A 55,062-nucleotide genomic window follows, 5' to 3' on the forward strand; every position below is an offset into this window, starting at 1 on the left:
TAATTTCCAGCAACTGGGACTACATTACGCCTGTCCAGGCGTGGCTGCTGATCGTGCTTCTCGCCGTGACGCTGGTCTGCGTTGCCGGATGGCCGATCGCGGCATGGCTGGAACGCCGGGCCAATCCCGGCGGCAATCGTCTGCGTCTGGACCGTTGAACCGCGGTCAGCCATTGCCCACATGAGGTGAAGTACCGCGCCCGGTCATCGACCGGCTTGCGCGGTATTCCAAATAGACGATCGGTTTGGCGCATGGCAAAATGCATGGGCGCTGATCCTCGATAGGGAAACCACCGGTTCCAATGCCTGAAAACACCACAAGGCCACGTACCCAGGTCAAGCTGCAGACGGAGCGGCCCAAACTCTACAAGGTCATCCTCGTCAATGACGATTTCACGCCGCGTGAATTCGTGGTGACGGTGCTGAAGGGCGAGTTCAAGCTCAGTGAAGATCAAGCGCACAAGGTCATGATTACAGCGCATCGGCACGGCGTTTGCGTGGTCGCGGTCTTCACCCGGGATGTCGCCGAAACCAAGGCAACGCGGGCCACCGACGCCGCCAAGGACAAGGGCTACCCGCTGCTGTTCACGACAGAGCCGGAGGAGTAGGGCAGGCGCGTTCCTTTCCTTCTCCCCCTGTGGGAGAAGGTGGCCTCGCGAAGCGAGGTCGGATGAGGGGTTTTCCAGCGGAATGAGGCGTGGGTGTTCCCTGGAACACCCCTCAACCGTCTCGGCGCTGCGCGCTGATCCACCTTCTCCCACAAGGGGAGAAGGGAAGGCGGTGCTAAGCTACCGTCCCTCGCGATACCACATCGAGCCCATCGCCAGAAGCAGCAGGCCGAGGCCGAGGAAGCCGCCGAACAGCGGCACGCGCGAGACGGCCTTGAGCACGCTGTCGTCGGTGGTGCGCAGGCCGATCCAGTCGCTGCCGGAGGCTTCGCCGGAAGAACGAACCGGCACGATGGAAGGCAAGGTCACGTCGCTGCCCAGGGCCGTGGACGAGGCCAGCCGGCGCACGCTGCCGCCGGTGGCTTCAGCTGGTGCCCTCAGCCGGTTTTCAGTGGAGATGACGTCGGCGAATTCCGGCGCATTGACCGGTCCGACATGGGCGAGCGCGGTGAGATCGCCATTGGCGACCTGGAACAGGCCGATCTCGTTGGTCTGGACGCTGCCGAGGAAGACGCCGGGTTCTGATTTATCGAGCTTGACGGTCACGGTCTTGCCGGACGGGGTGATGATCTGCGCAGGGCCTGGTTCGTCGGCCATGGTCTGGCGGCGGATCTCCAGCACCATGCCGCGTCCCTCCGCGGTCAGCCGCTCTTCCTCCAGCTCGGGCTCCTTCATCAGCCAGTGGGCGATGCGCCGGTAGAGCTGGACATGCGGGCCGCCGCCCTCGAAGCCGCGCGCCCACAACCAGCCCTGATCGGACAGAAGCATGCCGACGCGACCTTCGCCCTTGCGATCGAGCAGCAGCAGCGGCCGGTTGTCGGCGCCCTTCATCACCACTTCACCTTGCGGATTCTGCACGCCGATGGTGCGGAACCAGCGGCTCCAGCGCGGCGGCTCGGTGGCCGAACCGTCGAGGCCGCGCGTCACCGGATGACGTTGGCCGAGTTCGGTGAGGCGCGGATAGAAGGCCTTTTCGACCACCTCGCCGGTCGGCATCGCCGGCAGCGCCGACATCAGCGGCGTGCGCGCGATCGAAGCCTCGCCGGCATATTCGGGGCCGGCGGCAATCAGCAGCGCGCCGCCCTTTTCGACATATTCGGAGATGTAGTCGTAATAGAGGATCGGCAGCACGTCGCGGTGCTGGTAGCGATCGAAGATGATGAGGTCGAAATCCTTGATCTTCTCGACGAACAGCTCGCGGGTCGGGAAGGCGATCAGCGACAATTCGTTGATCGGCGTGCCATCCTGCTTTTCCGGCGGCCGCAGAATGGTGAAATGGACGAGGTCGACCGAGGCGTCGGACTTCAACAGATTGCGCCAGGTGCGCTCGCCGGCGTGCGGCTCGCCCGAAACCAGCAGCACGCGCAGATTCTCGCGGATGCCGTCGACCAGTGCGATGGCGCGGTTGTTGGTGTCGGTCAGTTCGCCGGGTTCGCGGTCGATGGCGAGTTCGATGATGTTGCGGCCGGCGCCTGGAATGGTCACCTGCAGCGGCATGGTCTGGCCGACCGTGGCATGCTCGACCGCGACCTGCTCGCCATTGACCGAGACGCGCACATCGACCGGGCCGGTCTCGTTTTCCGTCGAGATGACGCGGTAGCTCATATCGAGCGGCTTGCCGACAAGGCCGAAGCGCGGGGCGTTGTCGAAGCGGATGCGGCGATCCTTTTCGTGGTCGTTGCCGGTGATCAGCGCATGCAGCGGGGCGTTGAAGTCGGGCGCACCCGGCGGCGCGTCATGCACCTCGCCGTCGGTGATCATGATGGCGCCGCCGATGCGGGACGGCGGCACATCGCGGAAGGCGCCTTCGAGCGCGCCGAACAGCCGCGTTTCGGTACGCTCCTCGGCGGCTTCGGACTTGCCGGCCTCGACGACGCGGACATCGAACTGCTTGAAGCGGCCAAGACGCTGCTGCAACCCGGCCAATGCTTCATCGGTCTGCCTGGTGCGGTCGCCAATATCCTGGCTCTGACTGCGGTCGACGATCAGCGCGACAACGCTCTTCAGCGGCTCGCGCTCCTCGTTGAGGAACACCGGGTTGAACAGGGCGGCGGCAAGCGCCAGCAGGGCGATAAAGCGCAGGGCACCGCCGCGCTGGCGAAACCATAGGCCGACAAGCGCCAGCAGCGCCAACGGCGCCAGCACCAATGCCAGCAATGGCCATGAGATCAGCGGTTCGAAGGAAATCGACCAATTCATGTCCTACTGCCCCAGCCGTTCGAGCAGAATGGGCACATGCACCTGGTCGGATTTGTAATTGCCGGTCAGCATGTACATCATGATGTTGACGCCGGCGCGCAGCGCGTAGATGCGCTGCATCGGGTCGGCCGGCACTGTCGGCAGCAGCGGGTCGCCATTCTCGTCGACCGCCCAGGCGCCGGCGAAATCATTGGCGGTGATCATGATCGGCGAGACGCCGTCGCCGGTGCGTACCGGACGATTGTCGGCATTGCTGGCGTCGAGCGATGCCTCCACCCAGAGCGGACTGCCAGCGAAGCGCCCGGGAAATTCGGGCAGGATGAAGAAGGATTTGGTCAGCACATGGTCCGACGGCACCGGCTCCAGCGGCGGCACGTTGAGGTTGCCGAGGATGTCGCGCAACCGCTCGGTCGCCGGGCTGGTGGAATCGGCGCCGATGCCGTTGGCGAACTGGTCGCGGGTGTCGAACAGCACCGTGCCGCCCTGCTGCATATAGGCGTCGATGCGGGCGATCGCCGCCTGGCTCGGCATCGGTGCCGCCGGATCGATCGGCCAGTAGATCAGCGGGTAGAAAGACAGTTCGTCCTTCGAAATGTCGACGCCGGCCGGTGCGCCGGGTTCCAACGCCGTCTTCTCGATCAGGAAGCGGGTCAGGCCTTCGAGCCCGGCGCGGCTGATCGAATCGTCGCCCGGCACGCCGGTCAGCACATAGGCGATGCGGGTCTTCGAGATCGCCTTGATGGCCGCATCGTCGCCCGGTTTGGCATCGTCGGCGCGTGCGAAATCGGCATGGCCGAACACTGCGCCAAGCGCAATAAGGATCGCGGCGGTGGTTGCCACCGCACCGGCACGGCGCGGCCGGCGCGAAAACAGGCCGCCCATCCAGAACACCGCCAGTGTGTCGAGCAGCATCAGCACCAGGGCCGCCGCGACCAGCGAGCCCTTCAGATTGCGCGATTCATCGAAAGCATACTGGATCGTGGTGACCGGAACGGCGATCTGCGGGCGCGCCAGCGGCTCAAACGTGCTTGCGGCATTGAGCAGATTGTGGGCGAAGACGCCGCTCTCGGAGCCGTAGAGGCCGGGCGGGTTCTCTAAGGTCACCGGCAAGGCACCAGCACCCGGCACCAGTGGCCGCGCATCCGGTGTCGGAGGCACCAGCGACCCATCGGCAGCGATCATGCGATAGGGCGCCAGCGACGTGGCGGCGGCTTCGGCATTGGCGATCGCGGCACCCTGGTTGCGCGACAGCTGGACGATGCGGCGCAGCATCTCGACGAAGCTGCCGGAGATCGGGAGGTTCGACCAGGTCGCCTCGGGCGTGACGTGGAACAGCACCAGCGTGCCCTTGCCTTTCTTCAGCCCGGTGACCAGCGGCGTGCCATCGGCGAGCGCTGCCCAGGTGCGTTCAACGATGTCGGGCGTCGGCTCGGCCAGCACCTGCCTGTTCACGGTCACCTCGGTGGGCGGGGCCAGATCGGCGAAGGGGCCGGCCTTGGGAAATTCGGTAACCGGCTGCGGCGAGGTCCATGACAGGGCGCCGCCCAGCGAACGCTCGCCGGTGCGCAGACGGACCGGCAGCAAATCGTCGTCATTGCCGGCGGCGGCCAGCCGCGAGCCGGCGAAACGCACCAGCGTGCCGCCATTGTCGACCCAGTCGACCAGCCTTTGCCGAACCTGTGCTGGAATGGTGCCGATGTCGGCCATGATGATCATCGCCGGCTTCTGGTCGAGGATTTGCGGGATGGCGTCGGCTAGGTCGGCGCTGGACGGCTCGACCAGGTCGGCGAAGGGCTGCAGCGCCCGCCTGATGTAGTAGAGCGGCGACAGAAGCGGCTGTGCCTGGTCTGCCTCGGCCTGCGACAGCAATCCGACACGCCGGCGCTTGGAGCTTTCGTCGAGCACGCGCACCGCACCGGCCTGCCGCTCGCCGTCGAGGCCGATCGAGGCGAAGTCGTTGCGCAGCTCGAACGGCACCGTCATGGTGCCGGTGGCGGTGGCTTCGCCCGGGGCGAAGGTCAGCGTCGCATCGGCGATGCGGCGGCCCTTGTCATCGAAGGCGCCGGCGGTGACCTGCGCCGGCGCCGGATCGCCCGGCGCGCGGATTGCGGTCAGCGCAAAGCCGTCGACCTGGTTGTCGGCGCCGGTCAGGCCGGTCAGCGACAGCCGCTCAGTGGTTGCCCAGACGACGCGAGCGGCATTTTTCGACAGCAGCGTGTTGAAGGCGGCTTCGTCGCCCTTGGCCGCGAGGCCGTCGGCCAGCACGGCGACGCTGGCGCCGGGCAAGCTCGCCAGCACACCAGCGACACGGGCATAGACAGCGGGCCGGTCGGTCGGGATCGGCCGCGGCTTGGCGGCGCGCAACCGGTCGAGTGCGGCTGCGGCATCGAAGGGGCCGATCTCCGCATTGGCCTTTTCAGCGGTGAAGGCGATGATAACAGGCACACCGTTCGAACCGGCATCCTTGATCAACCGCTCAGCCGTGGCGACGCGCTTGTTCCAGTCGGCGGCGCTGGCCCAGTCATTGTCGATGACCAGCGCGAGCGCCGCACCCTCGGCCGGCAGTTTTTCGCGTGGGTTGAAGACCGGTTCGGCCAATGCCGCGACGATGAGCGCCGCCATCAGCAGCCTGAGCAGCGTCAGCCACCACGGGCTCTGCTGTGGGGTCTCCTCGCGTTTCAGCACGCGAGCCAGGATCTTCAGCGGCGGGAAGATCTCGGCCTGCGGCTTGGGCGGCGTCAGCCTGAGCAGCCACCAGATCACCGGCAGTGCCAGCAGGCCCCACAGCACCATGGGAGCGCCAAAGGAGAGCGGCAGCCAACTCATGCGACGGCCTTTCCGGTCAGCCCGGCACGACCGCCAGCGGTCGGCCCGGCATAACCGCCATCGGCGGTCATCGCCATGTGCAGGCGTACCAGCGCGTCAGAGGCGAGCCGGTCTGTGTGGTTGACGGTAAAACTCCAGCCGAGCCGCTTGCACCAGCCGGCCAGTTCCTGGCGACGGGCGGTGTAAAGCAGGCGGTATTCATCGCCGAGCATTTCGGCGCGTCCGGCCGTCAGCTTGTCGCCGGTCTCGGGATCGGTGAACTCGGTGCGGCCGGCATAGGGGAAGGTCTCTTCCGCCGGATCGGCGACCTCGATCAGGTGGGCGCGCACGCCGTGGCGGGCAAGCACGTCGAGCCATTCCATTGTCTCCTCGACCGGATCGAGGAAGTCGCTGACGATGACGATGTCGCAGAAGCGCCTGATGTCGGAGAGGTCGGGCTTTGCCGGCAGATCGCCGGCATGCATCAGCTGGGCGGCGATGCGCTCGGCGCCATTGCGGGCGGTGAACGGATCGGTCAGCCCGGGCCAAGCGATGCGCTCGCCGCTGCGCGACAACAATTCGGCCATGGCCAGCGCCAGCACCAGCGCGCGCGATTGCTTGGAAACGCTGGCGCCGGTCGATTTGTAGAGCATGGAGGGCGACGGGTCGGCCCACAGCCAGACCGTGTGGGCGGCCTCCCATTCGCGGTCGCGCACATAGGTGTGGTCGTCGCGCGCCGAGCGGCGCCAGTCGATGCGCGAGGAATCGCCTTCGACATAGGGCCTGAACTGCCAGAAATTCTCGCCGATGCCGCGCTTGCGGCGGCCATGCCAGCCGGCGATCACCGTGTTGACGATGCGGCGTGCCTCGACCAGCAGGTCGGGCACAAGCGAAGCCCGCAACCGGCCACGGGCGAGCGCGTCGCGCGTCGCTGCCGGAGCCTGGACCTCGCCGATGCGCGCCATTAAATCCCTTTCACCAGTTTCGCCACCACATCGCGCACGCTGGTGCCCTCGGCGCGGGCGGCGAAGGTCAGCGCCATGCGGTGCTGCAGCACCGGCTCGGCCAGCGCACGCACATCGTCGACCGAGGGCGCCAACCGGCCATCGTAGAGCGCCCGGGCCCTCGTGCACAGCATCAGCGCCTGGCTGGCGCGCGGGCCGGGGCCCCAGGCGACATGCTTGTCGGTCTCGGCATTGCCCTGTCCCGGACGCGCCGAGCGCACAAGGGTGAGGATCGCCTCGACGACGCTTTCGGGCACCGGCATGCGGCGGATCAGCGTCTGGATTTCCTTCAGCCGTGCCGGCTGCAGCACATTTTGCGCTTTTGCGTCTTCGATGCCGGTGGTTTCCAGCAGGATGCGGCGCTCGGCCTCGATTTCGGGATAGAGGATGTCGACCTGCATCAGGAAGCGGTCGAGCTGGGCTTCGGGCAGCGGATAGGTGCCTTCCTGTTCCAGCGGGTTCTGCGTTGCCAGCACATGGAAGGGCGCGGGCAGATCGTAGCGGGCGCCGGCGATGGTGACATGGTATTCCTGCATGGCCTGCAGCAGCGCCGACTGGGTGCGCGGCGAGGCGCGGTTGATCTCGTCGGCCATCAGCAGCTGGGCGAAGATCGGCCCGGAGATGAAGCGGAAGGAGCGCTTGCCGGTCTCGTCCTGCTCCATGACTTCGGAGCCGAGGATGTCGGAGGGCATCAGGTCGGGCGTGAACTGGATGCGGCGTGAATCGAGGCCGAGCACGATGCCCAACGTCTCGACCAGCTTGGTCTTGGCGAGACCCGGAACGCCGACGAGAAGCGCATGGCCGCCGGCCAGCACCGCCACCAAAGTACGCTCGACGACGTTCTCCTGGCCGAAGATCACCCGGCCAACGCCGTCGCGGATCCTGGAAATATCGGCCAGCGCCTTCTCGGCCTCGGCGACCATGTCCGTTTCGCTGATCGGGCTTTCCTTGACCATCACGCTCATGCAGCTCGATCCCTTTTTGCCTGGAGATACCTATGGTTGGAAATACGGCGACACCATAGCATAAGTTGCCGCGATTCGGCCTCGCGTAGTGGCTATGGTCGAACTTAAATCACAGACTTAGGCTGACAAGCGGAACAACAGTGACTATTTCGTGACGATGACGGAACACTACGAACATCGCCAACAAAGCCTTACGCAGGCAACCGAGGCACGCGGCCTGGAGGCGCTGATCTCGCGCGCGGCGCGTGCCGGCAAGGGCGCGGCACCGGTCGAGCGCTGGAATCCCGACTTTTGCGGCGATCTCGACATGGAGATCAAGGCCGACGGCACCTGGTTCTATCTGGGAACGCCGATCGGCCGCATGCCACTGGTGCAGCTATTCTCCTCCGTGCTGCGCAAGGACGAAGACGGCAGGACCTATCTGGTTACGCCTGTGGAAAAGGTCGGCATCCGCGTCGCGGATGCGCCGTTCATCGCCGTCGAGATGGATGTTTCGGGCAGTGGTGACGAACAGATCATCACCTTCCGCACCAATGTCGGCGACGTGGTCGAGGCCGGACCGGAGCGGCCGCTGCGTTTCGTCGACGAGAACGAGACCGGCGGCCTGAAGCCCTATGTGCTGGTGCGCGGCCGGCTGGAGGCGCTGGTGGCGCGGCCTGTCATGTACGAACTGGTCGGGCATGGCGAAGAGCTCGAGATCGGCGGCAAGACGATGTTTGCCGTGCGCTCGAAGGGCGCCGTTTTTCCGATCATGCCGGCCGACCAGTTGAAACGGCTGAGCGCATGATGGATCAGGTGTCACCGGTGCCGTTTTCATCGGCGGATTTTCGCGCGCGCTTTGCCGCGCAGCCGCAAGCGCATGCCGACGACGATTACGGCGATCATCGCTTCAATCCCGGCCATCCGCGCCTTAACCAGGGCAAGCCACTGCGCAATGCCGCAGTGCTGATCCCGGTGGTCGATCACCAGGGCGAAGCGACGGTTCTTCTGACCAAGCGGGCGGAGAAGCTGCGCAGCCATTCCGGGCAGGTGGCATTCCCCGGCGGTACCATCGATGCGACCGATGCGAGCCCGGAAGCCGCGGCGCTGCGCGAGACCTTCGAGGAGGTCGGGCTTGGCCAAGACCGCATCGAGATCATCGGCCGCATGCCGGATTATGTCGCCGGCAGCGGCTACCGCATCGCGCCGGTGCTGGGCATCGTTCGGCCCGGCTTCCAGCTGACCTTGAACGCCGACGAGGTCGATGCGGCCTTCGAAGTGCCGCTGCGCTTCCTGATGGACCCGGCCAATCACAAGCGCGACAGCCGCATGTGGAACGATCTCGAATGGTTCTTCTACGACATGCCCTATGGCGACCGGCGCATCTGGGGCGTCACCGCCGGCATCATCCGCACGCTCTATGAAAGGCTCTATGCGTGATTGTTTCGATTTCGGACAGGGCCGACTGGCTCACCGACAAGCATCTGCAGCGCTTGCTTGCCGCCCTGGCTGAAGGCGGTGAGGAGGCGCGTATCGCCGGCGGCGCGGTACGCAACGTGCTGATGGGCCAGCCGGTCGCCGACATCGACATCGCCACCACCTGTTTGCCTGATGAAACCATCCGCCGCGCCGAGGCGGAAGGCTTCAAACCGGTGCCTACCGGCATCGAGCACGGCACGATCACCGTCGTTGCCGGCGGCAAGCCCTATGAAATCACCACCTTGCGCGCCGATGTCGAGACCGATGGCCGTCGCGCCAAGGTTTCGTTCGGGCGCGACTGGAGACTGGATGCCGAGCGGCGCGACTTCACCATCAACGCGCTCTACGCCGAAGCGGATGGCACTGTCGTCGACCTGGTTGGCGGCATCGCCGATATCGAGGCGCGGCGGCTGCGCTTCATTGGCGATGCGGAAGCGCGCATCCGTGAGGATTATCTGCGCATCCTGCGCTTTTTCCGCTTCTTTGCCTGGTATGGCGAAGGCCGGCCTGACGCCGAGGGACTGAAGGCCTGCGCCCGGCTCAAAGAGGGGCTGGGGCAACTGTCGGCCGAACGCATCTGGTCCGAACTGAAGAAGCTTTTGTCGGCGCCTGACCCGTCGCGGGCACTGCTCTGGATGCGGCAGGCAAGTGTGCTGACAACCGCGCTGCCGGAAAGCGAGAGATGGGGGATCGATGCCATCCACGGGCTGACCAAGGCTGAAAAGAATCTCGGCTGGACCGCGGATCCGATGCTGCGGCTCGAAGCAATCGTGCCGCCGGATGCCGCGCGCATGAAGACCCTTACCGAGCGGCTCCGGTTTTCGACCGGTGAATCAGACCGCTTGCGCCACTGGGCGCTGGCCACTGTCGTCGAACCGAAGACCACCGAGGGCGAGCTGGCGAAGCGGCTTTATCGCGGCGACCGGCAAGGATTTGTCGATCGCCTGCGGCTGTCGCTTGCGGGTGCACGGGTGCGCGCTGTTCAGGACAACGAGGCACTGCTTGAGGCCGGCGGCTTTTCGCGCCTGCTGGCCTTCGCGCTCAAATGGGAAAAGCCAGTATTTCCGCTGAAAGGCGCCGATCTGACGGCACTCGGGGCAAAGCCAGGGCCGAAACTGGGCGAAATCCTCAAGAACCTCGAGACCGAATGGATCGAAGCGGGATTTGCGCCCGACCGCGGCGCGCTGCTCGAACGCGCCGCCCAGGCCCTGAACGCCGGTTAGATCAGGCGGCGTCGCGGACTTTTTCGACGCGTGAGCGTATCGCCTCGATCATCGTTTCGCGGATAACAGTCTCGCCATGCGTCTCGCGCATATGCTCGACGGCACGGCGCATAACTTCGGCTTCCTCGTCGGCACGGGTGTGCCACTCACAGCCGGGAACGAGCGACCCGCAGTGAAATTCCTTCATTGGATTTCTCCTTTTCCTCCGGGGAGCCGGTCAGGGCTCCGCCACTTTTCTTGGCTCACGGTCCGGCTTTGGACCGCCAGCATGGTCAATTACCATAACACGCGACGGGCCGTCTGGTTGCATCAAAGCTGCGTGCGCTTTCCGCAGAGCCCACATTTACGGCCAGCGGACCTCCGGCGGCAGGCTGGACAGGATCGCGGCGACATTGCCGCCTGTTTTCAGGCCAAAGATGGTGCCGCGGTCGTGAAGCAGGTTGAATTCGACGTAGCGGCCACGACGGATGAGCTGTTCATCGCGGTCGCCGTCGGTCCAGTTCTCGTTGAAATTGGCGCGCACGAGGTGGCCGTAGACAACGAGAAAAGAGCGCCCGACGTCCTGGACGAAGTTGAAATCGGCGTTCCAGCCGCCTTTCTCCTCGGCGGAATGCAGCCAGTCGAAGAAGATGCCGCCGGTGCCGCGCGGCTCGTTGCGGTGCGACAGATAGAAGTACTCGTCGCACCAGGCCTTGAATTTCGGGTAGTCGGCGACGGCGGCATTCTTCTCGCAAGCGAACTGCATGGCACGGTGGAAGGCTGTCGTGTCGGGGTCGTCCTGGGTGCGGCGGCGGTCGAGCACCGGGGTGAGGTCGGCGCCGCCGCCGAACCATTGCCTGGAGGTGACCACCATGCGCGTGTTCATGTGCACGGCCGGAACGTTGGGGTTCCAGGGGTGCGCGATCAGCGAAATGCCGGAGGCCCAGAAGCGCGGGTCTTCCTCGGCGCCGGGCATCTGCTTCCTGAATTCGGGTGAGAACTCGCCATGGACGGTCGAGGTGTGGACGCCGACTTTCTCGAAGACGCGGCCGTGCATCATCGACATGGTGCCGCCGCCACCCTTGCCGGCATCGCGTTCCCAGGGTGTCTTTTCGAAACGGCCGGGCGACCAGGAGGCCAAGGGACCGCCAAGATCCTGCTCGATCTGCTCGAAGGTGCCGCAGATGCGTTCGCGCAAGGCTTCGAACCACAGGCGGGCCTTCATCTTCTTCTGTTCGATGTCGGCGGGCAGGCCAGCTTGTATTTCAGGTCGTTCCAAAGTGCCGTCTCCGGTTGCGGGCGGTCGAGTCGACAAAAGACTCGTCTTTTCCGGGCGCGATCCCTAATCTCTTGAGGAACAGGGTCAAGTCCCGTTGCAGCGCCTCGCGGCCTTTGGACGCGCAAGGGATGTAGCAAGACTTTGGTTTTATGCATGATCCGGGATTCGATGCCGGTTTCAGGGTCATGCGCTACGGTGCAAGGAGTTTCTTTCGTGCGCACCCCGGCAAGACCGCCGCTGGATGGCCTGAAGAAAAGGCTCGACCAAAGCCGGGCTGAGCGTGCGCGCATGCCGCGCGACGGCTTTCTGCGTGAGACCTTCGTCCTGCCGCGCTCCGACGCGCGCCTCAAGGCCAAGGAATGGTTCGAGCGCTTTCCCAAGCAGGCCTACTGGACCGAGATCGAAAGCTGGTTCGAGCGGCCGGGCGATTTGATCGAGTTCACCATCAGGCGCTTGCCGGCGGCGGATTAGGGTTTCCTCGCCCCGTTTACGGGGAGAGGATGCCGGTAGGCAAGGGGCGGCGCAGACCTCCGTCTGCTGGCGCTGCCCCTCATCCGCCTTTCAGGCACCTTCTCCCCGTGAACGGGGAGAAGGAAGAATCAACCGTCTCGCCCCCATGCCTTCCCTTGCCAGCCTGTCGCCCTTGTTCCGGAGCGGACATTTGTCGATCGACATGCAGCCGCAGCCGATGCAGTCGGTCAGCCCGTCGCGCAATTTCTTCAACTGGGCGATCTTGTGGTCGAGCCCGTCGCGCCAGGCGGTCGACAGCAGGTTCCAGTCGTCGCGCGTCGGTGTGCGGCCCTCCGGTAGTGAAGCCAAGGCCTCGCCGATCTCGGCCAGCGAGATGCCAACCTCCTGCGCGACCTTGATGATCGCCACCCGCCGCAGCACGTCGCGGCCATAGCGGCGCTGGTTGCCTGAGGTGCGGTGGCTGCGGATCAGCCCGCGCGCTTCATAGAAATGCAGCGCCGACACCGCGACGCCGCTGCGCATCGCCACCTGGCCGACCGTCAATTCCGTTACTGGAGCCATTTCCCATTTTCCGCTTGACCTCAACTTAAGTTGAGCTTGTAGCGAGGAAATGTTGATTGGGCAAATGACAGGAGAAGGCGATGTGCGCCTGGGCGAGAATTACTGGAGAAAGCGCTGTCCTCGGCGACGGCAGGGGCGGTATCGTCGACGGGTTGCGGATCCTATTCGAGCTGCCGGATCGCCTCGCCCGCCACCATGGCGACGGAGAGCGCGACGTTGATGCTGCGCGCGGTGCCTTGCATGGGGATGGTCAGCCGCGCATCCGCCGCCTGATGGACCGGATCCGGCACGCCTGCGGATTCGCGGCCGAACAGGAGGATGTCGCCGTCCGCGAAACTGAAGCTGGTGTAGGGGGTCGTAGCCCTGGTCGACAGCAGCACCAGCCGGCGCCCGTCCTCCTTGCGCCAGTCCTCGAAGGTGTTCCAGTCGAGGTGCCGGGTCAAGGCAGCCATTTCGAGGTAGTCCATGCCGGCGCGCTTGAGCGCTTTGTCGGAAAGCGGAAAGCCGGCCGGCTCGATGATGTCGACGCCAAGGCCAAGGCACGCGGCCAGGCGCAGGATTGTCCCGGTATTGCCGGCGATGTCAGGCTGGTAGAGCGCGATGCGGAGACGACCGTTCATTTCCGCGTCCTTCTAATAAGTGGCAGATCGGCAACAGCGGGCTCGCGGTTTTGGAAATTCCTCGACCTGCGGGTGGCGATTTTTTTCGAAGTCGGGTATACGGCCAGCATTGTCAACCCGAACCGATGGAGGGGAAACTCATGATGACCATGCGCATCCAGCGCCCCTCTCGTGGGCTAGCACGCTCCACGGCGGTTTCGGTACGACAATTCTCCTGACTCTCTAAGACTTGATCGCACCGATTCCCGCCGAAACGTTTTTTCGGTCGAAGGAATGCTGCGATGTTTTTCAAAAAGTCAAAAGGGCTGAACGCCCCACCTGAACATGTCCAGACCGATGCTTGGCGTCGTGTCCAGACCGACGCAATCCATGCCTCCGGCCGAATGCCGGCGGAAGACATGGATTCGCCTTTTCATCTCTATTTTCACACGGAGGACGGACCGATGTTCGATCCCTACAGAATACCTGGCTCAAGGAGCCTGCATATCCACCGACTGCCGACCTGGGCGCTGTTGATCGGCGAGACCTATTCGTCGGCGGTTCACGCCGAAGTTCGCCGTCGGCCGCATCGCGGCATGTTGCCGGATGTCGATTTCTCGCGCGCGGTTCCCGATCCGAGCCGGCCGTCGCTGGTGCGCCGGATCATCCGGCTGATCCGGCCGGGTGCGAAAATCCGGCTTGTCGACACCGCACCGTCAGGATCGGCAAACGAGCCTGTCGGCGAAAAGCCCGCGGGCCCCTATATTGCGCGAAGCAGGGCCGACGGTCCGGATGATTCCGGACCGTCGGCCCTCGGCGCCGCCGGGGACTTCGGACGTCGCCAAGCCGCGTAAGCGGAAAACAGATTTTACAGGCATGACCTATGTTGTTGTTTAGCTGGTTTGAAAGAAGGCTCGATCCGTTCCCGGCAGCGGAACCGGTCGAGCCGCCCAAGACGCTGGTGGCCTTCTGCCTGCATTATACGCGTGGCGCATGGCCCTATATCCTTGTCGACGCGGTGCTGGTGGCGGCCATCGCGATCGCCGAAGTGTGGATGTTCGGCTTCCTCGGCCGCATCGTCGACTGGCTGTCGGCGGCGAACCGCGAAACCTTCCTGCAGACGGAGAGCTGGAAGCTCGCCGGTATGGCCTTCATCGTGCTGTTCGCGCTGCCGGGCACGGTGTGGCTGCATTCGCTGCTCAACCAGCAGACGCTGATGGGCAACTATCCCATGCGCATCCGCTGGCAGGTGCATCGCTACCTGCTCAAGCAGTCGATGAGTTTCTACCAGGATGAGTTCGCCGGACGCATCGCCACCAAGCTGATGCAGACGGCACTCGCCGTGCGCGAATGCGTCATCAAGGTGCTCGACGTCCTCAACTACGTCATCGTCTATTTCCTGGGCATGCTGGTCATCGTCGGCTCGGCCGACTGGCGGCTGGCCGCGCCACTGGTCGTCTGGCTGGTCGGCTACATCCTGTTGCTGCGCTTTTTCATTCCGCGCCTGGGCAAGGTCGGCGAGGAACAGGCCAATGCGCGCTCGGTCATGACCGGCCGCGTCGTCGACAGCTATTCCAACATCCAGACGGTCAAGCTGTTTTCCCATGCGCGCCGCGAGGCTTCTTTCGCAAGGGAAGGGATGGATGGCTTCCTGAGCACGGTCTACCGTTCGATGCGGCTGGTGACGGTGCTTTTCGGCTCGCTTTACATTCTGAACTCACTGTTGCTGTTCTCGATCACCGCTATCTCGCTGTGGCTGTGGATGGGACAAGTGGTGACGATCGGCGCGGTCGCCGTGGTCATCGGCCTGGTGCTCAGAATGTGGGGCATGTCGCAGTGGATCATGTGGGAAATGTCGGCCCTGTTCGAGAACATCGGCACCGTGCATGACGGCATCGCCTCGATCTCGCTGCCGCGGCTTGTCGAGGACAGGCCGGATGCGCAGGAGATCAGCGTTGCCAAGGGCGATATCCGCTTCGAGGATATCCGCTTCCACTATGGCAAGGAGAAAGGTGTCATCGAAAACCTGTCACTGGCGGTGAAGCCGGGCGAGAAGGTCGGCATTGTCGGTCGCTCGGGCGCCGGCAAGTCGACGCTGGTCAATCTGCTGCTGCGCTTCTACGATTTGGAAAGCGGACGGATCCTGATCGACGGCCAGGAGATCGCCGGTGTGAAGCAGGATTCGCTGCGCGCGCAGATCGGCATGGTCACACAGGACACTTCGCTGCTGCATCGTTCGGTGCGCGAGAACATCCTCTACGGCCGGCCCGATGCTTCCGACGAGATGCTTGTCGAGGCGGCGCGCCGTGCCGAGGCGCTGGATTTCATCGGCGGGCTTTCGGATGCCAGTGGCCGCAGGGGGGTCGACGCTTATGTCGGCGACCGTGGCGTCAAATTGTCCGGCGGCCAGCGGCAACGCATCGCCATTGCTCGCGTTATGTTGAAGGATGCGCCGATACTTATCCTTGACGAGGCGACGTCGGCGCTGGATTCCGAGGCGGAAGCGGCCATCCAGGAGAACCTCTACAAGCTCATGCAAGGCAAGACCGTCATCGCCATCGCCCACCGGCTGTCGACCATCGCGGCGATGGACAGGCTCGTGGTGATGGACCAGGGTCGGGTCATCGAGGAAGGTTCGCACGACGAACTGGTCGCCAAGGGCGGGCTCTACGCCCAGCTCTGGCAGCGCCAGTCGGGCGGGTTCCTGCTCGAGGACATCCCGACCGATGCCGCCAATGATGCAATTGCAAAGGGGCAAGCCGCAGAATGATGGCCGCCGCATGATGACAGCCGTCTATCGCTGGTTCGAGAACTGGGTCTATCCGTTCAGGGAGCCGGCGAACCTTCGGCCACCGTCCAGCGTCGGCGGCTTCATCTGGCATTATGTCGGCCAGGCGAAGTTCGCCTTCTTCGCCATGCTGGTCATCGGCGGCATCGCGCCGCTGATCGAGGCCGGCCTGTTCTACTTCGTCGGGCGGCTGGTCGATATTCTCGATCAGTTGCCCGGCGAGCGCAGCTGGCACGCGCTGTGGAATGCCGCTGGCCCGGAACTGGTGTTCATGATCGCGGTGGTGCTGGTCATCCGCACCATTGTCGTTGGGCTCTCGACGCTGGTCGACGAGCAGACGATCACGCCCGGCTTCTACAATCTGGTGCGCTGGCAGGCGCATCGGCACGTATCGCGGCAGTCCTATACCTTCTTCCAGAACGATTTCGCCGGCCGCATCGCCACCAAGGTCTGGCAGGCGGGACAGGCGACCGGCGATTTGATGGAAAGCTTCATCGAGGTCATCTGGTTCATGCTCGTCTATACAGCGACGACCTTGGCACTGGTCGCCGGGCTGGATCTGCGCCTGGCCGTGCTGGTGGTGATCTGGATCCTCGCTTTCGGCTGGCTGGCAAAGCTATATCTGCCTTCGATCCGCAAGCATGCCGAGGAGGCCGCCGAGGCCGGCTCGATGATCAATGGGCGCATCATCGATTCCTATTCCAATGTGCAGACGCTGAAGCTTTTCTCGGCCGATGGCGACGATCGCTACATCAGGAACGGCTTCGACATCTATCTCGACGCGCTACGGCCTTTCACCCGCCGGCTGACCGGCGTGCGCATGGCGCTGACGACGCTGTCGGGCATCATGATCACAGCGATCGGCTGCTTTGCCGTCTATCTCTGGGTGGAGGGCACGATCACCGTCGGCGCCGTCGCTTTCACGCTGTCGCTGGTGCTGCGGCTCAACATGCTGCTCGGGCGGGTGATGATGCAGCTCAACGGCATATTGCGGAACCTCGGCGTGCTGGAAAACTCCAAGGCGCTGATCTCGCAGCCACTCGGCCTCATCGACGCGCCCGATGCCAGGGAACTCGTCGTGGCCGGCGGCCGCATCGAGGTGAAGAATGTCGAGTTCCACTATGGCAAAGGCTTCGGCGTGCTGAACGGCATCGACCTTGTCGTCAAGCCGGGCGAGAAGGTCGGGCTGGTCGGGCCGTCGGGTGCGGGCAAGACGACGCTCGCCAACCTGATCCTGCGGCTTTACGACCTCGAAAGCGGCAAGATCCTGATCGATGGCCAGAATGTTGCCGAGGTGACGCAGAATTCGCTGCGCGCCAAGATCGGCGTCGTCAGCCAGGATACGGCCCTGTTTCACCGTTCGCTGCGCGACAACATCAAGCTCGGCATGCCTGACGCGACCGATGCGGAGGTGATCGCCGCGGCCAGAAAGGCCGAGGCGCACGAATTCATCCTGACCTTGCGCGACAACAAGGACCGTGCCGGCTACGAGGCGTTTGTCGGCGAGCGCGGCGTGAAACTGTCGGGCGGCCAGCGCCAGCGCGTGGCGATCGCCCGTGTCTTCCTCAAGGATGCGCCGATCCTGATTCTCGACGAGGCAACCTCGGCGCTCGATTCCGACATCGAGGCGGCGATCCAGGAAAACCTCTCCCGGCTGATGGAAAACAAGACGGTCATCGCCATCGCGCACCGGCTGTCGACGATCGCAGCCCTTGACCGCCTCGTGGTGTTGGACGGCGGCCGCATCGTCGAACAAGGCACGCATGACGAACTGGTGGCGCTCGACGGGCTCTATGCGCGGCTGTGGAAGAGACAGTCGGGCGGCTTCCTCTATCACGAGGACAGTGTGCTGGAAGAAACGCGGCCGGCCGAATAGATTTGGTGGTGCTGTCTTTGATCGGAGATTGAGGCCAATGTCCGTGCGCATGCCGTCGAATTTCGGGAGATCCAGCGCCCAGGAAACGGCGTTTGATGTGCTTGGCCATGAAATCCTCGCCGAAAAGGCGGCGGCACTCGGCCGCGCCGGGCAAAAGGTCGAGGAAACGCTCGCCCGGCTGGGCGCCAATGCCGACGAGGAACTGCGCCCGAGGCTTCTCAAGGAGGCTGCGGCAGCCGTTCATGCCTATTTCATCCAGCGTGAACTTTGCGGCTTGCGCAAGCATGATGCCGTCATCCGCGAGTACAGCATCCCGAAAGCCGTGCTGGCCCGGTTGGGAGCGACGTAGCTCTCTTTTGTTTGACCATGATCTCTGGACAAACGGGTTCCGTTTGTCCGGGAAAACCGGTTCCCACTTTTCGGGATCATGGTCTATTCCAGCCATTCGGTGATGAACGTGCCGTTCTCGTGAATGTCGATGGTTTCCAGTGGACCCGGACCGAGATTGGTGAATTTGTGCGGCGTGTTGGGCGGAACGATCAGGATCTGGCCGGCGGAGGCCTCGATTTCCTGGTCGCCGACCGTGAACAGGCCTGTGCCCAGACGGATGATGAAGATCTCTGCGTAAGGATGGGAATGCAGCCGCGGGCCGCCGCCGACATCAGGCAGGTGGTTGAAGATCAGGCAGGAGTTGGAGCCGTAGGCGCCACATTGCAGCTCGCCCTTCCAACGGTCGGGGCGAACTGCCCATTCCTCACGGTCTATGACATGCGCCATTGCCCCTAACCCTTCGATGGTATCCAGGGATTGAACAGTTTCACTCCGGTGCCTTCAAAATCCCTGGTGTTGCGGGTCACAACCGTCAAGTTTTTGACGAGCGCGGTAGCGGCGATATAGGCGTCGCGATCAGGCTTGGGATCCGGGACGTGGAGGGGTGCGCAGCGCAGCACGACAGCGAGATCCACGGGCAATATGCGCTCTGCGATTTCTGCAACCAATCCGTCGACCCAGGCGCGCAGCACAGCCCCCTTTTTCTCGTCCTTTCGCTCCGCTCTCAGGGCGCCGATCTGGGTTTCGAGAATACTGACGGCCGAAATATGAAGCTCGGCTGGATTTCGACCCTCGGCCCAGGCCCAAACGTTCGGGTCGCATCGGTCTTTCCGCCTGAGTTCGGAGATGACGTTGGTATCGAGCAGATACATCAGTCGAACTTGGGCGGGCGCAGGGAAAAGCCCTTGAGTTCCGGGATGTCGAAATCAAAATCCGCTTCCGGACGATCATCAGCAATGGCGTCCGCGAGGCTTCGATGTTTCTCTGGCCTGCCCGCGGCTTTCAGGTTTTCGTATTCCTCTATCGACATCAGCACATGGGAGGGCTTGCCGCGGTCGGTTATGATGACCGGCGCAGTCCTGGCTGCTCGTTTGGCGAGCGCAGTATCCTGGTTGAATTCACGGCTCGACATGGTGGTGGTCGTCTTCGTCGAGATGTTCATTTCGGCACCTCCGTCGAGAAGATGTAGACATATTGCTACATTCAACCAAGCCCGTCAAATTTATCGCTGTGCGGAACGCCCGCGACAATCTGCCCATATGCCTTGACCCGTCTGGACAAAAACGGGCTTCACGCATAAACCGAAGTCCAAATGCCGGAGGAATTCGCTAGCCTGTTCGCCATGCGCTGTCGGGTTGGCGTAATTGAGCGGGGAACAAGGCTCAGCCACCGGCGCGGAAGAGGCGAAAGGATCAGGCACCCGTGAGCGCAACCGACATCCAGGATCCCAACCGTCGAGACTTTCTCTATGTCGCCACCGGCATGGCTGCCGTGGTCGGCGCCGGCGCGTTCGCATGGCCCTTCATCGACCAGATGCGCCCTGATGCCTCGACGCTGGCGCTCGCCTCGGTCGAGGTCGACGTCGCCTCGCTGACGCCTGGCATGTCGCTGATCGTCAAGTGGCGCGGCAAGCCGGTCGTGGTGCGCAACCGCACTGAAAAAGAAATGAAGGACGGCGAGGCCGTCAAACTAGGCGATCTTAAGGATCCCATCGCTCGCAACGCCAATTTGCCGGCCGACGCGCCGGCGACCGACGCCAACCGCACCACGCCCGGCAAGGAAGCCTGGATGGTGATGGTTCAGGTCTGCACGCATCTGGGCTGTATTCCGCTCGGCCAGGAAGGCGATTTCGGCGGCTGGTTCTGCCCGTGCCATGGTTCGCAATACGACACCGCCGGCCGCATCCGCAAAGGCCCGGCGCCCGAGAACATGGCTGTGCCGGTATTCAAGTTCATTTCCGATACCAAGATCATTATCGGTTGAGGCAGGGGGACATTTCGATGAGCGAGGGACACTCGACCTACACGCCCAAAACCGGTATCGAACGCTGGTTCGACGCCCGCATGCCGCTGCCGCGGCTGGTCTATGACAGCTTCGTCTCCTACCCGGTGCCGCGCAACCTCAACTACATGTGGACATTTGGCGGTATCCTGTCGATCATGCTGGTGGCGCAGATCCTGACCGGCATCGTGCTGGCCATGCACTACGCCGCCGACACCAATCTCGCCTTCGGCTCGGTCGAGAAGATCATGCGCGACGTCAATTCCGGCTGGCTTTTGCGCTACATGCATGCCAACGGCGCCTCGTTCTTCTTCATCGCCGTCTACATGCACATCTTCCGTGGCCTCTATTACGGGTCCTACAAGGCGCCGCGCGAGCTCCTCTGGATTCTCGGCTGCATCATCTACCTCCTGATGATGGCGACCGGCTTCATGGGCTACGTGCTGCCATGGGGACAGATGAGCTTCTGGGGCGCCACCGTCATCACCGGCTTCTTCAGCGCCATACCGCTTGTCGGCAACTGGATCCAGCAGCTGCTGCTCGGCGGCTTCGCCGTCGACAATCCGACGCTGAACCGCTTCTTTGCGCTGCATTATCTCCTGCCGTTCATGATTGCCGGCGTCGTCGTGCTGCATGTCTGGGCGCTGCATGTCGTTGGCCAGTCGAACCCTACCGGTATCGAGGTCAAGTCGAAGACCGACACCGTCGCCTTCACGCCCTATGCGACCATCAAGGACGCGTTCGGCATGATCGTGTTCCTGTTCATCTTCGCCTATTTCATCTTCTTCTTGCCGAACTATCTCGGCCATCCCGACAATTACATCGTCGCCAACCCGCTGAAGACGCCGGCCCATATCGTGCCGGAATGGTATTTCCTGCCGTTCTACGCGATCCTGCGCGCCATCACCTTCAACATCGGGCCGATCAACTCCAAGCTCGGCGGCGTGCTGTGCATGTTCGGCGCCATCGTCATGCTGTTCCTGGTGCCGTGGCTCGACACCTCCAAGGTTCGCTCGGCGGTCTACCGGCCCTGGTACAAGCTGTTCTTCTGGCTGTTCGTGGCCGACGCCATCCTGCTTGGCTGGCTGGGCTCGCAGCCGGCGGAAGGCAGCTATGTGTTCATGGCGCAGATGGCGACACTGTTCTATTTCGCCTTCTTCCTGATCGCGCTGCCGGTGCTTGGTCTGATCGAGACGCCGCGCAGGGTGCCGAACTCGATCACCGAGGCGGTGCTGGAGAAGAACAAGGGCGGCAGCGGGCATCCTGTGGGCGCCACGGCCGCGCCAGAGACCAAGGGCTGAGCGGTAGAGAATCTAAGGGGATTTGGCATGAAAAAGATTCTCACCTCGCTGGCGCTGATCGGCCTTGTGGCCGCCGGCGGTGCGGCGTTCGCGGCCGAAGAGGCGCACAATGCGGCAGCGCCGACGCATTTCCCGATGGAAGAGCCGAAGGAGATGGGCTGGAGCTTCACCGGTCCGTTCGGAACTTACGATAAGGCTCAGCTGCAGCGCGGCCTGAAGGTCTACAAGGAAGTCTGCTCGGCCTGTCATTCGATGAATCTGGTGGCGTTCCGCACGCTGACGGACCTCGGGTATTCCGAAGCGCAGGTAAAGTCTTTTGCCGCCTCGTACACCATCCACGACGGCCCCAACGATGCCGGCGAGATGTTCGACCGTCCCGGCAAGCCATCGGACTATTTCCCGGCGCCGTTCGCCAATGTAGAGGCCGCGGCGGCTGCCAATGGCGGCGCGGCACCCCCCGACATGTCGTTGCTGGCCAAGGCACGCGGCGTCGAGCGCGGCTTTCCGCAGTTCGTCTTCGACATTTTCACCCAGTATGACGCGGGTGGTCCCGACTATATCCACTCGCTGCTGACCGGTTTCGACCAGACCCCGCCGACCGGCATGGTCATCCCTGAGGGCACGCATTACAATCCGCATTTCATGTCGGGCGTGTCGCTAAAGATGGCCAAGCCGCTTTCCGATGGTGCAGTGACCTATGATGACGGTTCGCCGCAGACCGTCGATCAGTACGCTCGTGATGTCTCGGCCTTCCTGATGTGGGCGGCCGAGCCGCACATGGAAGCCCGCAAGAAGACTGGCGTCAACGTGCTGTTTTTCCTCCTGATATTCGGCGGGCTGGTCTACCTCGTCAAGCGCAAGGTGTGGGAAGGCGTTGCCCACTGAGTGGGGGCGCACATAGAGAAATTCAGGGGCGCCGAGAGGCGCCCTTTTTTGCATCCGGGAGACGGTCGCGTCATATGGCCGTCACCGCATCCGGCGATCCTTCGGCATTCTCAACAAAGGATTGCCCCCATGAAGAAATATGCATCGCTGGCGGCTGGTCTGCTGCTGCTGGTCATCGGATCCGCCGCCCAGGCCGAGGGCGCCAAGCCGTTCGTCACCAACAAGGACGTGGATCTGACGATGATCCTGCCGCCGCCGCCGGCAAACGATTCGGCTGAGACCAAGGCCGAACTCGGTGAGGTGCTGACGCTGCAGGTGACGCGTACGCCTGAAATGGAAGCGCGTGCCGTCGCCGATGCCGAGGAGAATGTCTGGCGCTTCGCCGATGTGATGGGGCCGAATTTCACCAAGGACAAGTTGCCGAAGTTCTCGGCCTTCTTCGATCGCGTGGTCGAGACCGAAGGCGCCGTCGTCGATCCGGCCAAGGATGTCTGGAAGCGTCCGCGTCCACACCAGCTCAGCGACCTCGTCAAGCCTGCGGTCAAGCTGTCGAGCTCCGGTTCCTGGCCTTCCGGCCACGCCACCGTCGGCACCATGATGGGCATCATCCTGGCCGACATGGTTCCCGAGAAGCGCGCCGAGATCATGGCGCGCGCGGCCGAATACGCGCACAACCGCGTGGTCGGCGGCATCCATTACCCATCGGACGTCGAGATGGGCAAGATTTCCGGCAGCGTCATTGCCGCGGTCCTGCTCAACCGGGACGACTTCAAGGCCGAATATGATGTGGCCAAGGCCGAGCTTCGTTCCGATCTCGGCATGTGAGTTTCGTCAGCCGCCGGCTTCGACCAAGGGGCGCTTCTGGCGCCCCTTTTTCGTTCATAGCCCTCGCCAAGGGGTGAGTTCGGCAATTAGGCCGTTGGCACGGCGGCATCCGGTTGGTATTCGACGCTCCGGCGGCGAAGGCTGGCCGCCATGGCATTTGGAAATCGATGATGCGGCTACGCGACTGTCACAACTTTTCCGACTTCCGGCGCATGGCGCAGCGGCGGCTACCAGGACCGATCTTCAATTACATCGATGGTGCTGCCGACGATGAAGTCACCTACCGCCGCAACACCGCGAGCTTCGAGACTTGCGACCTTGTTCCCAACGTCCTGCGCGGGGTGAGCGAGATCGACATGTCGGTGACGGTGATGGGCCAGAAGCTGGCGCTGCCCTTCTATTGCTCGCCAACCGCCTTGCAGCGCCTATTCCACCACCAGGGCGAGCGCGCGGTCGCCAAGGCCGCGGCAAAGTACGGCACGATGTTTGGCGTTTCCTCGCTCGGCACCGTCAGCCTCGAGGAGGCGCGCAGCATCAGCAGCGGCCCGCAGGTCTACCAGTTCTATTTCCACAGGGACCGCGGCCTCAACCGGGCGATGATGCAGCGGGCGAAGCAGGTTGGCGTCGAGGTGATGATGCTGACCGTCGACAGCATCACCGGGGGCAACCGCGAGCGCGACAAGCGCACCGGCTTTGCCATCCCCTTCAAGCTCAATCTTGCCGGCATGCTGCAGTTCGCGCTGAAGCCTGGCTGGGCGATCAACTACTTCACCCATGAGGGGTTCAAGCTGCCGCAGCTCGACGAGCATGTCGACATGGGCGGCGGCACGATGTCGATCAGCCGCTACTTCACCGAGATGCTCGATCCGTCGATGACCTGGGACGACGTCGCCGAGATGGTCAAGCTGTGGTCGGGGCCGTTCTGCCTCAAGGGCATCATGTCGGTGGAGGATGCCAGGCGCGCTGTCGAGATCGGCTGCAGCGGCATTGTCTTGTCCAATCATGGTGGCCGGCAGCTGGACGGCTCGCGGGCGGCGTTCGATCAGCTTGCCGAAATTGTTGATGCGGTTGGCGACAAGATCGATGTCATCATGGATGGCGGCGTGCAGCGCGGCACGCATGTGCTGAAGGCACTGTCACTCGGCGCCAAGGCTGTCGGGGTGGGACGCTATTATCTGTTTCCGCTGGCCGCCGCCGGCCAGCCTGGCGTCGAGCGGGCGCTCGAGCAGATGCGGATCGAGATCGAACGCGGCATGAAGCTGATGGGCTGCAGTTCGATCGAACAATTGTCGCGCAAGAACCTCCGATTCAGGTAATCTCGATCCATGAAATCCTCACTTGAAGACACGCTGCTGGCCGCCATCCGCACCATTCCGGACTATCCGAAGCCCGGGATCCTGTTTCGCGACATCACCACACTGCTCGGCAATGCGCGCGCCTTTCGCCGCGCCATCGACGAGCTGGTGCATCCCTATGCCGGGCAGAAGATCGACAAGATCGCCGGCATCGAGGCGCGCGGCTTCATCCTGGGCGGCGCCGTCGCTCATCAGCTCTCGGCCGGCTTCGTGCCGATCCGCAAGAAGGGCAAGCTGCCCTATGAGACGGTGCGCGTCGCCTACAGCCTGGAATACGGGCTGGACGAGATGGAAATGCACAAGGACGGCGTTGCGCCGGGTGAGAAGGTGATCCTGGTCGACGACCTGATCGCCACCGGCGGCACGGCGGAAGCGGCGGTCAAGCTGCTGCGCCAGATCGGCGCCGATATCCTGGCGGCATGCTTCGTCATCGACCTGCCGGATCTGGGCGGGCGCAAGAAGCTGGAAGCGCTAGGTGTGCCGGTGCGAACGCTGATCGGGTTTGAGGGGCATTGAGAACACCGACGCTGGCGCTGCCCCTCATCCGCCCTTCGGGCACCTTCTCCCCGTAAACGGGGAGAAGGAAGAAACCTACTCACCCACCTTCACCAGCACGGCGCTTTCAAATTCCAACACCTTGTCGCCGGTCGAATCGAAAGCTTCCGCGCGCAACGCCAGCATCCGCCAGCCAGGGCGCGAGGCGATGGGGCGGTGGGAAAGGGCTGTCCGCGAGAAGGTTACGGTCTCGCCAGCGTAGACGGGCTTCAGCCACTTCAGGTTCTTGAAACCGGGCGAGGGGCCGAATTCCGGAACTGGACCGGGGCCGTTCCAATTGGCGCCTTCGGCGTCCATGCGGGCTTCCAGGTTGAGTTTCATCCAGGTGGCGGCGGTGTGCCAGCCGGAGGCGCAGAGCCCGTCGAGCACGCTCTTCCTGGCGGCCTCTTCGTCGATATGGAAAACCTGCGGATCGTATTTGCGGGCAAACGCCTTGATCGCCTCGGGTTCGAATGTGTGCAAGCCCAGCGTCACCGTGGTGCCGATGCGGAAGAATTCGTCCAGGGTCATGCCTGATACCCCGCGGCATCGCGCGTCAGGAACATGACGGAATTCTCAAGCTCGAAAACGCTTTCGCCACGCTGGTTGACGAGCTCGCTGCGCATGGTGACGAAGCCGAGTTGCGGCTTCGACCGTGACAGGCGCTTGGCCAGGACAACCAGGCTGCCTTTCAGCGTATCGCCGGCCAGCACCGGCTTCTTCCACTTGACCTGATCGACGCCGGGCGCGCCCTGGCAAGTGGAGTCCAGAAGGAAGGCGTCGCACAGCATGCGCATGAACATGGCGCAGGTGTGCCAGCCCGAAGCCGAGAGGCCGCCCAGGATGCTGGCCTTGCCGGCCGCCTCGTCGAGATGCATCGGCTGGGCGTCGAATTCACTGGCGAACTCGACGATCTCGGCCGCGCTCACCTCTTTGGTGCCGAGGTCGAACGAGGCACCCTCGACGAAATCCTCATAGGCCCATGTCTTTGCGGTCATGGTCAGGCATCCCTGCGGAACGTGCGATCCTCATGGATCGGCGAACCCGGATGCAGGCCGCGGGCGATTTGGTCAAGTCCTTTCTGGTGAGCCAGCGCGGGGCAACTGGCGCTGGCGGCAGCGCTCAAAGCCAGCCGCGGCGGCGGAAATACCAGAAGGGCAGGATCGCCGACAGGATCATAAGGCCGATGGCGAAGGGATAGCCAAGCTGCCATTTCAGCTCGGGGATGATGTCGAAATTCATGCCGTAGATCGAGGCGACCAGCGTCGGCGGCAGGAAGATGACGGCGGCGACCGAGAAGATCTTGATGATGGCGTTCTGCTCGATCGAGATCATGCCGAGCGTGGCGTCGAGCAGGAAGGAGATCTTCTGCGACAGGAAGGTGGCGTGGTCGGCAAGCGACAGCACGTCGCGCGACAGTGTCTTGATGCGGGCGCGGACATCCTTGCTCATCTTCGTCTGGGTGGCGACATGGGCGAGGAAGCCGGCCAGACGCTGCAGCGAGATCAGGCTGTCGCGGACGGAAGAGGCGATGTCCTCCTTGCGGCCGATGGCTTTCAGCAGCTCCTGGAAGTCGCGGTTGCGCTTCGACACCTTGGTCGAGCGTGCCTCGAAAATGTCGCGTGAAATCGCCTCGATGTCGCGGCCGGCGCGTTCAAGGATGTCGGCAAGACGGTCGACGATCGCCTCCAGGAGGCCGATCAGGATGGTGTCGCCGCTGGTGCAGCCGGTCGCCACCTTCTCGGCGCGCAGCGGGAAGGTCTTGAAGGCCTTGGGTTCATGATAGCGGATGGTGATCAGCCTTTTGCCGGCGAGCGCGAAAGTGACCGGCGACATCAGGGGATCGTCGACCTCGGTCTGCGCCGGCAAAGTGGCGGTCATGAAATAGGCGCCATCCTCGATGTAGAGACGGCTGGAAATCTCGATCTCCTCCATCTCCTCGCGGGTCGGGATGGCGACGCCGAGCCAGCTTTCGATGGTGGCTTCTTCTTCCTTGGTCGGATTGATCAGGTCGGCCCAGACGACCCTGTCGCCATCGGTCAGCAGATCGTCGGTGAGGCGCAGGCGATCATTGTCGACGACAAAGGCTTTGATCATCGCCAGATTTCCCCTGCCATTGACGTCCGGTATCGGATTGCACGGCTTCTCGTCGTATGCGCCGAGCGTGTGGCTGCCGCTTAGACCCGTGGCATGACAAAATCAAGACAAGCTCCGGCCGCGGCCAGTCTGGCCCCGGCCGCTCAGAAAAACTCGTCGAGCAGCCGGTACCAGGAAAGCTTCGCCAAGCGGAACGCCAGGCTGCTCGCCCGTTTCTGGATCAGCAATCCGGGCGATGGAAGGCTCGATGTCATTTCCGACATCAACGAATTGCTGCTCGATGAATTCAGGAAGAACAACATACGCTTCGCCTGACGGTGCTTTGACACCGCAGGGCGGGCCGGCTCGTGGTGCGTTTAGAAAAACTCGTCGAGCAGTCGATAATAGGACAGCCGGGAGGGATCGACCCCCATGAAGCCGTACCGGTCCAGGAAGGGTTGCACCCATCGCTCGCCGATGTTGTGCCGAATGCTCCAGCAGGCGAGTGCGAGGTCTTGATGGCGATCCGCCAAACCCAGCCGTCCGCAGTCGACAAAGCCGCTGAAGCTCTTACTGGCCGCGACAAAGTTCGGCATGCAGGCATCGCCATGCGTGACGACGATATCCTCGCTTGCGGGCTTCAACGCGGCCAGTTGTGCCAGGGCTTCCGCCGCGGTCATTCCCTGCCGCTCGTCATCGAAGTCGCTTTCATCGACCGTGCCAGCCTCGACGCGAGCCCACGCCTCGGCGATCCGTTGCTGCAAGCGGTGATCAAACGGACACGATCCGGCATCGATTGCGTGAAGCTCACGCAGCGCGTCGGCCATGATTGCGACCGACGAAGCGGCATCGGTGGCGCCGGTCGAGGCCAGATCTTGACCAGGAAGCGCGGTCATCAGCAACCAGTGGCGACCGGCATGGTGCTCGAACGCGATAATCGCGGCGCAAGCAATGCCTTGCCCGGCAAGCCAACGCAGCCGGGCTTCCTCGGCGGCGACTTCGGCAAATAGCCCAGCTTCTTCGATCTTCAGGAACAGGCTGGGCTTGTTATCGCCCGTGAGGCGAAACACCCCAGCGTTCGACCGGCCGATGGTCTGCCGGCTCCAGCGATAGCCACCGATGCGCAAACCTTCCGGCAGGTCGGATTCGAACGGGCTGCCGGGCATGCCTGGATCGCTGCGTCAGGTGTTGAACTTGAACAGCAGGACGTCGCCATCCTGGACGACATATTCCTTGCCTTCGTCGCGTGCCTTGCCCGCTTCCTTGGCCGCCACTTCGCCGCCCAGCGTGATGTAGTCGATATAGGCGATGGTCTGGGCGCGGATGAAGCCGCGCTCGAAATCGGTGTGGATGACGCCGGCGGCCTGCGGGGCCTTGTCGCCCTTGTGGATGGTCCAGGCGCGCGTTTCCTTCGGCCCGGCGGTGAAATAGGTGATGAGATGCAACAGGTCGTAGCCGGCGCGGATGACCTTGTTGAGGCCAGGCTCGTCAAGCCCAAGCGAGGACAGGAACTCCATCTCTTCCTCGTCCGAGAGCTGGGCGACTTCGGCCTCGATCGCGGCCGAGATCACCACGGTGCCGGCACCCTGCGCGGTGGCCATCTTTTCCACGGCCCTGGTGTGCTCGTTGCCGGTGGCGGCGTCGGCCTCGGCGACGTTGCAGACATAGAGCACGGGGTGCGAAGTCAAGAGGTTCAGTCCCTGCAGGATGCGCAGATCTTCCGCCGAGATGCCCTTGAGCAGGATGCGGGTCGGTTTGCCGGCCTGGAGAAGCTCGAGTGCGGCCTCCATCATCGGCAGCACGGTCGTTGCTTCCTTGTCCTTGCTGCCGGCGCGCTTGCGGATCTGGACGATGCGGCGCTCGATGCTGTCGAGGTCGGCGAGCATCAGCTCGGTCTCGACTGTATCGGCGTCGGCGACAGGGTCGATCTTGCCCTCGACATGGGTGATGTCGTCATCCTCGAAGCAGCGCAGCACATGCACGATGGCGTCGACCTCGCGGATGTTGGCGAGGAACTGGTTGCCCAGGCCTTCGCCCTTGGAGGCACCGCGCACCAGGCCGGCAATGTCGACGAAGGAGATGCGGGTCGGGATGATCTCCTTCGACTTGGCGATCGAAGCGATCTTCTGCAGGCGCGGGTCCGGCACCGCCACCTCGCCGGTGTTCGGTTCGATGGTGCAGAACGGATAGTTGGCGGCCTGCGCCGCCGCCGTCCTGGTCAACGCGTTGAAGAGCGTCGACTTGCCGACGTTGGGCAAGCCAACGATGCCGCATTTGAAACCCATTGTGTCGGTCCTATCGGGAAAAGCGAAATTTGATGAGGGCTATGGGCGATAGGGGTGATCAACGTCAAGCCCCCAGCCGGGATGAGCGGCCCGCCCGAGGCGCATCCGTGGCCGGCGTTCAGCCCGCCAGGTCTCGCAATCTGGCGAGGCGATGGGGCTGCTGGCCGACAAAGGCTGGGTCGTTCTCAAGGACGGCGAGCGCGCGCCGCGCGCTCGATCGTGCGCGTTCCACGTCGCCGAGCGCGGCATGGCATTCGGCCAGCTCCTCGTGAACGTACGGCGCCTGATCGCCATCGGCCTCCGCCACGCTGGCTACCTCTTCGGCAAGCCGCCGGGCGTCTTCGATGCGGCGGAGCGCGCGCAGTGTCCTGACGACCGCGTATCGGGCGATGCGCAACTCCCGAGCCTGGCCGCGCCGCGCCTCCACCGCCTGCTCAAAGACGGGCAATGCATCCTCGAACCGGCCGGCGTCGACATAGGACCAGCCGAGATTGTTGAGCAAGGGTCCGCGCCATGGCTCGGCCTGTGGGTGTTCGCCGACATAGGCAAGGCCGATTGCGGTCCATTCGACGGCGTCGTCGAGTGTTCCGACAATGGCGAGCATGTGCGCCGCATCGGCCGCCAGCACATGCGCACCCGCCTCTCGCGCCAGCCGCCACGCCTCATCAAACAGCGGCCGCGCCAGATCCCGCTGCCCCGCGGAATTGTACAGCCGGCCGCGCTCGATGGCGCATGCCGCACGTCCGGTAGAATCCCCGCCGGCAAGTCGCATGGCCCGGTCGATCAGCTGATGAGCCGTCCCGAAATCGCCGGCCAGGCCCAGCTGCCTGGCCTGCCCGGTCAGATCCAAAACATCGTCCGCCATGCCGATCTCGCTTGCCACCGATCTTGCCAGCATGTGCCAGAGCTAACGTGGCGCGTCGCCTGCGGGCAAGGCGCGCTGGCGCCAGCCGCCGATCACGCGTTCGTCAATACGGCGTGATGCGCGCGTGAGCTAATTTAGCGATGTCGCATGACGACAGTTTCACCAGAAAGGGAGTTCTGAAATGTCTGAATTCAAGCTTTCCCGTCGTGACAGTCTGCGCAATATGGCCGTGCTCGGCATGGCTGGAGCTGCCATTGCCACCAGTGCAACGGTTCTTGCGACCAGCGCGGCTGAAGCCGCGCAACCGCATATGAGCAAGGCTCTGAATGATCTCCAGGCGGCGCTCAACCAGCTTCAGGCGGCTTTGCCCGACAAGGGCGGCCACCGCGTGAAGGCCATGGCGCTGGTGAAGGACGCGATCGACGAGACGACAAAGGGAATGGCCGTCGGCGCAATGTAATTCTGCACGGTCGGCGCTGCCTGCATGGTCGGGCGGCGCCGGTCGCCTCAGTCTTTACCGAACAGTTTTTTCAGCATGGCGGCCATCGGGCCGGTCTCGGGCAGCTTGGCGGGTGCTTGCTGTGACCGCGCCTGGCGGATGTGGCTCTGTTGTTTGGGGGCCTGCTTCGTCGCCGGCTTTTCCAACTCGGCTATCGCCTTGCCCTGGAGGGCAAGCGCTGCCTTGTTCATGAAGCCGGATTCATCGCCCTTGACGATCATGGCGGCGTTGTCGGCGACCGCATCGAGCAAAGGATCGAGCCATTCGCGGTCAGCCTTGTCGAAATCGCCCAGCACATGATGCTGGACCATCTCCTTGACGCCGGGATGGCCGACACCGATGCGCACGCGGCGATAGGCGTTGCCGACATGGCCGTCGATCGAGCGGATGCCGTTATGGCCGCCGGCGCCGCCGCCGGTCTTGATGCGCAGCTTGCCTTCGGCGAGATCGATCTCGTCATAGAAGACGGTGAGCGCCGAGAGGTCGAGCTTGTAGAAGCGCAGCGCTTCGCCGATCGACTGGCCGGACAGGTTCATGAAGGTCTGCGGCTTGATCAGGATGATCTTTTCGCCGCCGAGCGTGCCCTCGGCGATCAGGCCCTGGAATTTCTTCGACCAGGGCGAAAAGGAATGGCGGCGGGCGATAGCGTCCGCCGCCATGAAGCCGACATTGTGCCGGTTGTCAGCGTATTTCGCGCCCGGGTTGCCGAGGCCTGCAAAGACAAGCATCGTCTGCTCCGGGCGGGAAAGAGTTACTTCTCTTCGGCGGCAGGAGCCGCTTCAGGTGCAGCCACTTCAGCCGTCTCTTCCGTCTCCGGCTTCATTGCCGACGAGCCGGCAATGGTCGCGATGGTGAAGTCGCGATCGGAGATGACCGGCTTGACGCCGGCCGGCAGCTTGACCGCCGAGATGTGGATCGAATCGCCGATGTTGGCGCCGGTGAGATCGACGGTGATGAATTCCGGGATCGCATTGGCCGGGCAGTGGAACTCGACTTCGTGACGCACGATGTTGAGCACGCCGCCGCGCTTGATGCCGGGCGACTTGTCTTCATTGATGAAGTGGACAGGCACGTCGACATTGACTTCGGTGTCCTTGCCGATGCGCAGGAAGTCGACATGGACAGGGAAATCCTTGACCGGGTCGAGCTGGAAATCCTTCGGCAGGACCTGAATCTTCTTGCCGTCGACATCGATCGTGGCGATCGTGGTCAGAAACCCGCCGCCATGGATCTTGTAGAAAATGTCCTTGTAGGTGAGCGAGATAGCCAGGGGAGGCTGCTTGTCACCATAGATTACTGCAGGCACTTTACCGTTGCGGCGAACTGCACGGGCGGACCCCTTACCGACCTGTTCGCGCGCTTCGGCCTTGAGCTCGTAAGTATCGTGGCTCATGGCTTTTCCTTTCGCGTGTTATGGAGCGTTTGCGGAGGGCAGATTGCCTGGACCGTAAACGTCGAAAGCCGCCGGGTGAGGCGGCTTTCCGCCGCGTTGCCTCCAAGGGTGTCTACGCGGGTGGCGGCTCTATAGCGGAAGGCGGGCAGGCGTGCAAGCCATGGCGGGCAAGGGCCGTGGCTACCGGTCGCCGCTCAACGCGTCGCGCAGCGCCTGGATCTGCCGGTTCAGCGTATCGAGCGCGGCCAGCGTCATGCCAGAGCGCTCGATCAAGGTCTCGTTCAGGCAGTTGCACTGGACAAGCAGCGCACGCCCGGCTGATGTCAGGTCGACCTGTACCTGGCGCTCGTCGGTCAGGCTGCGCTGGCGGGTGACAAGGCCAGCCTGCTCCATGCGCTTGACCAGCGGCGTGATGGTGCTCGATTCCAGGGCGAGCCGGTGCGCGATGGTACCCACCGGCATGCCATCGGCCTCGGCAAGTGCATTGAGCACGAGATATTGCGGATAGGTGATGCCCATCTCGTCCAGCATCGGCTTGTAGGTGCGGTTGATTGCCATTGAAGTGGCGTAGAGCGTGAAACAGAGCTGGTTGTCCAACGGGAGAGGCACAACGCTTTCCTTTGCCGACTGAGCGTTTTTGATATGTACCACGAAAAATAATATCGCGATATATATTTTTGTAGACAGGGGTTTTGATCTGCGTTAGCCATATTGGTATCGCGATATTGATTGTCGCGAAAACAATCAATGGAGATTGAGATGACCAAGCCTGGCAGCAGCACGATCACCACCAAGGACGGAACCGAGATTTTCTACAAGGATTGGGGAACCGGTCAGCCCATCGTCTTCCATCATGGCTGGCCATTGAGCAGCGATGACTGGGACGCCCAGATGCTGTTCTTCCTGGGACAAGGCTACCGTGTCATTGCCCATGACCGGCGCGGCCATGGCCGTTCGACGCAGACGGATGTCGGCAACGAGATGGACACCTACGCCGCCGATGTGGCGGAACTTGCCGCGCATCTCGACCTCAAGAACGCCATCCATGTCGGCCATTCGACCGGCGGCGGCGAGGTGGCGCGCTACGTCGCCAAGTATGGTTCAGGCGGTCGTGTCGCCAAGGCCGTGCTGATCGGCGCGGTGCCGCCGATCATGCTGAAGACCGCGGCCAATCCGGGCGGCCTGCCGATCGAGGTGTTCGACGGTTTCCGCTCCGCCCAGGCCGCCAACCGCGCCCAGTTCTTCCACGATGTTGCTGCCGGTCCGTTCTACGGCTTCAACCGTCCCGGCGCCGAAGTCTCGCAGGCTGTCGTCGAGAATTGGTGGCGCCAGGGCATGATGGGCGGCACCAAGGCGCACTACGATTGCATCAAGGCCTTCTCGGAAACCGACTTCACCGAGGATCTGAAGGCAATCGACGTGCCGGTGCTGGTCCTGCATGGCGACGACGACCAGATCGTTCCCATCGCCGACTCGGCGCTGCTGTCGGTCAAGCTGCTCAAGAAGGGCGAACTCAAGGTCTACAAGGGTTTCCCGCACGGCATGGCGACAACTCATGCCGATGTCATCAACGCCGATCTGCTGGCCTTCTTCAAGGCATAAGGCTTTCCGTTGAACAGACAAACACCCGCCATCCGGCGGGTGTTTTCGTGTCCGGGGTTCAGGCGATGCTCAGGCCGCCGTCGATCAGCATTTCCGCGCCGACCATGAACGGGCATTCGTCCGAGGCCAGAAACACCACCGCGTTGGCGATTTCCTCGGCGGTTCCGAAACGGCCGGCGGGCACCAGGCCGACCACCGCTTTGGCGCGCGCCTTCGCCGCCTCCGGGTCCAGTCCGAGCTTGTCGTTGAGTGGCGTGTCGATGGGGCCGGGGCTGATCACGTTGGCGCGGATGCCGCGCCCTATCAGTTCGCCGGAGAGCGTCCGGGCGAGTGAAATCATGCCGGCCTTGGCCAGTGCATAGACGTGCGTTCCGGCCATTCCCATATGCGCGTTGACCGAGCCGCTGAGGATGATCGACGACGGGTTCGAAAACAGCGGAACGAGCGCCTTGACCAGGAAGTACGGCCCCTTGAGGTCGACATCGATGCTCCTGTCGAACGCCGCCTCGGTCCAGTCGCCAAGCGGGCGCAGATCGGCGATGCCGGCGTTGAGGAAGAGGGCGTCGAGCTTGCCGAAGGTCTCCCCGATCTGCCGTGCGATGTCGGCCTGGGCCGCGGCATCTCCAGCATCGGCGGCGATGACGAGCACATCGCCGCCCAGGACGTTGCGCGCCTCCTCGAGACGGCCCGGATTAGTGCCGGTGATGGCGACGCGTGCGCCTTCCTCGATAAAACGTCGCGCCGTCACCAGGCCAATGCCGCTGGTGCCGCCGGTGATCAACGCGGCCTTGCCTGTCAGTCTGGACATAGTGATTGCCTTTCCTCCACACTGCGCATGGGTCAGCGCTGGAATCCCACGATTTTCTAACAGGCTTTTCACCCGGCGTAAGGTGAAGCAATCGCGGGGGCGTGGCAGATGCCACGCCCCCGGTCAAATCGGGAAGATCAGTTAATTTTAGCTGATCGCTGCTTGCGCCTTCCGGGCTTCCTTCATGTTGGGCAGGAGCACGGTCAGCAGGCCCAGGAACGGCAAATACGAGCAGATCTGGAAGACAAAATCGATGCCCTTCATATCGGCGACGACGCCGAGCACGGCGGCTGCGATGCCACCCATGCCGAAGGCGAAGCCGAAGAAGATGCCGGCGATCATGCCGACACGCCCCGGCACCAGCTCCTGCGCGAAGACGACGATGTTGGAGAAGGCCGACGACAGGATCAGCCCGATCAGCACCGTCAGCACCATCGTCCATTCCAAATTGGCGTAGGGCAGCGCCAGCGTGAAGGGCAGCACGCCGACGATCGAGAACCAGATCATCGCCTTTTGTCCATAGCGGTCGCCGAACGGGCCGCCGAGCAGGATGCCCAGCGCCGAGGCACCGAGGAACAGGAACAGCATGATCTGCGACATCTGTACCGAAACGCCGAACTTATGGATGGAATAGAAGGTGTAGTAGCTGGCGAGGCTGGCGATGTAGGCGTTCTTGCTCAGCACCAGCAGGGTCAGCACGATCAAGGCATTCATCACCTTGCGGCGCGGGAAGGGTGACACGAAGCTTGCCGCCTTGCGATTGCCTTGCGCGGCGCGCAGCCGGCTGTACCAGCCGCCGACCTGCCACAGCACAATGATGCCGATCAGCGAGCCGACGGCAAACCAGGCGATGCTGGTCTGGCCGAAAGGCACGACGATGAAGGCAGCCAGCAGCGGCCCCATCGACTGGCCGAAATTGCCGCCGACCTGGAACAGCGACTGTGCCAGGCCGAACCGGCCGCCCGACGCGAAGCGGGCGATGCGCGAGGATTCCGGATGGAAGATCGCTGAGCCGATACCGATCAGCGAGGCGCCGATCAGCAGCAAATAGTAGTGCCCGGCATAGGCCAGCACGACCAGCCCGATCAGGGATGACGCCATGCCGTAGGGCAGCGAATAAGGCATCGGCCGCTTGTCGGTGACCATGCCGATGATCGGCTGCAGCAGCGATGCCGTGACCTGGAAGGTGAAGGTCAACAGGCCGATCTGCCAGAAATCGAGGCCGTAATTCTCTTTCAGAAGCGGGTAAATGGCCGATAGCAGCGACTGCATGATGTCGTTGATGGAATGGCAGAAGCTCACCGCCAGGATGACGGTGAAAGCCGTCGCCTGGGCTGAAGCGTGACTGGTGGTCGCCGCTGGCGCAACACCGGTTGCTGTCGTATCGGTCAAGGTCGGCTCCGTGGTCTTTTTGGCGGGCAATGCCCGCAGGCAAGATGGCGGACGCTCCAGCGGCCGCCTAAGGGACGGTTGCCTTATAAGCTGCTTGCGGCACGACTTCTTTCGTGGTTTGGTCCAATAGTTTCGCAAGTGGGCCATACAAGATGCCGCATGGCAGAGACATCTTTCGCGCCGGCAATGCCAATCTCGGCCAATTGCACGAGAGCCGCTGGCAGTGGCTGGAGCAAGTGGCCGGGCCGGCGGTGGCGTTGCCGACCGAATATCCGGACGGCTATCTCGTGCCGCAACACCGCCATAGCCGCAGCCAGCTGCTGCATGCGCTGGTCGGCGTCGTGCTGGTGACGACGCGGCACGGGCGCTGGATGGTGCCCCCAGACCATGCGATGTGGATTCCGGCTGGCACAGAGCATTCCGTCGAGATGCTGGGCGATGTCTCGATGCGCTCGGTCTATGTCATGCCAGGTGCTATTCCCGGCCTGCCGGAAGGCTTGCGCGTCGTCGGCGTCACCGAGCTGATGCACAGCCTGATCGTGGAATCGGAGAAGCTGCCGCAAGGCGGGGAGCTGGAAGGGCGCGGCGGGCTGATCATGAACCTTCTGCTGCACGAAATCCCGACCCTGCCGGAACGGCCGCTCGGACTGCCATTCCCGTCGGATCCGCGGCTGGCGATACTTTGCCGTCGCTTTGTCGCGGCACCTTCGCCGCATGCGACGATCGACGAATGGGCTGACGCGGCCGGCATGAGCCGCCGCTCCTTTACCCGCGCTTTCCAGCGCCAGACTGGCCTGTCGCTGTCGACATGGCGTCAGCAGGCCTGCCTGTTTGCAGCACTGCCAAGGCTCGCCGATGGCGAGCCGATCACCAGGGTGGCGCTCGATCTCGGCTACGACAGCGTGCCGGCCTTCATCACCATGTTCAAGCGCATGCTTGGCTCCTCGCCGCGCGGCTATATGCGCGGCGCGCGAGACAATGGCGAAGCCATGCGGCGGCTAAGCGGCCCGGCCCGGCTGGAGACCCCGGCGCCTTAAGGTTTCATCCGCAAGAGGCTCGCGCGGCCTTGCAGGGATGGCTTCATCGTCAGTGGGGAAGTGTGAAGCCGGCAGGCAGCCGCAGCCATATTGCCGGGGCGAGTAACATGCGCCCGGTCTATGTTATGCTGGGGCGATCCTTGGACTGCCGGAAGGGTTGCGCGTGTTAGGCGTTACCGAGCCCGCCACCTTACTTCAAACTTACCCTTGACGAGGAAGTGTTCGGAGTGCAAACTAAATGACATGAAAGCCGTTATTCTTCTAACTGCTGTCGCTGCCGTTGGACTACCATCGGCATCTGTGGACGTGACGGCAAAAAAAGCTAACGCTCCACAATACTTGGTGCAAGCTGTGAGTAACAAGTGCGCCACGCCTGCAGGGATTTGCCTAGTTGGCTTTCAGCCAATAGGATCTGCGTGTTTTTGCGGCCGGTTTGGCGGCGTCATCATCCCTTAGGATCTTTGTCAGACATCTGACTTTTTGGATCGACCGGGCACGCGGTGCCATGCGCGTCTGATGTGACGTTGGTCATCCTGACGACAACTTTGTTCTTCGCAGTTGAAGTCCCTTCGCTTGTCCACACTTCTAAGGGAAGTGAACTGGATCCTGACGCATCAATAGATGATGGCGCGTCTACAGAGTTAAAATGAGCCACTATCCCCTGCATATTCGGCAGAACAATAATACGGTCGGCCAACTGCGAGCCCAATGTAACGGATGAACTTCTCCAAAGGCGAAACCCAGGAATGAGAATACTACCTTCTTGGCAAGCGGATAATTGTGTCTGGTCCATAAATGCGTCAAGGATCTTTGGGCCTCTCTGAGATTGCTCCCCTGCAACAAATTGATCAAACGCTTCGTAGTCAGGCGGGAGTTGAATTGTCATAGAAAAGTCTTTCATTGGCTGCTCGCGCGATTGCCTGTCAAGCCAGCCAACAGACACATGAAGCTTTAACTCGTTCGTCCATGCGGGCACAGAAACTAAGGCTAACTCTGATTTCTGTACGGCTGTACCTTGCAACCCATCGAACACCCAGCCGAATGCAACGTCATTTTCCCTGCTTGACGACTCCGAAGTATCGTCCGAACGCTCGGTTCCGCCGTCTCCATAGCCAACTAGCGATGTCTCACTTCGCGTATCGCGACGACTCTCAACTACCTTAATCCAGGTGTTTGGAAGGGAAGGGGATATTCCTGACGAGGCAGCATCGGCTCCGTGTTCAGTGTCGTTCATCACCGCTACTGACTCTGTTTTAGGGAAGAGCGCATAGACATAGGCGTCGGTCTTGCTGATCTTCTCGACAAAGTTGAAAAATCCCGACTGAAGAGTCAGTATGCGTAATCTTCTCTCGCATCGATCTTCCGATGGTTGGCAACTTTCAAGAAGTTTTCCTTTATTAGTCATGTATGAAATGAGATCACTGCTAATTGGGTAGTGAAAACGGACGTTATATGCCAAACTTGCGTCGCTTCCTCTTCCAAACAACGCGACAATCCATTTTTCATCATTTACGCCAGAATCTTCGTAGGACGTAGCCGCCCACGACGGTATAACTTTATCTATCTTAGGGAAGAGATATAAGGAATCCGTAACTGTGTAGACGGCAAAATGTAACCTTGGACTGTCACAAGTGAGGCCCCCAAACCGCTGAATTTGGATTAGGTCAGACCAGGGCTCAGGTATCGGGAGCAGCACGCCTTGGCCGCTTTCGGCAGCTGCATCAAGTTCGTGCGGATCGAGGTATATTCCCAATACGGACGCCAAAACATCAGTGGTCACTCTGTTTGACTGGGCGCGCAGGTTATCGGCGGAGCAATCGCCAGCGGATATCAGTTTACCTGCAGTCTCATAGCGCCTGTAGTAATTGTTTAATCTTTCATAAATGCTATCCAGCCAGTTCTGATACAGAAGCGCCGATTGTCGAATTTCCGGAGATAAACTCTCGTCAAAGCGCCCCGATTTCCCGTCTAGATAGAGTTTCATGACCTTTGGCAGTGGCTCACCAGGCTCAGATGCAAGAAACGGTTCCGTCAAGTGAATAGAAACCCGCACGAACGCACGCTTATTTGTGTTCTGCCCCGGAATAACGGTCGAATCGAATTTTAATCCATAAATAGAGTTTCCAGTTAAATCGTGCCGATCATCTAGCATATTCTCCAATATGAGAGCTCTTATCTTGTCTCGTATCCCTGCTCGGATAGAGAATTCCTGATCATACGGCAAAATCAACTGAGTCTTTTCTGTGTCAATCGGACTTGCAGGATCCGGCAACTTATCCGCACCAACGGAAAGGTGCATTCGATTGGAAGTGACCCCTGTGACTAGACTGTTTGACAAATCGAGTAATTTCAACTGGGCCCTATACCAATAATCCTGATCGTACCTATCGTTTACCAGCCGTTCGCGCGTATAAACCTCTGGACTTCCTACATAAATCGCTCCTCGGGTTTCGAACGGATAAAACGGGGCGAAACGAAAAGACAAGAGCACAAGAACAATTACCGTGAGTAACAGCCATAGTCCCCGCAATATTGGGAGCCCGCCCTGTACCCACGAGGTGATAACTAATACCTTGCCTTTCATCCTGCCAAAGAGATCGCTCATTGTGGCGTGCACTTGTTTTGGTGGGCACTGACCTCCACGCCATTCTTATAACAAACAGTGAAAAATGCCGTTCCGCTGGAGCACTGGCTTGCGGTACGAACTTCGACCGTGCACTCCGTGTCTATCGGTAGTATCATTGTTGGGGTAACAGGGTGCGTAATGGGCGCCAGAAGCAGTATAGTTGCCGACAAGATGGATGTCAGAAACGGCTTCCAAGCGCAGCGCATAGCCTCACCAAATCCGAGATGTAGCAATAATAGCCTAACCGCAATACAAAGAGTTGGCTAGCGTTTTTTGTTGGAGTTGTCCCTGCTGGAGCTGCTTACACTTAAACTTGGCTGCCGTGACAAAGGGGGTTCGGGCGAGAGCCAAATAAGCCTTTTGAATCAACCAAGTTGATTCAACCTGCTGCCAGCCGGGTACGCTGGACTAGGCTGTTTCGATGTGGTGCGCCGGCGGGTGCGGTGGTGGTATTCAAAGTTTGATCTGTCATGTCGGACAGGTATCACCGACCAAACGCGGATCAAGATCAACACCCAAGGCGCGATCTGCGCGGTGGCGCCAGGTTGCTGGTTCTGCCCTAGGCCTTGAGCCTAACCTCAAGGCCGTCAGCAATTGATGGATCCGCAAGGCCGAAATTGCTTAGTCGATGCCAGACACGATCAAGGTAAAGCCTTCCAGTCCTAGTCGAACAGGCTCGACACCGATTCCTCGGTCGCGGTGCGCGAGATGGCTTCGCCCATCAGGTCGGCGATCGAGATGACGCGGATGTTCGGGGCGTCGAGCACGCCTTGCGTCGGCTGGATGGAATCGGTGATCACCAGTTCCTGCAGCTTTGAGCCGCTGATGCGGGCGACCGCGCCGCCCGACAGCACGCCATGGGTGATATAGGCGGTGACGCTGGTGGCGCCATTGGCCAGCAGCGCATCGGCGGCGTTGCACAGCGTGCCGCCGGAATCGACGATGTCGTCGATCAGCAGGCAATCCTTGCCGGCGACCGCGCCGATGATGTTCATGACTTCCGATTCGCCTGGGCGCTCACGGCGCTTGTCGACGATGGCGAGCTGCGCGTCGAAGCGCTTGGCCAGCGCACGGGCACGGACCACGCCGCCGATGTCGGGTGATACGACAACCACGTTGCCGAGCTGCTTGTATTTCGCCTTCACGTCGCGCGCCATCACCGGCACCGAAAACAGATTGTCGGTCGGGATATCGAAAAAGCCCTGGATCTGGCCGGCATGGAGGTCGAGCGTCAGAACGCGGTCAACGCCGGCGCGGGTGATCATGTTGGCGACCAGCTTGGCCGAGATCGGCGTGCGGCCAGACGCCCGGCGATCCTGCCTCGCATAGCCGAAATAGGGGATGACCGCCGTGATGCGCTTGGCCGAGGAGCGCATGAAGGCGTCGATCATGATGAGCAGTTCCATCAGGTGATCGTTGGTCGGGAACGAGGTCGACTGCAGGATGAAGACATCCTCGCCACGCACGTTTTCCTGGATCTCGACGAAGATTTCCTGGTCGGCGAAGCGCCTGACACTGGCCTTTCCCAAGGGGACATTGAGATAACGGGCGACCGCTTCGGCCAGCACTCTGTTGGAATTGCCCGCGAAGAGTTTCATGCACCGTTCCTGGTGGAGGATAGCGAGACCTGGCGGACTCGCCTGCGCCCTTTAACCGGGCTTTTAGCGGCCCGCGCCGGTATTGCAAGTGCTCAGATGGGGAATCCGCCGGCTAACACAGGGAAAGCCAGGCACCATCACCGGCTTGCAACACTTACTAGCTGGCCTTGCCGCCGAGAAACGCCGCGAACTGGTCGATGGTCTGGTCGGCGATCGCCTGCATGGTGGCTGGTGAGACCCCCTTCCAGCTGTCTGCGCTCCCGCTGGCGGAATTGACCGAAGGCGCCTTCAACTGGCCGTTGATGCGGTGGAGGCGATTGCCCGAGGGGTCGTAGACGTCCCAGACATAGATGACGGTGGTGTCCTTGCCTTCCGTAAGCGCCGAGAAATAGCCCTTCAGCACATGGGTCGCGGTCTGGTCCTGACTGCCGGCAAGCGTGATGCCGCGCTGCTTGGCGCGCGTCTGCAGTTCCGCCGTCAGCGGCGTGGCAGCTTCCACCGAAGCGCCGACGATCGGTGCGATCTGCAGCCGGGTCTTGGCGAGGATGGCGGCGGTCTGGGCAGGCGTGGCCGGTGTGGTGGTGGTTGCGCCGGCCGTGGTGGTGGCCGCTGGGGCGGCGGGCGACGGGACCGTGGCCGCACTGCTCTGGGCGGTCGGCGTTGCCGGCCCCGAAGTCGCCGGCGGGGTGATGGCGGAAGGTTCGAGAACGTCCTTTGTGTTGGTGCAGGCGGCAAGAGCCAATGCCACAAGCAATGACACGGTCGTCACATGCGATCGTCTCATTTGCCTTCTAACTCCTTGGCGAAGAACGCCTCCCATTATGGATTCACTGTACGATCAAGTCGAGATCATGGCGGGACAGCGGCTTCGGCTGGGATTCGGTGGTCAGGTAGGTGCGGCCGAGCGTCATTGCCGTCTCGGTCTCGGAATCCATGATGATCATATGGGCAAACAGCGTCATGTTGGGCGCGATCGGTTCCGGGTTGCCCTGATAGAACATCGGCATGTCCATCCAGGACGGCGTGAAGCGGGCGCCGACCGAGTAGCCGCAGGCGTTGAGCCGGTGCTTGGTCAGGCCGTGCGCCTCCATGGTGCGGGCGTGGGCGTCGAAGACATCGCCGAAGCTATTGCCCGGCATCATCGCCTTTTCGACAGCGAGAAGGGCGGCGCGGGCGGCGTCGAACAGTTCCTGATGGCGCTTCGACACCTTGCCGGTCAGCACCGTGCGCATCATTGGCGCGTGATAGTGGTTGAAGACGCCGGCCCATTCGAGCGTCAACTGGTCGTTCTTGGTGAGCTTGCGGCGGCCGGCCTTGTAGCGGCAGAGCAGCGCGTCGACGCCGGAGCCGATGATGAACTCGTTGGCCGGATAGTCGCCGCCGCCGGCAAAGACCGCGCCCTGCATGGCAGCCAGGATCAGCGCTTCGTCGCCGCCTTGCTTGATCAGCGGCAAGGCCGCGTCCAGCGCGTCGTCGGAGAGATTGGCGGCTTTCTCGGCCTTGGCGATCTCGGCCGGGCTCTTGAACAGGCGCAGCCGGCCGACGATGCCGGACGCATCGGCGATCTGGCCGAAAGTCTGCAGCTGCTCGTCCAGCCGCCGGCCATTATAGGCGGTCAGCCCGTGCGTGTCGTATTCGACGCCGATGCGGGCGCCGAGCAGGTTGAGATCGTTGAGCAGATTGCGCAGGTCGACCGCCGGGTTGGCGCCATTGCGGTCGGTCCACAAGACGATGTTGTCGATGATCGAGGTGTGGCGGGCCTGGCGCAGGTCGGCCGAGCGGGTGAGCAGGACCATCGAACCGTCGGCCTTCACCACCAGGCACTGGAAGAAACAGAAGCCGAACGTGTCGTAGCCGGTCAGCCAGTACATGCTTTCCTGCGCGAACAGCAGGATGGCGTCGAGCTTCTTCTCGGCCATCTCGATCATCAGCCGGTCGCGCCGCGCGTCAAATTCCGATCGTTCAAAATGCAGCGCCATTATTCACTCTCCAAAACGATGGCCGAAACCTGCCGGCCGTAATCGGGCTCCTTGCGGTGCGTGGTGCGCCGGTAGGAGTAAAACAAATCTTCCTCGGCATAGGTGCAGCGGCCGAGGCCCTCGGCGGTCACGCCGGCCCTGGCCAGCCGGTCGACCGTGTAGCTGACGAGGTCGAACATGGCATGGCCGGCTTTGGCCGAGGGTGCGAAATAGCGGATGTTTTCAGCGTCGGCCGCGACGAAACGAGCGAGGAATTCCGGCCCGACCTCGTAATTGTCAGGGCCGATCGAGGGGCCGAGCACGGCAATTATGTTTTCGCGGCGGGCGCCCAGGCTTTCCATGGCGGCGATGGTGTTTTCCAGCACGCCCGTGAAGGCGCCTTTCCAGCCGGCGTGCGCCGCGCCAATGATGCGCGCCCCGGCATCGGCGAACAGCACCGGGCCGCAATCGGCGGTCGAGGCGCCGATGGCAATGCCCGGGCGGTCGGTGACGACGGCGTCGGCCTTGGGGCGTTCGCCGGCGAAGGCTTCCCGGGCTATGATGACGTCGGGGGAATGGATTTGCCAGGCGGTCAACAGATGGCTCGCCGGCACGCCCATCCAGGCGGCGACGCGGGCGCGGTTCTCGGCGACCAGCGTCTGGTCGTCATCCGATCCGGTGCCGATGTTGAGGCCCTGGTAGATACCGGTCGAGACGCCACCGGTGCGGGTGAAATAGCCGTGGCGGATGCCATGTGCCTGCGCCTTGTCCAGCAGCGGCGACCGAACGGGATCCGGTTTGGTCTGATTGAGCATGCGGGCGTTGTTGTCCGTGTGGGCGGTTTCGTCAAGAAAAAGCGGCCGGCGGTCGGGCCGCTCTTTTATCGGACGGGAGATTGGGAGGGGCAGCGGTGAAAAGTCAATCCGCCGTGGCAAAAGGACGGATGGTCACACCGCGCGGCACGGCGGCAAGCACCTTGAACAGTTCGCCCATCGCTTGGGGGGCGGCGAGGCGTTCGACGGCATCGGCGATCGTGTCGCGAGCCGCCTGGCCGGCATCGGCGCCAAGCCGCCCGGCGCGCTCGAGAATGCCCATGCCGAGCAGGAAATTACCCTGCGTCGACAGATGGGCATCGAGGCCCTGCGCGCGCACGATCGCGGCAAGGGCAGCGAAATCGACATGCGAGGTGAGGTCGGCTTCGCCGGGATTGGCCAGGACATCTTCGTGATTGTGCCGGCGCAAGGCCTGCAGCGTGTCGCCAACACCCGGCTGCAGATAGCCATAGTCGAGGAACAGCCCGGCGCCACTGTTGCGGACTATCCGCTCGGCGATAGCCGCCATCAGCGCGGCGCGGGCCGGCGCGACCTCGACGATCGCGCCTTGCGGCGCTTCAGCCGCGCCGACAGGCAGCAGCGTCGGGTCGACCGAGCCGGCGCCGGCGAAGAAGCAAAGGGCGTCCTGGTCGTCCAGCCCGACCATGCGCTCGCGCCAGCCGGCGTCGGCGCGGACGTATTGGCGGATCGGCACAGCGTCGAACAGTTCGTTGCCGACGATCAGCAGCGGCTGATGAGGCAAGGTCTCGATGGTCTCGTGCCAGCCAATCGCCAGGGGTGTCGCGCCAAGCGTCTGTTTCTGGATCTCGGTCAGGCGTGGGCTGGTCTCGATCAGGGCGTAGGCAGCACCGTTGGCCAGCGCCGGATCGAGCCGCGACAGGGTGCGCAGCATATCCTTCATCAGCGTGCCGCGGCCGGGGCCGATCTCGGCGATGGTGACCGGCATCGGCCGGCCGATCGCTGCCCAGGCCTCGTAAAGCCAGACGGCGACGAGTTCGCCAAACATCTGGCTGATCTCCGGCGCGGTGATGAAGTCGCCGGCAGCGCCGAACGGCTCGCGCGTCGTGTAGTAGCCGTCCGCCGGGTCGAACAGGCAGAGCGCCATGTATTCGTTGACGGGAAGGGGACCCAGCGCCTCGATCAGGTCGACGATGCGGGTCCTCAGCCGCGTCATGTCGCCTGTGGCTGGGGTTGCGGCACCGGCTTGGCTGTCGCCATCGCCCAGATGCCGGCCAGCACCATCGGCGTCGACAGGATCATGCCCATGGTCAGCCAGTTGGTGCCGAGGAGGTAGCCGAGCTGCTGGTCGGGTTCGCGGAAGAACTCGACGAAGATGCGCGACAGGCCGTAGCCGCAGATGAAGGCGCCGCCGACGAAGCGCGGCGTTTTCAGCTTGAGGCGCGAATGGGTGAGGATGCGCAGCACGAGGAACAGCACGATGCCTTCGAGGAAGGCTTCGTAAAGTTGGCTGGGATGGCGGGTGAACGGTCCGCCATTGGGGAACTCAATTCCCCAGGGCATATCGGTCGGCCGGCCCCACAGCTCGGAATTGATGAAGTTGGCGACGCGCACCAGGCCGAGCCCGACCGGCACGCCGGCGGCCACGACATCGAACAACGACCAGGTGCGGATGCCGCGTTTGATCGAAAACAGTGTCATGGCCAGGATGACGCCGAGCAGGCCGCCATGGAACGACATGCCGCCTTGCCAGACGGCGAAGATGTCGAGCGGGTGGGCGATGTAACGCGCCAGGTCGTAGAACAGGATGTAGCCGGTGCGGCCGCCCAGCACGACGCCGATCGCCGCCCAGACGATGAAATCGTCGAGGTCCTCAGGCTTCATCGGCAGGATGCCGTCGGGCCACCGTTTTGGATTGGCGGCAAGCCGCTTGGCATACCACCAGGCAAACAGGATGCCGACGATATAGCCGATGCCATACCAGTGCACCGCCAGCGGCCCGATCTGGATCAGGATCGGGTTGATCTGGGGAAAGGGCAGCGAGGCCAGCGGCAGCAGGAAATATTCGTTCAACGGGGAGCTCTCGGTTGCGGTGGCGTTCGGGCGCGGACCATGCGGCAGGGTTTTGGCAGGGTCAAGGCAAGGTGGTGGCCGTCAAGTGTCGCGACGGATCACCTTTTGCAAGCCATCGCGCCGTGGGTGGTGAGCTCAACCCTTGGCGGTCAACAGCTGCCGCAACGCGTCGTTGATCCTGTCCTGCCAGCCTGGGCCATCTTCCTGGAAATGGTCGAGCACCGCCCGATCGATCCGGATCGAGACAAGCTCGCGGACATTCGGCGCGGTCGAAGGTTCGCGAATTGGCGCTGCCGGTTTCTTGACCGGCTTGAAGGCCGCTTCGGCGGCTGCCATCGGATTTGTCGGTCGGCGCGGGGGCGTTGCCATTGGTTGATCCTCTGGAGGTGACTATGCTTGGAGCATGTCGCGATGAAAACGCCACAATAGGCGACGTGGCGCTATCCCGTATAGAAGCAGACGCGAAAGTTCAGCAGTCATGGGGGCCTACTTAGGCGATTTCACCGCCAATGCCTTGTACTTGGCTTCCAGCCGGCCAAACACATCTTCGGCTGGTTTGACCCGCCCTGCGTCGGCATCGCTGATGCCTTGGGCAAGCGCCGCGTCGACTGCGGCAAGGCGCCGGTCCAAATCCGTGTTGATAGCCACAGGAGACTCCCGTCGAACTGTTCTTGATCTGATGGTACCAGCTATTGGGCTGTCAGTTCAGGCAAATCGCTTCGACTTGATGCCGCACCAGCCCTCAACGTTCTTGCATTCGGCGCCCAGCGCCATTACGTCATTTCGAGCAAGCGAGGATTTGCCATGTCGACCGGACCGAACCGCATTCTCGATGAATTCGCCAAGCTGATGACCGATGCCGCCGGTGCCGCACAGGGCGTGCGCCGTGAGGTGGAGACCGCTGTCAAGGGCCAGGCGGAGCGCATCCTCAATTCGATGGATGTGGTGCAGCGCGAGGAATTCGAGGCCGCGCGTGAGATGGCCGCCAAGGCCCGCGACGAGAACAGCAAGCTTGCCGCCCGCATCGAGGCACTAGAAGCCAAGCTCGCCGAACTCACCGGTGATGCCGCACCGGCGGCGGCGGCGAAGCCCCGCGCAAAAAAATAATCGTTAAACTTTTCCACATAGTGCGAGCCTGAAAATCGCTTTGCCGTGAATCGCTTAACGGCATTGCATGAATCTTTGTGACAGCGCCTTTCCACATGCGAATGACGCAGTGCGAAAAATTGGGCTGTTCACGCGACTCCCGATCAATAGACTGAATTTGTTGCATGATTCGGAGCAGGGTCATGTAGCCGGGCGGTGGGGTCCGGTCTGGGGTCTTTGCGTCGAGAAGTAGTCTTTAGCGCGAAGAAAGTCCTGGCCGTCCGAGTTCTAGGTCAGATTGTTCGTCGTGTGTGCCCCGCGGAGCGTGAGGCGCTCCCCCTGAACACAGGAAGCATTCCATGGAACTTCTCGAACTCGAATACTCCCGCGAAATCCATCCGGTGGATGTTATCGAGCAGGTGGCCCACAACAATGACTGGTCCTTCGAACGGGCCGGCGATGACGAAATCTCGATCTCGGTTGCCGGCAGCTGGACCGATTATCATGTCTCCTTCTCCTGGATGGAGGATTTCGAGGCGCTGCATCTGGCCTGTGCCTTCGACATCAAGGTGCCGGAGACCCGCGCGCTGGAAGTGATGCGGCTGTTGTCGCTGATCAACGAACAGATGCTGTTTGGCCATTTCGACCTCTGGGAGCAGGAGGGCGCGATCATGTTCCGCCAGTCGCTGCTGCTGGCCGGCGGGGTCGAACCCTCGAGCCAGCAGGTCGAGGTGCTGTTGTCCTCGGCGCTCGAAGCTTGCGAATGCTATTTCCAGGCGTTCCAGTTCGTCGTCTGGTCGGGAACCTCGGCCAAGGACGCGCTGGCTGGCGTGCTGTTCGAGACCTACGGCAACGCCTGAGCCAGCAAGGCAGAGACATGAGTTCGAGCAGCGAGCGCAAGCCCGAGATCAGTTTTGCCGATTTCGATCGTGTCGACATCCGCGCCGGCACGATCGTCGAGGCCGAACCATTCCCGGAAGCGCGCAAGCCGGCCTTCAAGCTGAAGATCGATTTCGGGTCTGACATCGGGGTGAAGAAATCGTCGGCGCAGATCACCAAATATTATACGCCCGAGACGCTGATCGGCCGGCAGGTGTTCGCGGTGGTCAATTTCCCGCCGCGCCAGATCGGGCCGTTCATGTCGGAAGTGCTGACGCTGGGCTTTCCCGACGAGGAGGGCGCCGTGGTGCTGGGCGCGATAGAGCGCAAGGTGCCGGACGGCGGCAGGTTGTTTTAGCCTTCGTCATCCTCGGGTCTGCGCGCCGGCTTCGCCGACGCTCCGCCCGTGGATGACGAAGGAGGGAGGCTCGCCATCCTGCGCGCCAGGCCTTAGGCAGCCAGCTTCCGCGTCCTGCCGAGCGCTTCCTCGACACAGTCAAGAAACATCTCCGCACAAGCCTTCCAGCTGTAGCGCATGGCGCGTTCGCGGGCCTCGGCGCGGTCGACCTTGAGGGCGGCAAGCGAGGCCTCGCGCAAGTCGGTCGAGACCGCGCCGCCAATGCCGTCGCCGACAATGTCGATCGGCCCGGTCACCGGATAGGCGGCGACCGGCGTGCCGCTGGCCAGCGCTTCGATGATGACGTTGCCGAACGTGTCGGTGCGGCTGGGAAAGACGAAGACGTCGGCCGAGGCATAGATCTCGGCCAGTTCGTCATTGGGACGGTGGCCGAGGAAATGCGCCTTCGGGTACTTTGCCTTCAGCCTGGCAAGCTCCGGTCCCTCGCCGACGATTACCTTGCTGCCGGGCAGGTCGAGGTTGAGGAAGGCAGAGAGGTTCTTTTCGATGGCGACGCGGCCGACGCAGAGGAAGACCGGGCCGGGGAAGCCGAGGTCCTTGCGCTTGTCGGGACGGAAATGCTCGGTGTCGACACCACGCGTCCACGGCCGCAGCTTGTTGAAGCCGCGTGCTGAAAGATCATCGGCGAGCGACTGGGTGGCGACCAGCGTGCCCTGGCCGGAATTGTGGAAATCGCGCAGCCAGCGATAGGCCCAGCTCTCCGGCACCGGCAGGCGGGCGCTCAGATATTCGGGAAAGCGCGTGTGATAGCTGGTGGTGAACGGCCGGCCGGCATTGCGGCAATAGCGCCGCGCCATGATGCCGAGCGGACCCTCGGTGACGATGTGGATGTGGTCGGCCTTGTAGGCATCGATCAGCCGCGCGACATGGCCGGGCGTGGTCAGCGCCAGCCTGATGTCGGGGTAGGTCGGCAGGGGCAGCGTGCGAAAGATGTTCGGAGTCAGGAAATCCACCGCAACGTCGAAGGATTTCAGTGTCTCGGTGAGCCGCTCCAGCGTGTGGACGACGCCGTTGACTTGCGGGCGCCAGGCGTCGGTGACCATCACTATGCGCATGGCGGCCCTTTGCTGGAAAGGTCGACGGTTGCCTTGAAACGATGCCGGAACGGCGACCAGCCTGCTGCCCTCGCTTCGCTCCAACGCACCCGGGTGGGCACGGGGTCGAAGTGAGGCGGCAAGGACGAATCAACTGTGGTCGCGCGCTTCATGCGCGCTCTTGACCATGGTTTCATGACGGGCGGATGAAGCCCGTCTTTCTGCCGATTTATGCCGGAACCTTGATGACGGCGCGCAGGCCGCCGAGCGGGCCGTCGTCGAGGCTGATGTCGCCGCCATGGCTGCGGGCGATGTCGCGGGCAATTGAGAGGCCGAGGCCGGTGCCGCTGGCGTCGAGGTTGCGGGCCTCGTCGAGCCGCACGAAAGGTTTGAACACGTCCTCGCGCCTGTCGACCGGAATGCCTGGACCATCGTCGTCGACGGTGACCACGAGCGAGCCGCGGCCGTGATTGGCGCTGACCTCCACCGTCTTGGCATAGCGGAAGGCGTTGCCGATGACGTTGGACAACAACCGCGCGAACGCGACCGGCCTGACATGCACGGTCGGATCGCCGGAAAGCGTCGTCGACAGCTTGCATTTGCGCAAGGCAGCTTCTTCGCCGAGCTTTTGGAAATAGGCTTCGAGATCGAAACGCCCCGGGTCCTCCGAGGCTTCGCCGCGGGCAAAGGCGAGATAGCCTTCCAGCATCGACTGCATGTCATCGATGTCCTGGTTGAGTGCGGCCTTGGTCTCGGTCTTGCCGCCGGCCAGCGCCAGCTGCAGCTTGAAACGGGTGAGGATGGTTCTCAGATCATGGCTGACGCCGGTCAGCATGGCGGTGCGCTGGTCGATCTGGCGCTCGATACGCTCGCGCATCTGGATGAAGGCGAAGCCGGCGCGGCGGACTTCCTCGGCGCCGCGCGGGCGAAAATCGCGCGGCATCGGCCTTCCTTTGCCGAAGCTTTCGGCAGCCTCGGCAAGCGTCAGGATCGGCCGGATCTGGTTGCGCAGGAAGGGGATGGCGATCATCAGCAGCACCAGCGAGGTGCCGACCATCCAGATCAGGAAGATGTGGGTGTTCGAGGCATAGGCCTGGCTGCGGCGCACGAAGACGCGCAGCACCTTGTTCTCAAGCTGGACGCGCACTTCGACGATGTTGGAATTGCCGACCGTGTCGATCCAGAACGGGCGGTTGATCTGGCGGGTGATCTCGGCCGAGAGAACATCGTCGAGGATCGAGAAGAACGGTTTTGGACCGGGCGGCGGCAAAGGATCCGGCGGCAGCAGATCGACCTTCAGCTGCATCCGGTCCTGCGCGATGCGGATGATGTTGGCGTAATCGGCGTCGTGCGGGTAGGTCTCGATCAGATCGATGATGGCGGCGATGTCGCGAACGGTGGCCTGCGACAGGCGCTGCGTCACCGTTGCCCAATGGCGCTCCATGAAGACGAAGGCGACGACCGATTGCAAAAGGATCATCGGCGCGATGACGATGATCAGCGAGCGCGCATAGAGGCGCTTGGGCATGTAAAGCGAAACGAGGCGCCAGAACCGGTTCCAGATACGCGGCACCGCCTTGAGCGTTCGCGTGGCGCGTGCACTCAAGCCGTCAGGTCCCGGCCCTTCCAGTTCCGTCGTCGCCATTGGCTCATTTCATTTCGTCGGCGGCACTAGCGGCACTAGATGGAGCATGATCTCTGTACAAACGAAAGCCGTTTGTCCGCGAAAACCGGTTCCCACTTTTCGGGATCATGCTCTAGCGCCGCGTCCGATACTCTATTCCACACTGAGCCGTTCTGGAACAGCCGTGGCTGTTCAAGTAGTTAGGCTGTCAAACCCTAGATTCTTTGTCATTGATAACAAAGGTTTTTTTCCCAAATTGTCAAACCTGATAGGCTCACGTGGTTGACACTCTGAGGCCCGATCGCCGAAGAGATGTTGAAGCTCATATAGGATATTGCGTCGATCTCAAAAAGGCCTGGTCACACCGTTGGATGGTTCCATGTCCCGTGTGTGCGAAGGCTCGGATCTCAGACGAGAAGATCTTGCGATGGCGATGGCGAGAGCCAGCTCACGGGCAATTCAGATTAGGTTCCGACCGCTTTGCGCCTAAATGACGACGTTCAATTCGTGTGCCTCCTGACCCGAAAGCCGACATTCATTTGTCTCCGGTAGCCCAGGTTGGCGGCTTCGCAAGGTGGAGTGTGGATCTGAGCAGATATCCCCGAAAATCATCCTTTCATGGCATCCCGAGACAAACGGCTCGGATGCCTGAGGTTTGTCGGCGTGATGCCGGTATGTTGACGGAACACACGGCTGAAATGCCCGGCATTGCCGAACCCGCACCTGAAGGCAATCTCACCGATCTGCAAATCGCTGGCTTCCAGCAGCGACTTTGCATAGTGCACCCGCAATGCGAGATAGGCGGCCATCGGGCTGATGCCCAACTCGACACCGAAGAGCCGCTCCAGCTGGCGTCTTGAGCAATTCAATCTGGTTCCGATCTCGGTGACAGACACCTTCTCCTGCAGATTACTCTCCATCAACAGCAAGGCCCGCTTCACCGCACGGCTCGAGGCTTCGGGAAACAGATCGCCAACCGGTTGCACGTCCCGGCTGTTTCGGATCCGATCAAGGACAAGGATCTTGGCGGCTTTTTCCGCCGCCTTCTGACCGATGAATTTCGACACGAAATAGCCGGCCAGGTCAGCCGCACCCGTGCCTCCGGCGCATGTCGAGCGGTTGCGGTCGACGGAAAACAAACTGTCCGCATGAGCGTTCACGTCGGGGAACAATGCCCGGAAATCCTTGATGTGAAACCAGTTGACGGCAGCACTGTAACCGTCCAGCAATCCGTACCGCGCCAGCACGAAACTGCCTGTGCAAAGTGCGGTCAGCGGGACGCCTTTCTCGGCGGCCCGCAGCAGGAACGCCTCCTTGTCCGAACTCAGGCCGCGGTTGGTGTCCAGCAGGCCACCGACCACAACGACATTGTCGAAATCCTCGGGGTGCCCAACCTCTTTTGTAGGCAGCAACTCGACGCCACAGCTGGCCCTGATAGGCAGACCGCGCTCTCCGATGACCTGCCAGTCAAATTCTACGCGACGGCTCCGATCGCCTTCATCACCCGCAAGGCGCAGCGTGTCGATGAAAAGAGACAGCGGTGACAGCGTGAAGTCGCGGACGAGAAGGAATGCAAACTTCTTGGACATAGGTTCAGCTATCCGCGATCAATTTCAGCAAAGGCCAAAACTATATGTTTGGGCGCCTGTATGCACAGGGAACTCCGGCGGGACTTATAGCCCATCAACGCGAGGCCTTGTCGGAAAGTCATGAACAGCCGACTTCCAGAGACATATAAATTGTGTACCAGGATAATACAATCCATTGACTTACCTAAGGCAGCATGCGATTCATCGCACGATGAACAGCAGGCGAAAAACAGTCTGGGAGGTGCTCGGTGAAGGGTAACAAGGGCAGTCTCTACGACGATCTGAAGCGCCGAATTCTGACCATGGAACTCGATCCCGACGAGGATCTGGATGAAGTCAGTCTAAGCGAGCGCTACGGCTTGTCGCGGACGCCGGTCCGGGAAATCTTCAGACGACTGGAGGGGGAGGGCTACGTCGATATTCGCACCAACAGGGGCGCCCGCGTTATCCCGATGAACCACTCGACGCTGCGGCATTTCTTCCTGGTCGCGCCTATGATCTACGCCGCCATAGGCAGGCTGGCGGCACAGAATTTCAAGCCCGCGCAACTCTCCGACTTGAAGGACACACAGGAGCGGTTTCGCGCAGCGAGTGTGTCGGGCGATGCACTGTCGATGGTGCTCGAAAATAACAGGTTTCACGAGATCATCGGCGAGATGTCGGGCAATGCCTACCTGCAGCCAAGTCTAGGCAGGTTGCTTATCGACCATGCTCGTATCGGCCACACCTTCTTCCGCCCGCGCAATGACGACATGCGGCAGCGGCTACAAATGGCAGTTGAGCACCATGACGGCTTCATCTCAGCCATCGGCGCTCAAGAGGAGGATACGGTCGTCGACCTCGTCTTCGAGCATTGGGAGTTGTCGCGCGAAAATATGGAGATGTTCATAGCGCCCCCAGGAATGAAAGCGGACGCTCTCGTTGGCGCCTCCTGAAGCCGCCGCTCTCGACGTTCCCGCAAAACTCCAGAGAACTCATATCACGACCGCAGCATTGACCGCCTGACGCTATTGTCCGGACCTGTAATCCGCCGAGAGCACTGAGGGATCCGGTCGAAGGTTTTCGGCCCCGACTGCAATGGCCTGTCGAGGTTTCGCCTCTACCCGTCCAACCCCCCTGATCAAAATCCGCACAGTGCTCAGGCGCGGTGGCGTTTTTGGCCCCGTCCGCGGGTGTGATGACCGGTTGATCGCAGGCCAGCAGCACCCGCCTTTCGCGATGCGAGCGAGCAGTGTGTTCCCAAAATATTCTAAATGTGTACATAGATAATACAATCGCTTGACTCCTTCGCCGCGTCATGCAATTTTCCAAGTCATCAAATGCGATCGACTGGTTCGGGGCGCTGAGAACTCTCGTGTGAGAGTTCGCAGGTGGCGCTCCTGCGCCCTGAGGACGCATTGGTCGAAACGGCCACTCCATCGACGGAGAAATCGTCTTGAAATTCGAAGGCATCTACACGCCGGCGGTGACACCGCTTGACCCGGATGGGCAGATTGATCTGCCGGCTTTCGCGGCCGTTCTCGAATCCCTGATCGAAGCCAAGGTGCACGGCATTATCGTCGGCGGCTCGACGGGCGAATACTACGCCCAGAGCGCCCAAGAGCGCTTCGATCTGGCCGCCTATGCAAAGAAGGTCATTGGGACCAGGCTTGCGCTCATCGTCGGAACGGGCGCCACCAGGACCGACGACTCTGTCGAGTATGCCAAGGCGGCGAAGGCGATTGGCGCTGACGCGATCCTGGTATCGTCGCCTCCCTACGCCCTGCCGACAGAGCGCGAGAATGCGGTTCATGCGCTGACGGTCGACCGAGCGGCGAACCTGCCGATCATGCTCTACAATTATCCGGCCCGCATGGGCGTCACCATGCGGGAGGAATATTTCTCCCGCGTCGGCAAATCCAGGAACGTCGTGGCGATCAAGGAAAGCTCCGGCGAGATGGGCAACGTCCATCTGCTAGCCCGGAAATTCCCCCACATCTCGCTCTCTTGCGGCTGGGACGACCAGGCGCTCGAATTCTTTGCGTGGGGTGCCAGGAGCTGGGTCTGTGCCGGCTCGAATTTCCTGCCGCGCGAGCATGTCGCGCTCTACGAAGCCTGCGTGCTCGAAAGGAACTTCGACAAGGGCCGCGCCATCATGACCGCGATGCTGCCGCTCATGGATTTTCTCGAATGCGGAAAATTCGTCCAGTCGATCAAGCACGGCTGCGAGCTGATCGGCCTGAAGACAGGCTCCGTCCGTGCACCGCTCCGCCCTCTCAATTCGGAAGAGAAGCGGGGTCTCCAGACTGTCGTCACCACCCTTAAACGAACGGTCGCGCAGATCA

59 protein-coding genes (2 of these 59 only partly in view) are annotated in these 55,062 nt (G+C 62.3%); 25 read left to right on the forward strand and 34 right to left on the reverse strand.

Annotated features, from left to right (window positions below):
- Positions 1-158: the 3' portion of a hypothetical protein gene (locus A3A9_RS0108920; RefSeq protein WP_027058482.1), read on the forward strand. 148 nt of this gene lie to the left of the window's left edge; the window shows 158 of its 306 coding nt (coding positions 149-306); its start codon lies off the left edge, out of view; its stop codon occupies positions 156-158.
- A gap of 143 nt (positions 159-301) precedes the next feature.
- Positions 302-607, forward strand: a complete 306-nt coding sequence (clpS, locus tag A3A9_RS0108925) for an ATP-dependent Clp protease adapter ClpS (protein WP_027058483.1) — start codon at positions 302-304, stop codon at positions 605-607.
- Between the two features lie 180 nt (positions 608-787).
- Here the strand turns inward: clpS and A3A9_RS0108930 are convergent, their stop codons facing one another.
- Genes A3A9_RS0108930 through A3A9_RS0108945 form a run of 4 tightly spaced genes read right to left on the reverse strand, consistent with a single transcriptional unit; the run spans position 788 to position 7,640 of the window.
- Positions 788-2,866 (reverse strand): membrane protein, encoded by a 2,079-nt coding sequence (locus A3A9_RS0108930; protein ID WP_027058484.1) that lies wholly within the window; start codon positions 2,864-2,866, stop codon positions 788-790.
- A gap of 3 nt (positions 2,867-2,869) precedes the next feature.
- Positions 2,870-5,692 carry a DUF4159 domain-containing protein gene (locus tag A3A9_RS0108935; RefSeq protein WP_027058485.1) on the reverse strand — a complete coding sequence of 941 codons (2,823 nt, stop codon included), beginning with the start codon at positions 5,690-5,692 and terminating at the stop codon, positions 2,870-2,872.
- Positions 5,689-6,636: a DUF58 domain-containing protein gene (locus A3A9_RS0108940; RefSeq protein WP_027058486.1), complete on the reverse strand. Its 948-nt coding sequence runs from the start codon at positions 6,634-6,636 to the stop codon at positions 5,689-5,691. The genes A3A9_RS0108935 and A3A9_RS0108940 overlap by 4 nt, the downstream gene beginning before the upstream one ends.
- The gene (locus A3A9_RS0108945; RefSeq protein ID WP_027058487.1) at positions 6,636-7,640 is read right to left on the reverse strand and encodes an AAA family ATPase; all 1,005 of its coding nucleotides are present in this window, start codon (positions 7,638-7,640) and stop codon (positions 6,636-6,638) included. The genes A3A9_RS0108940 and A3A9_RS0108945 overlap by 1 nt, the downstream gene beginning before the upstream one ends.
- 157 nt (positions 7,641-7,797) lie before the next feature.
- On the opposite strand from A3A9_RS0108945, the gene A3A9_RS0108950 reads away from it, so the two are divergent.
- The 3 genes from A3A9_RS0108950 to A3A9_RS0108960 are packed head-to-tail and all read left to right on the forward strand — an operon-like array spanning position 7,798 to position 10,321.
- Positions 7,798-8,427, forward strand: coding sequence for a DUF1285 domain-containing protein (locus tag A3A9_RS0108950; RefSeq protein ID WP_027058488.1), 630 nt, complete (start codon positions 7,798-7,800; stop codon positions 8,425-8,427).
- Positions 8,427-9,059 carry a CoA pyrophosphatase gene (locus tag A3A9_RS0108955; RefSeq protein WP_027058489.1) on the forward strand — a complete coding sequence of 211 codons (633 nt, stop codon included), beginning with the start codon at positions 8,427-8,429 and terminating at the stop codon, positions 9,057-9,059. Before A3A9_RS0108950 ends, A3A9_RS0108955 begins: the two co-directional genes overlap by 1 nt.
- Entirely contained in the window at positions 9,056-10,321 is a 1,266-nt protein-coding gene (locus A3A9_RS0108960; RefSeq protein ID WP_027058490.1) for a CCA tRNA nucleotidyltransferase, read from the forward strand. The genes A3A9_RS0108955 and A3A9_RS0108960 overlap by 4 nt, the downstream gene beginning before the upstream one ends.
- Position 10,322: 1 nt before the next feature.
- Here A3A9_RS0108960 and A3A9_RS0108965 read toward each other — a convergent pair whose 3' ends face one another.
- A complete protein-coding gene (locus A3A9_RS0108965) occupies positions 10,323-10,508 on the reverse strand; it encodes a DUF1059 domain-containing protein (RefSeq protein WP_027058491.1) in 186 nt (61 codons plus the stop codon).
- A 156-nt stretch (positions 10,509-10,664) separates the two neighbouring features.
- Complete coding sequence (hemF, locus tag A3A9_RS0108970; protein ID WP_027058492.1) at positions 10,665-11,579, reverse strand: oxygen-dependent coproporphyrinogen oxidase; 915 nt, start codon at positions 11,577-11,579, stop codon at positions 10,665-10,667.
- Between the two features lie 213 nt (positions 11,580-11,792).
- Between hemF and A3A9_RS0108975 the strand changes: the two genes are divergently transcribed.
- The gene (locus tag A3A9_RS0108975) at positions 11,793-12,050 is read left to right on the forward strand and encodes a hypothetical protein (protein ID WP_023770299.1); all 258 of its coding nucleotides are present in this window, start codon (positions 11,793-11,795) and stop codon (positions 12,048-12,050) included.
- Positions 12,051-12,140: 90 nt separating this feature from the next.
- On the opposite strand, the gene soxR is transcribed toward A3A9_RS0108975, so the two are convergent.
- Positions 12,141-12,611, reverse strand: a complete 471-nt coding sequence (gene soxR / locus A3A9_RS0108980) for a redox-sensitive transcriptional activator SoxR (protein ID WP_027058493.1) — start codon at positions 12,609-12,611, stop codon at positions 12,141-12,143.
- 161 nt (positions 12,612-12,772) lie between these two features.
- A complete protein-coding gene (locus A3A9_RS0108985) occupies positions 12,773-13,231 on the reverse strand; it encodes a tRNA (cytidine(34)-2'-O)-methyltransferase (protein WP_027058494.1) in 459 nt (152 codons plus the stop codon).
- 398 nt (positions 13,232-13,629) lie between these two features.
- Here A3A9_RS0108985 and A3A9_RS0108990 point away from each other — a divergent pair, with 398 nt between their 5' ends.
- From A3A9_RS0108990 to A3A9_RS0109005, 4 genes are read left to right on the forward strand one after another with little or no spacing between them, the layout of a single operon-like run.
- Positions 13,630-14,064 carry a hypothetical protein gene (locus A3A9_RS0108990; protein WP_245279000.1) on the forward strand — a complete coding sequence of 145 codons (435 nt, stop codon included), beginning with the start codon at positions 13,630-13,632 and terminating at the stop codon, positions 14,062-14,064.
- 29 nt (positions 14,065-14,093) lie between these two features.
- Complete coding sequence (locus A3A9_RS0108995) at positions 14,094-15,980, forward strand: ABC transporter ATP-binding protein (RefSeq protein ID WP_033838439.1); 1,887 nt, start codon at positions 14,094-14,096, stop codon at positions 15,978-15,980.
- A 10-nt stretch (positions 15,981-15,990) separates the two neighbouring features.
- Entirely contained in the window at positions 15,991-17,874 is a 1,884-nt protein-coding gene (locus A3A9_RS38480) for an ABC transporter ATP-binding protein (RefSeq protein ID WP_033838440.1), read from the forward strand.
- Positions 17,875-17,911: 37 nt separating this feature from the next.
- On the forward strand, positions 17,912-18,223 hold the full coding sequence (locus A3A9_RS0109005; RefSeq protein ID WP_027058497.1) for a DUF6665 family protein: 312 nt from the start codon (positions 17,912-17,914) through the stop codon (positions 18,221-18,223).
- Between the two features lie 83 nt (positions 18,224-18,306).
- Here A3A9_RS0109005 and A3A9_RS0109010 read toward each other — a convergent pair whose 3' ends face one another.
- The 3 genes from A3A9_RS0109010 to A3A9_RS0109020 are packed head-to-tail and all read right to left on the reverse strand — an operon-like array spanning position 18,307 to position 19,366.
- Positions 18,307-18,651: a cupin domain-containing protein gene (locus tag A3A9_RS0109010; protein ID WP_027058498.1), complete on the reverse strand. Its 345-nt coding sequence runs from the start codon at positions 18,649-18,651 to the stop codon at positions 18,307-18,309.
- A gap of 5 nt (positions 18,652-18,656) precedes the next feature.
- Positions 18,657-19,076, reverse strand: a complete 420-nt coding sequence (locus A3A9_RS0109015) for a type II toxin-antitoxin system VapC family toxin (RefSeq protein ID WP_027058499.1) — start codon at positions 19,074-19,076, stop codon at positions 18,657-18,659.
- Positions 19,076-19,366 (reverse strand): type II toxin-antitoxin system prevent-host-death family antitoxin, encoded by a 291-nt coding sequence (locus A3A9_RS0109020; RefSeq protein ID WP_027058500.1) that lies wholly within the window; start codon positions 19,364-19,366, stop codon positions 19,076-19,078. Before A3A9_RS0109020 ends, A3A9_RS0109015 begins: the two co-directional genes overlap by 1 nt.
- A 260-nt stretch (positions 19,367-19,626) precedes the next feature.
- On the opposite strand from A3A9_RS0109020, the gene petA reads away from it, so the two are divergent.
- From petA to A3A9_RS0109050, 6 genes are all read left to right on the forward strand, one after another.
- A complete protein-coding gene (gene petA / locus A3A9_RS0109025; protein ID WP_027058501.1) occupies positions 19,627-20,187 on the forward strand; it encodes a ubiquinol-cytochrome c reductase iron-sulfur subunit in 561 nt (186 codons plus the stop codon).
- Between the two features lie 17 nt (positions 20,188-20,204).
- Positions 20,205-21,506, forward strand: coding sequence for a cytochrome b (locus A3A9_RS0109030; protein WP_027058502.1), 1,302 nt, complete (start codon positions 20,205-20,207; stop codon positions 21,504-21,506).
- Positions 21,507-21,533: 27 nt separating this feature from the next.
- A complete protein-coding gene (locus A3A9_RS0109035) occupies positions 21,534-22,391 on the forward strand; it encodes a cytochrome c1 (protein ID WP_027058503.1) in 858 nt (285 codons plus the stop codon).
- Between the two features lie 129 nt (positions 22,392-22,520).
- A complete protein-coding gene (locus A3A9_RS0109040; protein WP_027058504.1) occupies positions 22,521-23,216 on the forward strand; it encodes an acid phosphatase in 696 nt (231 codons plus the stop codon).
- Positions 23,217-23,386: 170 nt separating this feature from the next.
- Positions 23,387-24,532, forward strand: a complete 1,146-nt coding sequence (locus A3A9_RS0109045; protein WP_027058505.1) for an alpha-hydroxy acid oxidase — start codon at positions 23,387-23,389, stop codon at positions 24,530-24,532.
- 9 nt (positions 24,533-24,541) lie between these two features.
- The gene (locus tag A3A9_RS0109050) at positions 24,542-25,087 is read left to right on the forward strand and encodes an adenine phosphoribosyltransferase (RefSeq protein WP_027030652.1); all 546 of its coding nucleotides are present in this window, start codon (positions 24,542-24,544) and stop codon (positions 25,085-25,087) included.
- Positions 25,088-25,162: 75 nt separating this feature from the next.
- Here the strand turns inward: A3A9_RS0109050 and A3A9_RS0109055 are convergent, their stop codons facing one another.
- From A3A9_RS0109055 to corA, 3 genes are all read right to left on the reverse strand, one after another.
- Entirely contained in the window at positions 25,163-25,636 is a 474-nt protein-coding gene (locus A3A9_RS0109055) for a MaoC family dehydratase (RefSeq protein WP_027058506.1), read from the reverse strand.
- Positions 25,633-26,103 carry a MaoC family dehydratase gene (locus tag A3A9_RS0109060; RefSeq protein ID WP_027058507.1) on the reverse strand — a complete coding sequence of 157 codons (471 nt, stop codon included), beginning with the start codon at positions 26,101-26,103 and terminating at the stop codon, positions 25,633-25,635. The genes A3A9_RS0109055 and A3A9_RS0109060 overlap by 4 nt, the downstream gene beginning before the upstream one ends.
- A 124-nt stretch (positions 26,104-26,227) precedes the next feature.
- On the reverse strand, positions 26,228-27,202 hold the full coding sequence (corA, locus tag A3A9_RS0109065; RefSeq protein WP_027058508.1) for a magnesium/cobalt transporter CorA: 975 nt from the start codon (positions 27,200-27,202) through the stop codon (positions 26,228-26,230).
- Between the two features lie 93 nt (positions 27,203-27,295).
- Between corA and A3A9_RS0109070 the strand changes: the two genes are divergently transcribed.
- Complete coding sequence (locus A3A9_RS0109070) at positions 27,296-27,517, forward strand: hypothetical protein (RefSeq protein ID WP_027058509.1); 222 nt, start codon at positions 27,296-27,298, stop codon at positions 27,515-27,517.
- Positions 27,518-27,558: 41 nt separating this feature from the next.
- On the opposite strand, the gene A3A9_RS0109075 is transcribed toward A3A9_RS0109070, so the two are convergent.
- The 3 genes from A3A9_RS0109075 to A3A9_RS0109085 all read right to left on the reverse strand — a co-directional run bounded on the left by A3A9_RS0109075 (position 27,559) and on the right by A3A9_RS0109085 (position 30,349).
- Entirely contained in the window at positions 27,559-28,347 is a 789-nt protein-coding gene (locus tag A3A9_RS0109075) for an APH(3')-II family aminoglycoside O-phosphotransferase (RefSeq protein WP_033838442.1), read from the reverse strand.
- 15 nt (positions 28,348-28,362) lie between these two features.
- Positions 28,363-29,466: a redox-regulated ATPase YchF gene (ychF, locus tag A3A9_RS0109080; protein WP_027058511.1), complete on the reverse strand. Its 1,104-nt coding sequence runs from the start codon at positions 29,464-29,466 to the stop codon at positions 28,363-28,365.
- A 118-nt stretch (positions 29,467-29,584) separates the two neighbouring features.
- Positions 29,585-30,349 carry a tetratricopeptide repeat protein gene (locus A3A9_RS0109085; protein WP_161634487.1) on the reverse strand — a complete coding sequence of 255 codons (765 nt, stop codon included), beginning with the start codon at positions 30,347-30,349 and terminating at the stop codon, positions 29,585-29,587.
- Positions 30,350-30,512: 163 nt separating this feature from the next.
- Here A3A9_RS0109085 and A3A9_RS0109090 point away from each other — a divergent pair, with 163 nt between their 5' ends.
- Positions 30,513-30,791, forward strand: coding sequence for a hypothetical protein (locus tag A3A9_RS0109090; RefSeq protein ID WP_033838443.1), 279 nt, complete (start codon positions 30,513-30,515; stop codon positions 30,789-30,791).
- Between the two features lie 47 nt (positions 30,792-30,838).
- Here the strand turns inward: A3A9_RS0109090 and pth are convergent, their stop codons facing one another.
- The 3 genes from pth to A3A9_RS0109105 form a co-directional block, all read right to left on the reverse strand.
- The gene (gene pth, locus A3A9_RS0109095; RefSeq protein ID WP_027058514.1) at positions 30,839-31,558 is read right to left on the reverse strand and encodes an aminoacyl-tRNA hydrolase; all 720 of its coding nucleotides are present in this window, start codon (positions 31,556-31,558) and stop codon (positions 30,839-30,841) included.
- A gap of 23 nt (positions 31,559-31,581) precedes the next feature.
- Positions 31,582-32,223 (reverse strand): 50S ribosomal protein L25/general stress protein Ctc, encoded by a 642-nt coding sequence (locus tag A3A9_RS0109100; protein WP_027058515.1) that lies wholly within the window; start codon positions 32,221-32,223, stop codon positions 31,582-31,584.
- A 180-nt stretch (positions 32,224-32,403) separates the two neighbouring features.
- A complete protein-coding gene (locus tag A3A9_RS0109105) occupies positions 32,404-32,832 on the reverse strand; it encodes a MarR family winged helix-turn-helix transcriptional regulator (protein WP_027058516.1) in 429 nt (142 codons plus the stop codon).
- Between the two features lie 150 nt (positions 32,833-32,982).
- On the opposite strand from A3A9_RS0109105, the gene A3A9_RS0109110 reads away from it, so the two are divergent.
- Complete coding sequence (locus tag A3A9_RS0109110) at positions 32,983-33,825, forward strand: alpha/beta fold hydrolase (protein ID WP_027058517.1); 843 nt, start codon at positions 32,983-32,985, stop codon at positions 33,823-33,825.
- Positions 33,826-33,883: 58 nt separating this feature from the next.
- Here A3A9_RS0109110 and A3A9_RS0109115 read toward each other — a convergent pair whose 3' ends face one another.
- Positions 33,884-34,633, reverse strand: coding sequence for an SDR family oxidoreductase (locus tag A3A9_RS0109115; protein WP_027058518.1), 750 nt, complete (start codon positions 34,631-34,633; stop codon positions 33,884-33,886).
- A gap of 147 nt (positions 34,634-34,780) precedes the next feature.
- On the reverse strand, positions 34,781-36,025 hold the full coding sequence (locus A3A9_RS0109120) for an MFS transporter (protein WP_033838456.1): 1,245 nt from the start codon (positions 36,023-36,025) through the stop codon (positions 34,781-34,783).
- Between the two features lie 152 nt (positions 36,026-36,177).
- Here A3A9_RS0109120 and A3A9_RS0109125 point away from each other — a divergent pair, with 152 nt between their 5' ends.
- A complete protein-coding gene (locus A3A9_RS0109125) occupies positions 36,178-37,062 on the forward strand; it encodes an AraC family transcriptional regulator (RefSeq protein ID WP_027058520.1) in 885 nt (294 codons plus the stop codon).
- A gap of 445 nt (positions 37,063-37,507) precedes the next feature.
- Here the strand turns inward: A3A9_RS0109125 and A3A9_RS43900 are convergent, their stop codons facing one another.
- The 9 genes from A3A9_RS43900 to A3A9_RS43905 all read right to left on the reverse strand — a co-directional run bounded on the left by A3A9_RS43900 (position 37,508) and on the right by A3A9_RS43905 (position 46,756).
- Positions 37,508-39,667, reverse strand: coding sequence for a hypothetical protein (locus A3A9_RS43900; RefSeq protein WP_152536092.1), 2,160 nt, complete (start codon positions 39,665-39,667; stop codon positions 37,508-37,510).
- Between the two features lie 683 nt (positions 39,668-40,350).
- Positions 40,351-41,286, reverse strand: a complete 936-nt coding sequence (locus A3A9_RS0109130) for a ribose-phosphate pyrophosphokinase (RefSeq protein WP_015316090.1) — start codon at positions 41,284-41,286, stop codon at positions 40,351-40,353.
- Positions 41,287-41,443: 157 nt separating this feature from the next.
- Positions 41,444-42,070, reverse strand: coding sequence for a hypothetical protein (locus A3A9_RS0109135; protein WP_027058521.1), 627 nt, complete (start codon positions 42,068-42,070; stop codon positions 41,444-41,446).
- Between the two features lie 43 nt (positions 42,071-42,113).
- Positions 42,114-43,265: a M24 family metallopeptidase gene (locus A3A9_RS0109140; protein ID WP_027058522.1), complete on the reverse strand. Its 1,152-nt coding sequence runs from the start codon at positions 43,263-43,265 to the stop codon at positions 42,114-42,116.
- A complete protein-coding gene (gene pgeF / locus A3A9_RS0109145) occupies positions 43,265-44,059 on the reverse strand; it encodes a peptidoglycan editing factor PgeF (RefSeq protein ID WP_027058523.1) in 795 nt (264 codons plus the stop codon). The genes A3A9_RS0109140 and pgeF overlap by 1 nt, the downstream gene beginning before the upstream one ends.
- A 103-nt stretch (positions 44,060-44,162) precedes the next feature.
- The gene (locus A3A9_RS0109150) at positions 44,163-45,251 is read right to left on the reverse strand and encodes a class I SAM-dependent methyltransferase (protein ID WP_027058524.1); all 1,089 of its coding nucleotides are present in this window, start codon (positions 45,249-45,251) and stop codon (positions 44,163-44,165) included.
- Positions 45,248-46,108, reverse strand: coding sequence for a prolipoprotein diacylglyceryl transferase (gene lgt / locus A3A9_RS0109155; RefSeq protein WP_027058525.1), 861 nt, complete (start codon positions 46,106-46,108; stop codon positions 45,248-45,250). Before lgt ends, A3A9_RS0109150 begins: the two co-directional genes overlap by 4 nt.
- Positions 46,109-46,243: 135 nt before the next feature.
- Positions 46,244-46,477, reverse strand: coding sequence for a BrnA antitoxin family protein (locus A3A9_RS0109160; RefSeq protein WP_027058526.1), 234 nt, complete (start codon positions 46,475-46,477; stop codon positions 46,244-46,246).
- Between the two features lie 117 nt (positions 46,478-46,594).
- A complete protein-coding gene (locus A3A9_RS43905; protein ID WP_202596360.1) occupies positions 46,595-46,756 on the reverse strand; it encodes a hypothetical protein in 162 nt (53 codons plus the stop codon).
- 156 nt (positions 46,757-46,912) lie between these two features.
- Here A3A9_RS43905 and A3A9_RS0109170 point away from each other — a divergent pair, with 156 nt between their 5' ends.
- From A3A9_RS0109170 to A3A9_RS0109180, 3 genes are all read left to right on the forward strand, one after another.
- Positions 46,913-47,215: an accessory factor UbiK family protein gene (locus tag A3A9_RS0109170; protein ID WP_027058527.1), complete on the forward strand. Its 303-nt coding sequence runs from the start codon at positions 46,913-46,915 to the stop codon at positions 47,213-47,215.
- Between the two features lie 338 nt (positions 47,216-47,553).
- Positions 47,554-48,054, forward strand: coding sequence for a YbjN domain-containing protein (locus A3A9_RS0109175; RefSeq protein ID WP_027030631.1), 501 nt, complete (start codon positions 47,554-47,556; stop codon positions 48,052-48,054).
- A 17-nt stretch (positions 48,055-48,071) separates the two neighbouring features.
- Positions 48,072-48,431 carry a tRNA-binding protein gene (locus A3A9_RS0109180; protein ID WP_027058528.1) on the forward strand — a complete coding sequence of 120 codons (360 nt, stop codon included), beginning with the start codon at positions 48,072-48,074 and terminating at the stop codon, positions 48,429-48,431.
- Positions 48,432-48,523: 92 nt separating this feature from the next.
- Here A3A9_RS0109180 and A3A9_RS0109185 read toward each other — a convergent pair whose 3' ends face one another.
- The 3 genes from A3A9_RS0109185 to A3A9_RS38490 all read right to left on the reverse strand — a co-directional run bounded on the left by A3A9_RS0109185 (position 48,524) and on the right by A3A9_RS38490 (position 52,738).
- Positions 48,524-49,546 carry a glycosyltransferase family 4 protein gene (locus A3A9_RS0109185; protein ID WP_027058529.1) on the reverse strand — a complete coding sequence of 341 codons (1,023 nt, stop codon included), beginning with the start codon at positions 49,544-49,546 and terminating at the stop codon, positions 48,524-48,526.
- 208 nt (positions 49,547-49,754) lie between these two features.
- A complete protein-coding gene (locus tag A3A9_RS0109190) occupies positions 49,755-51,170 on the reverse strand; it encodes an ATP-binding protein (protein WP_027058530.1) in 1,416 nt (471 codons plus the stop codon).
- Positions 51,171-51,757: 587 nt separating this feature from the next.
- Complete coding sequence (locus tag A3A9_RS38490) at positions 51,758-52,738, reverse strand: GlxA family transcriptional regulator (RefSeq protein ID WP_051370825.1); 981 nt, start codon at positions 52,736-52,738, stop codon at positions 51,758-51,760.
- Between the two features lie 248 nt (positions 52,739-52,986).
- Here A3A9_RS38490 and A3A9_RS0109200 point away from each other — a divergent pair, with 248 nt between their 5' ends.
- Positions 52,987-53,673: a GntR family transcriptional regulator gene (locus A3A9_RS0109200; protein WP_027058531.1), complete on the forward strand. Its 687-nt coding sequence runs from the start codon at positions 52,987-52,989 to the stop codon at positions 53,671-53,673.
- A gap of 500 nt (positions 53,674-54,173) precedes the next feature.
- Positions 54,174-55,062 carry the 5' portion of a dihydrodipicolinate synthase family protein gene (locus A3A9_RS0109205; protein ID WP_027058532.1) on the forward strand. 23 nt of this gene lie beyond the right edge of the window, so 889 of the gene's 912 nt are visible here — the first part of the coding sequence; its start codon is at positions 54,174-54,176; its stop codon lies beyond the right edge, outside the window.

Origin of the sequence: Mesorhizobium loti CJ3sym (genome assembly GCF_000472785.1) — a bacterium.
Lineage (GTDB): Bacteria > Pseudomonadota > Alphaproteobacteria > Rhizobiales > Rhizobiaceae > Mesorhizobium > Mesorhizobium loti_E.

Excerpts from the sequence above, each read along its gene's own strand:
- clpS (WP_027058483.1), top strand. The coding sequence starts at position 302 with ATGCCTGAAAACACCACAAGGCCACGTACCCAGGTCAAGCTGCAGACG.
- A3A9_RS0108930 (WP_027058484.1), bottom strand. The coding sequence starts at position 2,866 with ATGAATTGGTCGATTTCCTTCGAACCGCTGATCTCATGGCCATTGCTG.
- A3A9_RS0108935 (WP_027058485.1), bottom strand. The coding sequence starts at position 5,692 with ATGAGTTGGCTGCCGCTCTCCTTTGGCGCTCCCATGGTGCTGTGGGGC.
- A3A9_RS0108940 (WP_027058486.1), bottom strand. The coding sequence starts at position 6,636 with ATGGCGCGCATCGGCGAGGTCCAGGCTCCGGCAGCGACGCGCGACGCG.
- A3A9_RS0108945 (WP_027058487.1), bottom strand. The coding sequence starts at position 7,640 with ATGAGCGTGATGGTCAAGGAAAGCCCGATCAGCGAAACGGACATGGTC.
- A3A9_RS0108950 (WP_027058488.1), top strand. The coding sequence starts at position 7,798 with ATGACGGAACACTACGAACATCGCCAACAAAGCCTTACGCAGGCAACC.
- A3A9_RS0108955 (WP_027058489.1), top strand. The coding sequence starts at position 8,427 with ATGGATCAGGTGTCACCGGTGCCGTTTTCATCGGCGGATTTTCGCGCG.
- A3A9_RS0108965 (WP_027058491.1), bottom strand. The coding sequence starts at position 10,508 with ATGAAGGAATTTCACTGCGGGTCGCTCGTTCCCGGCTGTGAGTGGCAC.
- soxR (WP_027058493.1), bottom strand. The coding sequence starts at position 12,611 with ATGGCTCCAGTAACGGAATTGACGGTCGGCCAGGTGGCGATGCGCAGC.
- A3A9_RS0108985 (WP_027058494.1), bottom strand. The coding sequence starts at position 13,231 with ATGAACGGTCGTCTCCGCATCGCGCTCTACCAGCCTGACATCGCCGGC.
- A3A9_RS0108990 (WP_245279000.1), top strand. The coding sequence starts at position 13,630 with ATGGATTCGCCTTTTCATCTCTATTTTCACACGGAGGACGGACCGATG.
- A3A9_RS0108995 (WP_033838439.1), top strand. The coding sequence starts at position 14,094 with ATGTTGTTGTTTAGCTGGTTTGAAAGAAGGCTCGATCCGTTCCCGGCA.
- A3A9_RS38480 (WP_033838440.1), top strand. The coding sequence starts at position 15,991 with ATGATGACAGCCGTCTATCGCTGGTTCGAGAACTGGGTCTATCCGTTC.
- A3A9_RS0109005 (WP_027058497.1), top strand. The coding sequence starts at position 17,912 with ATGTCCGTGCGCATGCCGTCGAATTTCGGGAGATCCAGCGCCCAGGAA.
- A3A9_RS0109010 (WP_027058498.1), bottom strand. The coding sequence starts at position 18,651 with ATGGCGCATGTCATAGACCGTGAGGAATGGGCAGTTCGCCCCGACCGT.
- A3A9_RS0109015 (WP_027058499.1), bottom strand. The coding sequence starts at position 19,076 with ATGTATCTGCTCGATACCAACGTCATCTCCGAACTCAGGCGGAAAGAC.
- A3A9_RS0109020 (WP_027058500.1), bottom strand. The coding sequence starts at position 19,366 with ATGAACATCTCGACGAAGACGACCACCACCATGTCGAGCCGTGAATTC.
- A3A9_RS0109030 (WP_027058502.1), top strand. The coding sequence starts at position 20,205 with ATGAGCGAGGGACACTCGACCTACACGCCCAAAACCGGTATCGAACGC.
- A3A9_RS0109035 (WP_027058503.1), top strand. The coding sequence starts at position 21,534 with ATGAAAAAGATTCTCACCTCGCTGGCGCTGATCGGCCTTGTGGCCGCC.
- A3A9_RS0109040 (WP_027058504.1), top strand. The coding sequence starts at position 22,521 with ATGAAGAAATATGCATCGCTGGCGGCTGGTCTGCTGCTGCTGGTCATC.
- A3A9_RS0109045 (WP_027058505.1), top strand. The coding sequence starts at position 23,387 with ATGCGGCTACGCGACTGTCACAACTTTTCCGACTTCCGGCGCATGGCG.
- A3A9_RS0109050 (WP_027030652.1), top strand. The coding sequence starts at position 24,542 with ATGAAATCCTCACTTGAAGACACGCTGCTGGCCGCCATCCGCACCATT.
- A3A9_RS0109055 (WP_027058506.1), bottom strand. The coding sequence starts at position 25,636 with ATGACCCTGGACGAATTCTTCCGCATCGGCACCACGGTGACGCTGGGC.
- A3A9_RS0109060 (WP_027058507.1), bottom strand. The coding sequence starts at position 26,103 with ATGACCGCAAAGACATGGGCCTATGAGGATTTCGTCGAGGGTGCCTCG.
- corA (WP_027058508.1), bottom strand. The coding sequence starts at position 27,202 with ATGATCAAAGCCTTTGTCGTCGACAATGATCGCCTGCGCCTCACCGAC.
- A3A9_RS0109070 (WP_027058509.1), top strand. The coding sequence starts at position 27,296 with ATGACAAAATCAAGACAAGCTCCGGCCGCGGCCAGTCTGGCCCCGGCC.
- A3A9_RS0109075 (WP_033838442.1), bottom strand. The coding sequence starts at position 28,347 with ATGCCCGGCAGCCCGTTCGAATCCGACCTGCCGGAAGGTTTGCGCATC.
- ychF (WP_027058511.1), bottom strand. The coding sequence starts at position 29,466 with ATGGGTTTCAAATGCGGCATCGTTGGCTTGCCCAACGTCGGCAAGTCG.
- A3A9_RS0109090 (WP_033838443.1), top strand. The coding sequence starts at position 30,513 with ATGTCTGAATTCAAGCTTTCCCGTCGTGACAGTCTGCGCAATATGGCC.
- pth (WP_027058514.1), bottom strand. The coding sequence starts at position 31,558 with ATGCTTGTCTTTGCAGGCCTCGGCAACCCGGGCGCGAAATACGCTGAC.
- A3A9_RS0109100 (WP_027058515.1), bottom strand. The coding sequence starts at position 32,223 with ATGAGCCACGATACTTACGAGCTCAAGGCCGAAGCGCGCGAACAGGTC.
- A3A9_RS0109110 (WP_027058517.1), top strand. The coding sequence starts at position 32,983 with ATGACCAAGCCTGGCAGCAGCACGATCACCACCAAGGACGGAACCGAG.
- A3A9_RS0109115 (WP_027058518.1), bottom strand. The coding sequence starts at position 34,633 with ATGTCCAGACTGACAGGCAAGGCCGCGTTGATCACCGGCGGCACCAGC.
- A3A9_RS0109125 (WP_027058520.1), top strand. The coding sequence starts at position 36,178 with ATGCCGCATGGCAGAGACATCTTTCGCGCCGGCAATGCCAATCTCGGC.
- A3A9_RS43900 (WP_152536092.1), bottom strand. The coding sequence starts at position 39,667 with ATGAGCGATCTCTTTGGCAGGATGAAAGGCAAGGTATTAGTTATCACC.
- A3A9_RS0109130 (WP_015316090.1), bottom strand. The coding sequence starts at position 41,286 with ATGAAACTCTTCGCGGGCAATTCCAACAGAGTGCTGGCCGAAGCGGTC.
- A3A9_RS0109135 (WP_027058521.1), bottom strand. The coding sequence starts at position 42,070 with ATGAGACGATCGCATGTGACGACCGTGTCATTGCTTGTGGCATTGGCT.
- A3A9_RS0109140 (WP_027058522.1), bottom strand. The coding sequence starts at position 43,265 with ATGGCGCTGCATTTTGAACGATCGGAATTTGACGCGCGGCGCGACCGG.
- pgeF (WP_027058523.1), bottom strand. The coding sequence starts at position 44,059 with ATGCTCAATCAGACCAAACCGGATCCCGTTCGGTCGCCGCTGCTGGAC.
- A3A9_RS0109150 (WP_027058524.1), bottom strand. The coding sequence starts at position 45,251 with ATGACGCGGCTGAGGACCCGCATCGTCGACCTGATCGAGGCGCTGGGT.
- A3A9_RS0109160 (WP_027058526.1), bottom strand. The coding sequence starts at position 46,477 with ATGGCAACGCCCCCGCGCCGACCGACAAATCCGATGGCAGCCGCCGAA.
- A3A9_RS0109170 (WP_027058527.1), top strand. The coding sequence starts at position 46,913 with ATGTCGACCGGACCGAACCGCATTCTCGATGAATTCGCCAAGCTGATG.
- A3A9_RS0109175 (WP_027030631.1), top strand. The coding sequence starts at position 47,554 with ATGGAACTTCTCGAACTCGAATACTCCCGCGAAATCCATCCGGTGGAT.
- A3A9_RS0109180 (WP_027058528.1), top strand. The coding sequence starts at position 48,072 with ATGAGTTCGAGCAGCGAGCGCAAGCCCGAGATCAGTTTTGCCGATTTC.
- A3A9_RS0109185 (WP_027058529.1), bottom strand. The coding sequence starts at position 49,546 with ATGCGCATAGTGATGGTCACCGACGCCTGGCGCCCGCAAGTCAACGGC.
- A3A9_RS0109190 (WP_027058530.1), bottom strand. The coding sequence starts at position 51,170 with ATGGCGACGACGGAACTGGAAGGGCCGGGACCTGACGGCTTGAGTGCA.
- A3A9_RS38490 (WP_051370825.1), bottom strand. The coding sequence starts at position 52,738 with ATGTCCAAGAAGTTTGCATTCCTTCTCGTCCGCGACTTCACGCTGTCA.